Here is a 55,496-nt window from a genome sequence, read left to right as displayed (position 1 = left end):
GGTTGGGTGGGCAAGCGCTTTGAAGAAGAAAAACGCCGGCGTGCCGAAATGGGCTTCGACGACATGCTGATCCGCCTCAACGCCGCCCTGCAAACCGATGGCGGCGAGCGCCTGGCCAGTGTGATCCGCGAGCAGTTCCCGGTGGCCCTGATCGACGAATTCCAGGACACCGACCCGGTGCAATACAGCATCTTCGACAGCATTTACCGCATCGAAGAGAACCACCTCGACAGCGGCCTGTTCCTGATTGGCGACCCCAAGCAAGCCATCTACGCCTTCCGCGGCGCCGATATCTACACCTACCTGCGTGCGCGCAAATCCACGCTCGGCCGTCATCACACCCTGGGCACCAACTTCCGTTCCAGCCATGCGATGGTCGACGCGGTGAACCACGTGTTCCTGCGCGCGGAAACCGGCCGCGGCGCGTTCCTGTTCCGGGAGTCGAATGGCGACAACCCGGTGCCGTTCCACCCGGTGTTGTCCCAAGGCCGCAAGGAAAAACTGCAGGTCGACGGCCAAACGTCGCCGGCGCTGAACCTGTGGCACCTGCCCACCGACCAGCCGGTTTCCAACGCGGTATACCGCCAACAACTGGCCGGCGCCTGCGCCACTCGGATTGTCGAATTGCTCAACGGCGGCCAGCAGGGCACGGCCGGTTTCCTGCAAACGGATGACAGTTTCAAAGGTGTACTGCCGTCGGACATCGCCATCCTCGTGCGCGACGGCAAGGAAGCCCAGGCCGTGCGCGCCGAGTTGGCCACCCGTGGCGTGCGTAGCGTGTACCTGTCCGACAAGGACTCTGTCTTCGCCGCCCAGGAAGCCCACGACCTGCTCGCCTGGCTCAAGGCCTGTGCCGAGCCGGACGTCGAGCGGCCGCTGCGGGCTGCCCTGGCTTGCGTCACCTTGAACCTGTCACTGCCGGAACTGGAGCGTCTGAACCAGGACGAACTGGCGTGGGAAAGCCGCGTGATGCAGTTCCGAGGCTACCGCACGATCTGGCGCACCCAAGGCGTGTTGCCGATGCTGCGTCGCCTGCTGCACGACTTCAAACTGCCGCAAACCCTGATCGCCCTCAGCGACGGCGAACGTGTGCTGACCAACCTGTTGCACCTCAGCGAGTTGTTGCAGCAAGCCGCGTCGGAACTGGACGGCGAACAGGCGTTGATCCGCCACCTGGCCGAACACCTGGCGTTGTCCGGCCAGGCCGGCGAAGAGCAAATCCTGCGCCTGGAAAGTGACGAGCAACTGGTCAAGGTGGTGACCATTCACAAATCCAAGGGTCTGGAGTACGACCTGGTCTTCCTGCCTTTCATCTGCTCGGCCAAGCCGGTCGACGGCAGTCGCCTGCCGCTGCATTACCACGATGAACACGGCAAATCCCACGTCAGCCTGCGCCCGACCGCCGAGTTGATCGCCCAGGCCGACGATGAGCGCCTGGCCGAAGACCTGCGTTTGTTCTACGTAGCCCTGACCCGCGCCAAACATGCCTGCTGGCTCGGCGTTGCCGACCTCAAGCGTGGCAACAGCAGCAGCTCGGTACTGCACCTGTCGGCGCTGGGTTACCTGCTCGGCGCCGGTGCGTCGTTGAGTGAATCCGCCGGCCTCGCGCGTTGGCTGTTGGATCTGCAGGACGGCTGCCCGGCCATCCACTACGCCCCAGTGCCCGACGCCCAGGACATCCTGTTCCACCCGCCGCGCAACACTGCCCACTTGCTCGCGCCCTTGTTACCTAAGCGCAAGGCCGCCGAGAACTGGTGGATCGCGTCCTACAGTGCCTTGCGCATTGGCGACAGCATGAGCGTCGCCCACCTTGAAGCGCCCGAAAGCCCACAGGCGCAAAAGCTGTTCGATGACGAACGCCTCGATCCCGACGCACCGCGTGAAGTGGCAGCGTCCGGCGCAGACATTCACCGTTTCCCACGCGGTCCGAACCCCGGCACCTTCCTTCACGGCCTGCTGGAGTGGGCCGGGGAAGAAGGCTTCAACGTGACCTCGCAAGCGATCGAACAAGCCGTAGGCGCGCGCTGCAATCGCCGCAACTGGGAAGGCTGGATCGTCACCCTCAGCGACTGGCTGGGCCATCTGCTGCACACGCCGCTGCCGGTGGATAACGACCAGGTCGCCCTGAGCAACCTGCAGCACTACCAGATTGAAATGGAGTTCTGGTTCGCCAGCCATAAAGTCGACGTGCTCGCCCTCGACAAGCTGGTGTGCCAGTACACCCACAACGGTGTGTCCCGCGTCGCCGCCGAAGCAGTGCTGCTCAACGGCATGTTCAAGGGTTTTATCGACCTTACCTTCGAACATGACGGCCGCTACTACGTGGCCGACTACAAATCCAACTGGCTCGGTCCCGACGATTCGGCCTACACCCAGGACGCCATGGAACAGTCGATCCTCGAACATCGGTACGACCTGCAATACGTGCTTTACCTGCTCGCCCTGCATCGCCAACTCAAGGCGCGCCTGCCGGACTATGACTACGACCGTCATGTCGGCGGCGCGCTGTACCTGTTCCTGCGCGGCACCCAGGCTGTCAGCCGAGGGGCGTTTTTCACCCGGCCGCCACGGGACCTGATCGAAGGCCTGGACCTGCTGTTCCAGGGCAAGCCCATCCCGCCCAAGGCTGAGCCTGCCTGGGAACAAGGAGTGTTGTTATGAGCCTGTCGCCGTTACCGCTTGAGGCGTTAGCGCCCTTGAGCCGCGCCGCCGACCTGGTGAGCCTGCTGGAGCGTTGGGTTGACCGGGGGTGGCTGCGGGCGTTGGACAAGGCGTTCGTAGGCTTCCTGCACGAGCTCGATCCACACGCCGACCCCTTGGTGCTACTGGCGGCGGCGCTGACCAGCCATCAACTCGGCCACGGCCATGTGTGCCTGGACCTGTTCGAAACCCTCAACGCGCCGGATTTTGCCCTGTCCCTGCCGCCCGAAGGCGACCTGCAAAGCGGCGCCATGCTGCTGCCGTCGCAGTTGCTCGACGGCCTTGATGGCGCCCGCTGGTGCCACGCCCTGGCCGCCAGCCCGTTGGTCGCCCTGGCGCTGGACGGCAGCGAATCGGCACACAGTCGTCCCTTGGTACTGTCGGGCAAACGCCTGTACCTGCGCCGTTACTGGACTTACGAACGACGTATCGACAGCGCCTTGCGCCTGCGTCTTGCCACCCAGGAAAGCGTCGCCGCCGATTTGCCCCAGCGCTTGAATGGCTTGTTTGACCAACCGGCGCCCGATGGCGTGATCGACTGGCAGAAACTCGCCTGCGCCCTGGCCACCCGCGGTGCATTCAGCATTGTCACCGGCGGCCCCGGCACCGGCAAGACCACCACCGTGGTACGCCTGCTCGCGCTGTTGCAGGCGCCGGCCGTTGAGTCCGGCAGCCCGCTGCGTATCCGCTTGGCCGCGCCGACCGGTAAAGCCGCGGCGCGCTTGACCGAATCCATCAGCCAGCAAGTGCTGTCGCTGACAGTGCCGCAAAGCGTGAAGGAAAAGATCCCGACCCAGGTCACCACGGTCCACCGCTTGCTGGGCAGTCGCCCGGGCACTCGGCACTTCCGCCATCACCTTGGCAACCCGTTGCCTCTGGATGTACTGGTGGTGGACGAAGCCTCGATGATCGACCTGGAAATGATGGCTAACCTGCTGGATGCGTTACCGCCCCATGCCCGCCTGGTGCTGCTGGGCGACAAAGACCAACTCGCCTCGGTGGAGGCCGGCGCCGTACTCGGTGATTTGTGCCGCGACGCCGAAGCCGGCTGGTACAGCCCTGACACCCGCCAATGGCTGCAAACCGTCAGCGGCGAAGACCTCAGCGCCAGTGGCCTGCACGAAGACCTCGATGGCAGCCATCCCTTGGCTCAGCAAGTGGTGATGCTGCGCTACTCGCGGCGTTTCGGCGAAGGCAGCGGCATCGGCCAACTGGCGCGCTGGGTCAACCAGCAAAACGCCGACGAGGCGCGCAAGCTGCTGGCCGCGCGCAGCCACAGCGACCTGTTCTGCGTCAGCCTCAAAGGCGAGCACGACCACGCCCTGGAGCGCCTGGTGCTGGACGGGCAGGGCGACGGCGCCCAGGGTTATCGCTATTACCTCAACCTGCTGCACAGCGCACGCCCCGCCGTCGACACCCCGCGCGATGACCTTGCCTGGACCCACTGGGCCCAGCAACTGCTGCAAGCCTTCGATGCGTTCCAACTGCTCTGCGCCGTGCGCAAGGGGCCTTGGGGTGTGGAAGGCCTGAACCTGCGCATCACGGCCGCCTTGCGCAAAGTGCGGCTGATCGAGGGGGATGAGCAATGGTACGAAGGCCGTCCGGTGTTGATGACGCGCAACGATTACGGCCTGGGCTTGATGAACGGCGATATCGGCATTGCCCTCAAACTGCCTGAAAGCGACGGCGGCCCCCAGGTGCTGCGGGTGGCTTTCCCACGTAACGATGGCCAGGGTGGCGTGCGCTTTGTCCTGCCCAGCCGTCTCAATGATGTGGAAACCGTGTACGCCATGACCGTGCACAAATCCCAGGGCTCGGAGTTCACCCACACCGCATTGATCCTGCCGGACGCGCTGAACCCGGTGCTCACCAAAGAGTTGATCTACACCGGCATCACCCGCGCCAAGCGCTGGTTCAGCCTGATCGAACCCCGGGGCGGGGTGTTTGAAGAGGCCGTGCGCCGCAAGGTCAAACGCTTGAGTGGGTTGATGCTGGAGTTGGGTCAGGAGTCAGAAATATCTGACGCTGTGCTATCGTTGCGGCATCACCCCGAAAACACCTGAGAGAATCGTTGCATGAACCTGGCTGTCTCGCCCACAGAGCTTAGTTCGAGCTGGAGACGCTTGCTGCTGGTGGCGATTCTATGCCTGCTGGCGCCCCGGGTATTTGCCGAGGCCCCAGGCCCGGCTGACCAGCGCGCCCAGGCGGTCACCCAGGTGGTACTCGGTATCCTCAGCTATGCCCGTTGGCCAGTAGAGCCTGCGCAACTGCGCCTGTGCATCGTCGGCCCGACCCAATACACCGACGACCTGATCAAAGGCACCATCCAGGCCACCGGCCGTCCGGTCGTGGTGCGGCGCCTGCTGGCCGACCATCCCGATATCGTCAACGCCTGCGACGCCGTGTACATCGGCAAACTCAGCAATGACGAACGCAGCCGCCTGTTTGCCTCGTTGATCGGCCACCCGGTGCTCAGCATCAGTGAAGGCGGCGACCAATGCACCGTGGGCAGCCTGTTCTGCCTGCGGGTGGGCGATGAGCAAGTGTCGTTTGAGGTCAACCTCGACTCGGTGGCGCGCAGCGGCGTGCGCATTCATCCCAGCGTGTTGCAACTGTCCCGGCGCCGGGCGCCCACCACATGAAAGCGGCGAACGTACGACCTACCCTGCGTTCCGTCATCGGCCGGGGGCACATGATCCTGGCGCTGGTGGCGGTGACGCTGGCCAGTGTCTCCCTGACCCTGCTCGGCGTGTTGGCGCTGCGGGTCTACGCCGAACACAACCTGCACCTGATCGCCCGTTCCATCAACTACACCGTGGAAGCGGCCGTGGTGTTCAACGACCGCAGCGCCGCCACCGAAGCCCTCAGCCTGATTGCCTCCACCGAAGAAGTCGCCCAGGCTGACGTGTTCGATAGCAGTGGCCGGCTGTTGGCGCACTGGGAACGCCCGGAAACCGGCATGCTCTCCCGGGTTGAACTGGCGCTGGCGCATACCCTGCTCGAACAGCCCATCAGCCAACCGATCCTCCACCAGGGGCGCACCATCGGCAGCATTCACCTGACCGGCCACGGCGGTAGCCTGCTGCGCTTCCTGCTCAGCGGCCTGGCGGGGATCCTGATCTGCACCGTCCTCAGTGCCTGGGTCGCCCTGCACTTGGCGCGGCGTCTGTTGCGCGGCATTACGGAGCCGCTGCAAAGCCTCGCCGCCGTGGCCCACGCCGCCCGCAGCGAGCGTGACTTCGACCGCCGCGTGCCGCCGGCCCGCATCGCCGAACTCGATAGCCTGGGCAGCGACTTCAATGCCCTGCTCGGCGAGATGGAAGCCTGGCAAAACCATCTGCAAAGCGAAAACGAAACCCTCGCCCACAAGGCCAACCACGACAGCCTTACCGGTCTGCCCAACCGCGCGTACTTCGAAGGCCGCCTGATTCGCGCGCTGCGCAGCGCCGCCAAGGCCAAGGAACAGGTGGCCGTGCTGTACCTCGACAGTGACCGGTTCAAAGAGATCAATGACAGCTTCGGCCATGCCGCCGGTGATGCCGTGCTGGTGGCCGTCGCCGAACGGGTGCGTGCGCAATTGCGTGAAGATGACCTGGTAGCGCGCCTGGGCGGTGACGAGTTCGCCATCCTGCTGGCGCCGCTGCACAGGGTCGAAGACGCCCAGCGCATCGCCGAAAAAATCATCGCCAGCATGGACATGCCGATTGCCGTGCCCGGCAGCACCCAGGTATTGACCTCCCTCAGTATCGGGATCGCCATCTACCCCGAACATGGCGTCACACCCGGCACCTTGCTCAATGCCGCTGATGCGGCGATGTACCAGGCCAAGCGTTTGTCCTCGGGGGGCCAGCAAACGGCGGAGCCGGAGAGCCCCGTCGTCAACGTTCAACACAGGAGTTGATTCCTTGTTCTCGACCGCGCGTTTTATGTTTATCACCCTGCTGGTGGCGCTGCTCGCCCTGGGCGGTTGCCAGACGGCGCCTTCCAAAGGCCTGACCCCGGCGCAAGTCGCCGTCCTCAAGCAACAGGGCTTCGAGCTTACCGATGACGGCTGGGCGTTCGGCCTGTCCGGCAAAGTGCTGTTTGGCAGTGACGTCGAAACCCTTAACCAACCCAGCACCGACATCGTCCAGCGCATCGGCAAGGCCCTGCTGGGTGTAGGCATCGAGCGCGTACGCGTCGATGGCCACACCGACGGCTCGGGCAAGGAAACCTACAACCAGCAACTGTCCCTGCGCCGCGCGAAAAGTGTGGCCACGGTGCTGCAGGGCGTGGGCATGAAAGAGGAAAACATTCAGTTGCGTGGTCTGGGCAGCAGTAAACCGGTGGCCGCCAACGACACGGCGGCAGGGCGTACCGAGAATCGGCGGGTGTCGATTGTGGTGATCGCGGACTGAGCCGGCAGTCCGATTTCAATCTGAAATCCAATCAAAATGTGGGAGAGGGCTTGCCACCTCCCACATTCGAACGGTGTTCGCTTAGTTGGCCGGAGATTCTCTGGGAGCCTCCTGCAATTTAAGGGGAATTGTCGTTGCTGGCCCTTAATCCGCAAACCGCATCTCCCTTGTCTCCCCCATCAACAACCCCTGGTTCTGCTCCGTCACCTCGCGGATGTAATCCCACAACAACGTAATCCGCTTCAACTTCCTCAGATCCTCACGGCAATACATCCAAAACTGGCGAGTGATCGCAATCTGCTCCCCCAGCACCGGCAGCAGCCGTGGATCCTGCGCCGCCAGAAAGCACGGCAAGATCGCCATCGACCGCCCTTGCTGCGTCGCCACGTACTGTGCAATCACGCTGGTACTGCGCAGGCTAGCGCTGGCGCCGGGCACGACGTTGGCCAGGTACAGCAGCTCCGAGCTGAAGGCCAGATCATCCACATAGCTGATAAACGGATGTTCGGCCAAATCGGCCGGGCGCTGGATAGGCGGGTGTTGGTCGAGGTATTCCTGGGTCGCGTACAGCTGCAGTTTGTAGTCGCACAGTTTGCAGCACACGTAGGGCCCGTGTTCCGGGCGTTCCAGGGCGATGACGATGTCGGCTTCGCGCTTGGACAGGCTGATGAAGTGGGGCAGGGGCAGGATGTCGACCGAGATGGCGGGGTAGGTGTCGACGAAGTGGCTCAACTGCGGGGTGACGAAGAAGCTGCCGAAGCCTTCGGTGCAGCCCATGCGCACATGGCCGGACAGCGCCACGCCGGAGCCGGACACCTGTTCGCAGGCCATGTGCAGGGTGCTTTCGATGGACTCGGCGTAGCCCAGCAAACGCTGGCCTTCGGGGGTCAGGACGAAGCCGTTGGTCCGGGATTTTTCGAACAGCAGCGTACCGAGGGACACTTCCAATGAGCTGATGCGCCGCGACACGGTGGTGTAGTCCACCGCCAGGCGTTTGGCGGCGACGCTGGCCTTGCGGGTGCGGGCCACTTCGAGGAAAAACTTCAGGTCGTCCCAATTCAGGGAGCCCAGTGATGTGATGTTTTTTTGCATATTGGACCGGCTTTTATGTGCGTTCTTATTAGAGATTTGCACATCTATACTCCAAAAACAGTCCGAACGCCTCATTCTTCAAGGCGATTCAAGCGCCTTGTCTCTGTATAAATATAAGAGTTGGAGACCACATGAACGCATCTGCCGATATTTCCGTGCAACAGGTCAAGTTGCTCATCAACGGTGAGTGGGTCGAGTCCAGGACCACCCATTGGCAAGACATCGTCAACCCGGCCACCCAGCAAGTGCTGGCCAAAGTCCCGTTCGCCACGGCCGATGAAGTCAATGCCGCCATCGACGCCGCCCATCAAGCCTTCCAGACCTGGAAGCTGACGCCGATCGGCGCGCGCATGCGCATCATGCTCAAGCTGCAAGCCCTGATCCGCGAACACTCCAAGCGTATCGCGGTGGTCCTCAGCGCCGAGCAGGGCAAGACCATTGCCGATGCCGAGGGCGATATTTTCCGTGGCCTGGAAGTGGTGGAGCACGCCTGCTCCATCGGCACCCTGCAAATGGGTGAGTTCGCCGAGAACGTCGCCGGTGGCGTCGATACCTACACCCTGCGCCAACCCATCGGCGTGTGTGCCGGCATTACCCCGTTCAACTTCCCGGCAATGATTCCGCTGTGGATGTTCCCCATGGCCATCGCCTGCGGCAACACCTTCGTCCTCAAGCCGTCCGAACAGGACCCACTGTCGACCCTGCTGTTGGTGGAGCTGGCGCTGGAAGCCGGCGTACCGGCGGGTGTGCTCAACGTGGTGCACGGCGGCAAGGATGTGGTGGATGCGCTGTGCACCCATAAAGACATCAAGGCGGTGTCCTTCGTCGGTTCGACTGCCGTCGGCACTCATGTCTACGACCTGGCCGGCAAGCACGGCAAGCGCGTGCAATCGATGATGGGCGCCAAGAACCACGCCGTGGTACTGCCGGATGCCAACCGTGAACACACCCTCAATGCCCTGGTCGGTGCCGGTTTCGGCGCGGCGGGCCAGCGTTGCATGGCCACCTCGGTGGTGGTGCTGGTGGGGGCGGCCAAGCAATGGCTGCCGGATCTGAAAGCGCTGGCGCAAAAGCTCAAGGTCAACGCCGGCAGCGAAGCGGGCACGGATGTCGGCCCGGTGATCTCCAAGCGCGCCAAGGCCCGTATCCTGGAGCTGATTGAAAGCGGCGTGAAAGAAGGCGCCAAGCTCGAGCTGGACGGCCGCGACATCAAGGTGCCGGGTTTCGAGCACGGTAACTTCGTCGGCCCGACCCTGTTCTCGGGCGTGACCACCGATATGCAGATCTACACCCAGGAAATCTTCGGCCCGGTGCTGGTGGTGCTGGAAGTCGACACCCTCGACCAGGCCATTGCGCTGGTCAACGCCAACCCGTTCGGTAACGGCACCGGCCTGTTCACCCAGAGCGGGGCGGCGGCGCGTAAATTCCAGAGCGAAATCGATGTGGGCCAGGTCGGTATCAACATCCCGATCCCGGTGCCGGTGCCGTTCTTCAGCTTCACCGGTTCCCGTGGCTCCAAGCTCGGCGACCTCGGCCCGTACGGCAAGCAAGTGGTGCAGTTCTACACCCAGACCAAGACCGTCACCAGCCGCTGGTTCGACGACGACACGGTCAACGATGGCGTCAACACCACCATCAACCTGCGCTGATTCGGGAGACGACCATGAAGATTGCATTTATCGGCTTGGGCAACATGGGCGCACCGATGGCCCGCAACCTGATCAAGGCCGGCCATGGGCTGAACCTGTTCGACCTGAACCAGACGGTGCTCAAGGAACTCGCCGAATTGGGCGGCAACATCAGCGACTCGCCGCGTGACGCTGCCCAAGGCGCCGAGCTGGTGATCACCATGCTGCCCGCCGCCGCCCATGTGCGCAGTGTCTGGCTGAATGAAGACGGTGTACTGGCGGGGATCGGCAACGGCGTGCCCGCGGTGGATTGCAGCACCATCGACCCACAGACCGCGCGCGACGTCGCCGCTGCTGCCGCCAAGCAAGGCGTGGTGATGGCCGACGCACCGGTCTCCGGCGGCACCGGCGGGGCGCAGGCCGGGACCCTGACCTTCATGGTCGGCGCCACCCCGGAACTGTTCGCCACCCTGCAACCGGTGCTGGCACAGATGGGCCGCAACATCGTGCACTGCGGCGATGTGGGCACCGGGCAAATCGCCAAGATCTGTAACAACCTGCTGCTCGGCATCAGCATGGTCGGCGTCAGCGAAGCCATGGCCTTGGGCGACGCGCTGGGCATCGACACCCAGGTGCTGGCCGGGATCATCAACAGCTCCACCGGGCGCTGCTGGAGTTCCGACACCTACAACCCATGGCCGGGCGTGATCGAAACCGCGCCGTCGTCCCGTGGCTATACCGGCGGGTTCGGCGCCGATTTGATGCTAAAGGACCTGGGGCTGGCCACCGAGGCCGCTCGCCAGGCGAAGCAACCGGTGATCCTCGGTGCGGTGGCCCAGCAGTTGTATCAATCGATGAGTCAGCGCGGCGAAGGGGGCAAGGACTTTTCGGCGATCATCAACAGCTATCGCAAACCCGAATAAACTGACGGTGGTGAGCGGGCTTGCCCCGCTCACCACAAAAAAGCAGTTCACTGGAAGAGGTGGCTCAAGCAAACACAAAATACTTACGTACCGTCTCGACCACTTCCCACGTCCCCTTCATCCCTGGCTCCACCACAAAGATATCCCCAGCCCGCAAGTGAATCGGCTCCATCCCCTCAGGCGTGATCACGCAGTAGCCTTCCTGGAAATGGCAGTATTCCCATTTCACGTATTCGACATACCACTTGCCCGGCGTGCAGATCCAGGTGCCCATGATCTTGCTGCCGTCTTCGCTGGTGTAGGCGTTGAGGTTGACGGTGTGCGGGTCGCCTTCGAGCTTTTCCCATTTGCAGGCATCCAGGACCGGCAGGGGGTGGGTGTCGCGCAGTACGGTGATGGGCTTTGACATGATGACTCCGAGGCAGGGAATGGAAAGATGCACCCTAAGGCCTGGGACGTTGCGCCAGTGGTCTGAACTCGACATCGGGATGCCCAGAAGCGCAGGCGAACACGATTGTCGGGGCATCGCGAATCAGTGTGGGAGGGGGCTTGCCCCCGATAGCGGTGGGTCAGTTGGCACCTGTGTAAACGGACCCACTGCCATCGGGGGCAAGCCCCCTCCCACATTAATCCTCTCTAGCCGACACTTTTGAGCGTGAATCAGCCATTTCCTCGCAGTAAGTGCGAAAGATTTTCCCCTCGGCGCACGAATTCGCAAGAAAATTCACGTCTGGCCCTCGTATCATTCACCCCAGTAACCGCCGAGAGCCTTCAAATGACCTCAATAAAAACGTGGTGGGACATCAGCCCGCCCTTGAGCACGGCAACCCCGACCTGGCCGGGCGATACGCCGTTCCAGGAAGAGCGTGTGTGGCAGTTCGGCCCGGAGTGCCCGGTGAATGTCGGACGCATTACCCTGTCGCCGCACACCGGCGCCCATGTGGATGCGCCGCTGCATTACAGCGCCGACGGAGCGCCGATTGGCGAGGTGCCGCTGGAGGTGTACATGGGCCCGTGCCGGGTGCTGCATTGCCTGGACAGCGGTGCGCTGGTCCAGCCCCATCAGTTGCAAGGGCGTGTGGATAACCTGCCGGAGCGCGTGCTGTTGCGTACTTATCCACAAGCACCGCTGACCGAATGGGATGCGAACTTCACCGCCATCGCCCCGCAGACCATTGAACTGCTGGCCAGCCTGGGTGTGCGCCTGATCGGGATCGACACGCCCTCCCTGGACCCGCAACAGTCCAAGACCATGGATGCCCACAACGCCGTGGCGCGGCATGGCATGGCGATTCTCGAAGGCATCGTGCTCGACGACGTACCGGAGGGCGACTACGAACTGATCGCCCTGCCGCTGCGTTTCGCCAACCTGGACGCCAGCCCGGTCCGTGCCATTCTCCGCCCGCTCAAGGAGCCCACGCGATGAGCCAATGTCCTTTCTCTGCCGACTACCAGCCACCGGAAGAATGGCATAACGCCGAACTGAATTTTTCCGAGTCCATGAGCTACGGCGACTACCTGGACCTGGGCAAAGTGCTCAGCGCCCAGCACCCGCTGTCGCCGGACCATAACGAAATGCTCTTCATCATCCAGCACCAGACCTCCGAGCTGTGGATGAAGTTGATGCTCCACGAACTCAAGGCCGCCCGCGAACACGTGCGCCTGGGCGAGTTGCCGCCGGCATTCAAGATGCTGGCGCGGGTGTCGCGGATCTTCGATCAACTGGTGCACGCCTGGGCTGTGCTGGCGACCATGACGCCGTCGGAATACAAGGCGATTCGCCCGTTCCTGGGGCAGTCCTCCGGGTTCCAGTCGTTCCAGTACCGCGAGATCGAATTTATCCTCGGCAACAAGAGCCCGGCGCTGTTGCGCCCCCATGCCCATCGGCCCGAGTTGTTGCAGGCGTTGCAGGTGGCGATTGCCACGCCGTCGCTGTATGACGAGGCGATCAACCTGATGGTCAAGGCGGGGCTGGCGATTGACCCCAAGCGTGCCGAGCGCGACCCGACGGCGGCGACCGTGCACGATGAGTCGGTGGAGGCGGCGTGGCGCGAGGTGTATCGCGATCCGAGCCGGTATTGGGACTTGTACCAGTTGGCCGAGAAGTTTATCGACCTGGAGGATTCGTTCCGCCAATGGCGCTTCCGGCATGTGACCACAGTGGAGCGGATTATCGGCTTCCAGCCCGGCACCGGCGGCACCGAGGGCGTGGGTTACCTGCGCAAGATGCTCGACACCGTGCTGTTCCCCGAGCTGTGGCGAGTGCGCTCCACGCTGTAAACGCAATCAAATATGGGAGGGGGCTTGCCCCCGATGGCGGAGGGTCAGTGGACACATAAGTGACTGACACACTGCTATCGGGGGCAAGCCCCCTCCCACATGGATATTACTGCGCAGCGGCAACCGCTTTCGTCTTACTCACTCGCAACCGGTAGGCCACATAGATAACCCCCACCCAAACCGGCATCGCATACACCGACTCGCGAATCCCCGGGATCGCCAGCATCACGCTGATGATCATCAGCATGAACGCCAGGCACAGATAGTTGCTGAACGGGAACCAGAAGGTCTTGAACGACGGCGTCACGCCTTGCTCACCCATGGCCTTGCGGAACTTGATATGGGTGATGCTGATCAGCGCCCAGTTGATCATCAGCGAGGCAACCACCAGCGCGAACAGCAGCTCCAGGGCACTTTGCGGTGCCACGTAGTTGACCACCACGCACAGCATCGTCACCAGCGCCGAGATCGCCAGGGCCCGCAGCGGTACGCCTTGCTTGTTGAGCTTCATCAGCGCTTTCGGCGCATCGCCTTGCTCGGCCAGGCCGAACAGCATGCGGCTGTTGCAGTACACGCCGCTGTTGTACACCGACAGCGCCGCGGTCAGCACCACGAAGTTGAGGATGTGGGCGGCGGTGTCGTTGCCGATCAGCGAGAAGATCTGCACAAACGGGCTGCCGCTGTAGGCATCGCCCGACGCGCCGAGGGTTTGCAGCAGTTGATCCCATGGGTACAGCGACAGCAGCACGGTCAATGCGCCGACGTAGAAAATCAGGATCCGGTACACCACCTGGTTGATCGCCTTGGGGATCACCTTGCGTGGCTCGCTGGCCTCGGCAGCGGTGATACCCACCAGCTCCAGGCCGCCGAACGAGAACATGATGAAGGCCATGGACATCAACAGCCCCATGCCGCCATTCGGGAAGAATCCGCCGTGGCTCCACAGGTTGCTGACCGACGCTTGCGGGCCGCCGGTGCCGCTGAACAGCAGGTAGCAGCCGAGCACGATCATGCCGACAATCGCCACCACCTTGATGATCGCAAACCAGAACTCGGCTTCACCGAAGAACTTCACGTTAAGAGTGTTGATCAGGTTCACCGCGACAAAGAACACCAGGGCGCTGACCCAGGTCGGGATCTGCGGCCACCAGAACTGGATGTACTTGCCCACCGCAGTCAGCTCGGCCATGCCCACCAGCACGTAGAGCACCCAGTAGTTCCAGCCGGCCAGGAAGCCCGCGTAACCGCCCCAGTATTTGTGCGCGAAGTGGCTGAACGAGCCGGCCACCGGTTCTTCGACGATCATCTCGCCGAGCTGGCGCATGATCAGGAACGCGATGAAACCGGCGATCGCGTAGCCCAGGATCATCGACGGCCCCGCCGACTTGAGTACCCCGGCCGAACCGAGGAACAGCCCCGTGCCTATCGCCCCGCCCAAGGCGATCAACTGAATATGCCGGTTCTTCAGGCCACGCTTGAGGCCTGCCGGGTTAACCATGTCATCCGCCATTAACGTTCCCTTCTACTTGTTTTTCTCGGGGTAGAACCCCTCAGAAGTGCTGAGGAGTCAGATATTACTCTGGGTAAACTTTTCGTAATACAGCTGAACGCCATCAAGTGCCTGATCCGCCAGCCATTGTTGGATGGATTCGACCATTGGCGGAGGGCCGCACACGTACATATCCGCCAATCCGTCGCGCAATTCGGCCAGGTCGAAATGCTCGGTGAGGTAGCCGCGCTTGCCGGGCCATTCAGGCGCCGGTGCGCTCAGCACTTCGGTGTAGCGAAAACCGCGGATTGTCGAGGCGTATTGATGGATACGCTGCGCTTCACATAAGTCCTCGGCCCCGCGCACGCCGTAGTACAGGTGCACCGGCTGATCACAGCCCGTGGCGGCCAGTTCATCGAGCATGCCCAGTAACGCCGACAGTCCGGTGCCGCCGGCCACCAGCACCAGCGGTTTGCTGACATGGCGCAGGTAGAACGCACCCAGCGGCGCCTCCATCAGCAACCCATCGCCGACGTGGCAACGTTCCCGCAGGTAATTGCTCATCACCCCATCCGGCAGCAGGCGGATCAGGAATTGCAGCTGGTTGCCCGGCAGGTTGGCGAACGAGTAGGCACGCCAACAGTCGGTGCCGGGCACCGAGAGGCGCGCATATTGGCCCGGCAGGAAATCCAGCGCCGCGTCCAACCGCACGGTCAAGATCGCCGTACTGGCCGACACCTGCTGCACCTCGCTTACCGTGCCACGCACCTGCACCGGCCCCGGCGCATTGCACAGGCTCGAATCGAAGTCGAAGTAGAACGCCGCGTCGGACTTCACCCGGGTCTGGCAACTGAGCATCTTGCGCTGTTGCAGGTCGAGGCTGGAGAGGGCTTCCTCGTCCACATAGTCCTGGGTGTAGTCACCTGACTCACACCGGCCCTGGCAGGTGCCGCATACGCCTTCGCGGCAGTCCAGGGGGATCTTGATGCCATTGCGCAGTGCCGCATCCAACAGGATTTCATTTGTGCCCACCGGGAAAAACAGGGTCTTGCCGTCGGCAAAACTGAAGGCCACTTTGTGATTCATTCACGGAAACTCCACGCGTGTAGGGCTGGCACATCACCTGTGGTGAGGGAGCAAGCTCCCTCGCCACAAGATGTGATGTGCTTCAAAGGTGATAGAAATCCAGCACCGAATTGATGGTGTCGTTAAGCAGCAGCGCATGCTTGCGAGTGATCAGCCAACTGTCACCATGGGGCTTGAGGCGATAGGTGGCATGCCCGTAGAACTGCTCCGATGTGGCCAGCCGATAGAACAGCGTGTGCCAGTTCAACCGGACCTCCAGCGTGCCGTCCGCCTGCTCGGCAATGCGTACGTTGTTGATCAGGTGCAAGGTGCGCGGCATCGGTGTAGCGGACGCTGCCTTGCCGGTGCGCAGGCGGAACACGCGGTCCTCCAGGCCCGAACGATTGGCGTAGTAAATCAGCGACATCTCGCGCTTGGGGTCGCGGGTGTAGACGTGCTCCGAGTCCCATTGCGGCAGGTGGAATTCGCTGTGCGGGTCGAACAACTGCACATAGGCGTCCCAGTCCTGGGCGTCGCACAGCTCGGATTTACGGTAGAAAAACTGCTCGATCCGGTACTGCAATGGCGCATTCATCATTCCACCTCCCGCAGTGTCAGCGCTTGTTGGTCCAGGCCCTTGAGCAGGAAGTGCTGCCAGTTGCGGTGCTGGTTGACGTACAGGCCTTCATGGGTGAATTCGGTGCCGGTCATGGCCGGCGAGATGCCGATGGCTTCGCTGTTCGGCGTGGGGCCAGTCTCCCAGCGATGGCTGCCGCGTGAGATATCGCTCCAGCGTTCCAGGCGGCCCTGGAAACCACGCTGGGCTTCGCGAAACTCCACGAGGTCGTCCGGGGTGCCCATGCCCGAGACGTTGAAGAAGTCCTCGAACTGGCGAATACGGTTTTCGCGGTCGGCATCGGATTCGCCCTTCACCCCCAGGCACTGGCTGATGATCTCGGTCTTGTTCCACGCCACCGGGCGGATGATGCGCAGCTGCGAGCTGATCTGGTCGAGGAAGAACAGGCTCGGGTAGATATTCAGGTTGCGCAGGCGGTGCATCATCCACTCGGCCTTCTGCTGGCCGTGCTCTTGCACCAGGCGCGGCATGATGGTGGCGTAGCCGGAGCGCACGCTGGGGTTGGGCATGTCGCTGAACAGCACGCTGTGGCCATTGTTGAAGGCGAACCAGCCGTCATCGGTGTTGGCGTCGCCGGCGCCGAGCTTGCTGTAGTCCAGGGTGCTGGCGGACCCGCTGCCGTTCTCGGTATTCACCTGCTGGCGATGCTGCACCGTGGCCACGTAGTTGTAGTGCACGGTGCTGACGTGATACCCGTCCAGGCCGTTTTCGTTTTGCAGTTTCCAGTTGCCGTCGTAGGTGTAGGCCGACTTGCCCGGCAGCACCTCCAACTCACCGGTGGCCGACTGCGCGACCATCATGTCGAAGAACACTTTGGCATCGCCGAGGAAGTCGTCCAGGCTGTCACGGCCATTCACGTCCAGGCTGATGAAGACAAAACCCTTGTAGCTCTCGATGCGGGCCTTTTTCAGGCCGCGTGTTGCCTTGTCGAAACTTTCCGGATATTCCCCCGGCGCCTTGACCTTCACCAGCCGGCCATCGCTCTTGTAGCACCAGGCGTGGAACGGACAGGTGAAGGTGGACTGGTTGCCTTTGCCGACCCGGGTGAGGGTGGTGCCGCGATGCTGGCAGGCGTTGACCAGCGCATTGAGCCGGCCCTCGCCATCACGGGTAATGATCATCGGCTGGCGCCCGGCGCGCATCGTCACGAAGTCGTGGTTATTGGCCAGTTCGCTTTCATGGCAGGCGTAGATCCAGTTCTTCTCGAAGATCAACTCCATCTCAAGATCGAACAGTTCCGGCTCGGTGAACATGTCGCGGGCGATGCGGAACACGGCGTCTGCCGGGCGAAAATCCAGGCAGCTCTCGATAAAGCTTTTCCATTGCTCGACGCTTCTTGCACCACTCATGGGAGGCACCTTTTGATAATGGCTGAACAGGTGAGCCATTAGGAGGCTGCGACAAGGTGGCGGGCTATCCGCTTAATGGGGGAAGGTGGGCCGCAAAGTTGGGCAGCAAATACCCACGGCGGTGCGGGGCGGTGACGCAACGCGCCACTGTCCGGTGCGGCCAGGGGCGGCAAAACCTGTGGTTTATCCACATAGTCGGCCGTTGCTATCCACCCGGTTGCAATCGGGTCGGCGTGGCGTAGAACTTGCTGTGGAACCACAACGACGCGCCGCCAGAGCGCGCAACCGCCTGACCGCCGTGGGTGCACACTGATGAATAGTCCTACACGCGATATCCATGTCCAACGCTTCGACCTCGAAGGCGCCCGCAGCTGGATGTCCGGCATTTGCGGACCGCACCGCCTGGTGACGAGCACGCCCGAGCGCCTGCGCTTTCATCACAGTGCCAACGTGTTCAAGTCCCGGGCCACCACCCTGGGGGTGATCGAGTACGGCACCGACGTGACCATCGATATCGAAGACGCCGAGCACTTCAGCAGCTACAGCCTCACGCTGCCGTTGGTGGGGGAGCAGGAGCTGAGCAAGAACGGCCAACGCCTGAGTTCCAACCGCGACCAGGGCGTGATCATCGCGCCCAACGAGCACCAGGTGCTGGCGATTTCCGGCGATTGTCGCAAGTTGCAAGTGGTGATCACGCGGGCGGCGATGAGCGAGTCGCTGGAGGGCTTGCTGCAACGGCCGATCGAGGCGCCGCTGCAATTTGAACCGGTGATGGATGCGGTGGAGGGGGCGTCGGCGTCGTGGTGGCGCATGGCGCGCTACTTCATCGCGGAGCTGGAGCGCCGTAGCGAATTGTATGAACAGGCGGCGTTCACCCGTGACCTGGAAAGCTCATTGATCAAGGGCCTGATCCTCGCCCAGCCGAACAACTACTCGGAAGAACTGCGCGACGTATTGGGGGTGAAACTGCCCCATTACCTGATCCGTGCGCGCCAGTACATTCACGACAACGCCCGCGAGGCGCTGCACCTGGAAGACCTGGAAACTGCTGCCGGGGTGTCGCGGTTCAAGCTGTTCGATGCGTTTCGCAAGTACTTTGCCCTGTCACCCATGGCCTACCTGAAGAAGCACCGGCTGAGTGCGGTGCGCCAGGAAATCCTCGAGCATGGATCGATCCGTACCATCTCCGAGATCGCCTTCGGCTGGGGCTTTACCCACCTGGGGCGGTTCTCGGCGGAGTATCGGAAACTGTTCGATGAATCCCCCAGCCAGACGCTGCAACGCATGCGTATGCGCAGTACTTGAACCTGATGAAGATCAACCAGTGGGAGGGGCGGTGCCTGGGCGATTTCAGATCAGTTCTTCAACCAACTGCAGGCAATGACTGAGCCCCGGCGACTGATCATTTACCCGTCGGCTGAGAATGATCGGCGAGGTCGCCGTCGCTTCCACAACCGGCGTGTAGCCGATATCCGCGCGATGCAGCACCTGCACCGACGCCGGCACCAGTGTCACGCCCATGCCCGCACCGACCAGGCCGATGGCGGTCTGCAGTTCGTTGGTCCACTGCGCCACCTTGAGGCTCAGGCCGTGGGCGTCGAACAGTGCGATCACATGGTCGGCATAGCTGGGGCGCGGGTTGCCGGGGTAGAGCACAAACGGCTCGGCGGCCAGTTGGGCGAGGGTCGCGGGTGCATCGAGCAATGGGTGGCCGGCGGGCAGCACGGCCACCAACCGATCCTCCACCAGCACACGCTGGACGATGGCCGGGTCGTCGATGCGAATGCGCCCGAAGCCCACGTCGATACGTCCGGCCTTGAGCGCCTCGACCTGCTGCAAGGTGGTCATCTCCGACAACCCCAACTCCAGTTCCAACGCCTCATGGCTGCGCAACCGCCGGATCAATTCCGGCAGCACGCCATACAAGGTCGACGGCGCAAAGCCGATGCCCAGCCAGGTCTTCTCGCCCTGGCCGATGCGGCGGGTGTTGTCGCAGACCGTGGCCAATTGTTCGAGCAACACATTGGCGTGCTCATAGAAAAACCGCCCGGCCTCGGTCAGCCGCAGCGGTCGGCCACGCTCCAGCAGGATCACGCCCAATTCCTCTTCCAATTGCTGGATCTGCCGGCTCAACGGCGGCTGGGCGATGTGCAGGTGTTCGGCAGCACGGGTGAAGTTGAGGGTCTGCCCCAGCACCTGGAAGTAGCGCAGATGACGCAGTTCCATAACGGCTCCTTTCATACCTTGAGGGTATTGATCGAGACCAATTCTATATTGGAAGCCAGGAAGAATGCGGCACAGAATCGACGTAAATCTATAAAGAACCCAGCGGGTATTGCCATGCCGATTTGCGCCATCGAGTCGATCGAGACCATTATCGTCGACCTTCCCACCCTTCGCCCGCACAAGCTGGCGATGCACACCCTGCAAAACCAGACCCTGGTGATCATCCGCGTGCGCTGCGCCGACGGCATCGAAGGCATCGGTGAATCCACCACCATCGGCGGCCTGAGCTACGGCAACGAGAGCCCCGAGAGCATCAAGGTCAACATCGACCGTCACTTCGCCCCACTGCTGATTGGCCAGGACGCCAGCAATATCAACGCGGCCATGTTGCGCCTGGAGCGCAGCATTCGCGGCAACACCTTTGCCAAATCCGGTATCGAAAGCGCCTTGCTCGACGCCCTCGGCAAGCGCCTGAACCTGCCGGTCAGCGAACTGCTCGGTGGGCGTGTGCGCGATGCACTGCCGGTGGCCTGGACCCTCGCCAGCGGCAATACCGCCCAGGACATTGCCGAGGCCGAAAAGATGCTCGACCTGCGCCGCCACCGCATCTTCAAATTGAAGATCGGTGCCGGTGAAGTGGGCGAGGACCTGGCCCATGTCATCGCGATCAAACAGGCCCTGGGCGAACGTGCCAGCGTGCGCGTCGACGTCAACCAGGCCTGGGACGAAGCCGTGGCCCTGCGGGCGTGCAAGGTGCTCGGCGACCACGGCATCGACCTGATCGAACAGCCGATCTCGCGTAACAACCGTGGCGGCATGGCCCGGCTCAACCTGTCGAGCCCGGCGCCGATCATGGCCGACGAATCCATCGAGTGTGTCGAAGAGGCCTTCAACCTGGCCCGTGAAGGCGCGGCCTCGGTGTTCGCCCTGAAGATCGCCAAGAACGGCGGCCCCCGCGCGGTATTGCGCACCGCCGCGATTGCCGAGGCCGCCGGTATCGGCCTGTACGGCGGCACCATGCTGGAAGGGGGGATCGGCACCCTGGCGTCGGCGCATGCCTTCCTCACGCTGAACAGGCTGGCATGGGGTACCGAGTTGTTCGGCCCGCTGTTGCTGACCGAAGACATTCTTGCCGAGCCGCCGCTGTACCGCGATTTCCAGCTGCATGTCTCCCACTTGCCGGGCCTGGGCCTGGCCATCGATGAGGAGCGCCTGGCGTTCTTCCGTCGTGACGAACACTAAGAGGCGCCGCCCATGTTGTTCCACGTAAAAATGACCGTGAACCTGCCCGTCGACATGCACCCCGAGCGCGCCGCCAGCCTCAAGGCCGACGAAAAGGCCTTTGCCCAGCGTCTGCAGCACCAAGGCAAATGGCGCCACTTATGGCGCATCGCCGGGCTCTACGCCAACTACAGCGTGTTCGACGTCGACAGCGTGCAAGAGCTGCATGACCTGCTGATGCAACTGCCGCTTTACCCCTACATGGCCATCGAAGTGAATGCCCTGTGCCGGCACCCTTCGTCGATCCATGAAGACGACCGCTAGGCCGGTTTTCACCCTGATAACTACAAGATGAGGAACGCACCATGTCCATCCGACTGTCCCAGACTGCCCACGCCCAACGGTTTCTCGAAGAAGCCAGCGGCAACCTCACTGACGGCGGCAACCCGCGCGCCAAGGCGCTGATCTACCGGATCTTGCGCGATACGGTAAACATCATCGAAGACCTGGACGTGACCCCGGAAGAGTTCTGGAAGGCGGTCAACTACCTCAACGAACTGGGCAAGCACCAGGAGGCCGGACTGCTCGCCGCCGGGCTCGGCCTGGAGCATTACCTGGATATGCTGATGGACGCCGCCGACGAGGAAGCCGGCAAGTCCGGTGGTACCCCGCGCACCATCGAAGGCCCGCTGTATGTGGCCGGCGCGCCGCTGTCGAAGTACGAGGCGCGGCTGGACGATGGCAAGGACGACGCGGTGCCGCTGTTTATGCGCGGGCAGGTGCGCGACACCGACGGCAAGCCGTTGGCCGGGGCGATTGTCGATGTGTGGCAGGCCAATACCGGCGGTACGTATTCGTGGTTCGACCCGACGCAATCCGAATTCAACCTGCGTCGGCGTATCGAGACCGACGCCCAGGGCAACTACCGCTTTCGCAGCATCGTGCCGTCGGGCTACGGCTGCCCGCCGACCGGGCCGACCCAGCAGTTGCTCGATCAACTGGGGCGCCACGGGCAGCGCCCGGCGCATATCCACTTCTTTATCTCGGCGCCGGGGCATCGGCACCTGACCACCCAGATCAACCTGTCGGATGACCCGTACCTGCACGATGATTTTGCCTACGCGACGCGGGATGAGTTGATTGCCGAGATTCGCTTCAGTGACGATCAGCAACTGGCGCGGGAGTTTGGCGTGGAAGGGCGGTTTGCGCAGATTGATTTTGACTTTGAGTTGCAAACCGCCGCAGCGCCGGTAGAGCAAAAACGCATGCAGCGGGTTCGCGCCCTCGAAGACTAAATGCGGTCAAAAATGTGGGAGGGGGCTTGCCCCCCACATTTTACCGATGGCGCTGCTCCTATTTGCGTACCACCAGATCAAGCACCTCATCCCGATCCTTGATCTTCTGCAGCACAATCTCCGAGCGGATATCCATCACCCCCGCCGTGCGGTTCAGGTGGTTCACGATAAAGTCCGAAAAGTGCTTGAGGTTGCGTGCCTGCACCCGCAGCACATAGTTGCTGGCGCCGGTGATCACGTAGGCGCTGGCCACTTCCGGCCAGCCTTGCACCTTCTTGATAAACGTCTCATGCCAATCCTCCACATCCTGGCGCAATGACAGGTGGACGATGGCCTCCAGTTCAATCCCCAACTGCTCGGCATTCAACACCGCACGGTAGCCGCTGATAATCCCTTCGCTCTCCAGCAGGCGTAGACGACGCAGGCAGGCAGAGGGCGACAACGCGACTTTTTCCGCCAGTTCCTGGTTGCTGATACGGCCATCCTGTTGCAGGAAATGCAGGAGGCGCAGGTCGGTGGCGTCAAGGATCATGGTTAGAATAAATCCGCGTATTTAGGGGTTAAATTCGAATTTCCTACAGCTTAATTAGCCTGTTACCCACCACTTTGCACGAAAATTCTTTAAATCTTCGTTCATTATTTGCTGCATCCTCACTGACAAAAACCAGGACAGCCCATGACCCCTCGCAGCCATTGCCAAGCCCTCGACACCCAGGACCCGCTGGCGCCGCTACGTCAGCAGTTCGCCTTGCCGCAGGACGTTATCTACCTGGACGGCAACTCCCTCGGTGCGCGTCCGGTGGCGGCGTTGGCGCGGGCGCAGGCGGTCATCGCGCAAGAGTGGGGCAATGGCTTGATCCGCAGTTGGAACAGCGCCGGCTGGGCCGACTTGTCCCAGCGCCTGGGCAACCGCCTGGCGCCGCTGATCGGGGCGCGGGACGCAGAGGTGGTGATCACCGATACCACCTCGATCAACCTGTTCAAGGTGCTCAGCGCCGCCTTGAGCGTGCAGCGCCAACGTGAGCCGGCGCGCAAGGTGATCGTCAGCGAAGCGAGCAACTTCCCCACCGATTTGTACATCGCCCAGGGCCTCGCCGAGTTGCTGCAACAGGGCTATTCCCTGCGCCTGGTCAACAGCCCGGATGAACTGCCCCGGGCCATCGACGGCGACGTGGCGGTGGTGATGCTCACCCACGTCAACTACAAGACCGGCTACATGTACGACATGCAGGCGCTCACCGCCTTGAGCCATGAATGCGGCGCGCTGAGCATCTGGGACCTGGCGCATTCGGCCGGCGCGGTGCCCATCGACCTGCACGAGGCCGGTGCTGACTATGCGATTGGCTGCACTTACAAATACCTCAACGGCGGACCCGGTTCCCAGGCGTTCGTGTGGGTCAACCCGGCGTTGGTGGACCTGGTGCACCAGCCGCTGTCGGGCTGGTTCGGGCATACCCGGCAGTTCGCCATGGAATCCAGCTATGCGCCGAGTGCTGGCATCGCCCGCTACCTGTGCGGCACCCAGCCGATCACGTCGCTGGCGATGGTGGAATGCGGCCTGGAAGTTTTTGAACAGACCGACATGGCCCGCCTGCGCAGCAAATCCCTGGCGCTGACCGACCTGTTTATCGAGTTGGTCGAAAGCCGCTGCGCCGCCCACAACCTTGTGCTCATCACGCCGCGTGAACACGCTCGGCGTGGCAGCCATGTGAGCTTCGAACACCCGGAAGGCTATGCGGTGATCCAGGCCCTGATCGCACGTGGCGTGATCGGTGATTACCGCGAGCCGCGCATCATGCGTTTTGGGTTTACGCCGCTGTACACCAGCTTCAGCGAGGTGTGGGACGCGGTGGAAATCCTCGGTGAGATTCTCGACAACTGCACCTGGGACCAACCGCAATTCAAGGTCCGACATAGCGTTACCTGAATAAACGCCGGAGAAAATGTGGGAGGGGGCTTGCCCCCGATGGCGGTGTGTCAGTTACTTAAATTTTTGCTGATCCACCGCTATCGGGGGCAAGCCCCCTCCCACAGGGGATCTGTGACAACGGTTAGACAGTACAACCACAATAATAAAGGGGCACACCACGTGAGCACACCCGACCACGGCTTTGCCGAGATCACCCACCGCGAACTGGGCCTGAGGCGCCAGCTCACTTCCGGCCAGATGAGCATGATCGCCATCGGTGGCGCCATCGGCACCGGGCTGTTCATGGGCAGCGCCTATGCCATCGGCTACGCCGGGCCCAGCGTGCTGGTGAGCTACGCGATCGGCGCGTTGATCACCTTGCTGCTGATGGGCTGCCTGGCCGAGATGACGGTGGCCCATTCCACCTCGGGCTCTTTCGGCGCCTATGCCGAGTTCTACATCAGCCCGCTGGCCGGGTTTCTGGTGCGTTATGCCTACTGGGCGGCGATTGTGCTGGCGGTGGGGGCCGAGGTCACGGCGGTGGCGATGTACATGAAGTACTGGTTCGCCCACGTGCCGGAATGGGTGTGGATCGTGTCGTTTTCCAGCGTGCTGATCCTGCTCAACGCCATCAGCGTCAAGACTTTCGGCAACTTCGAATACTGGTTTTCGACGATCAAGATCAGCGCCATCGTCGGCTTCATCATCCTCGCGGTGTACGTGGTGTTCGGCTCCGGCAACCCACAATACGGGGTGCAGAACTACACGGCCCACGACGGGTTTTTCCCCCATGGCGTGAGCGGCATGTGGATTGCCGTGATCGTGTCGATCTTCAGCTACTTGAGCGTCGAGATGATCGCCGTGGCCGCCGGTGAAGCGGCGGACCCGGAGCAGGCCGTGAAGAAAGCCTTTCGCGCGACCATCGTGCGGCTGGTGGTGTTTTACCTGCTGACCCTGGCGCTGATGCTCGCCATCGTGCCGTGGAACCAGGCCGGCCAGGCCCAGAGCCCGTTCGTCACGGTGATGCAGACCATCGGCATTCCCGGCGCCACCGGGGTGATGAATTTCGTGATCCTGATCGCGGCCTTGTCGGCGATGAACAGCCAGCTCTACATCACCACGCGCATGATGTTCAGCCTGTCCCGCGCCGGCTTTGCGCCCAGGTCCATGGGGGCCTTGAGCAAGAGCGGCATTCCGCTCAATGCCTTGCTGTTGTCCAGCTCGGGCATCGCCCTGGCGACGCTGTTGAACCTGGTGTACCCGGAAAGTTCGTTCACCCTGATGATGGCGATCTCGATGTTTGGCGCGATCTTCACCTGGTTCATGATCTTCCTCACGCACCTGTTCTTCCGGCGCTATCGCAAGCGTCATGGCGGCGCGAAGCTGTCGTTCCAGTTGCGCCTGTTTCCCTACAGCACGTTATTGGGGTTGGTGCTGATGGGCGCGGTGATGATCACCACGTACTTCACCGAAGCGTTCAAGATGACCCTGGTGTTTGGCGTGCCGTTCCTGCTGATCCTGTCGGCGGTGTATTACGGGTTTTTCCGCAAGGGCAGGACCAAGGCATCGAACAAGGCCCTGGCGTAACCCGGCAATTGTTCGAACGAACGCGCGCATAACAGCAGCGTTCGGCAAGCCCACTCTTCCTGCAACGGTTGGGCGATGAAGCGGCGCGGCGCTGGCCAGCGCGCCAACGCCGCCAGGGGCACGATGCCCAGGCCGGCGCCGCGGGCCACCATGCGAATCAGCCCGTCAAAACCCTCGGCGCGGATACGCGTCTGCACACGAAAGCCCGCGTGCAGTGCCTGTTCTTCCAGGTACACCGCGAGGGCGCTGGCGGCGGCCAGACCCACGTAGTCGTATTGCAGGCTGTCGACAAAGCTCACCGTGCCGCCCGCCAGGGGATGGTCGTGCGGCATGATCAGCGCCAGCGGGTCGTCGCGAAAGGGCAAGGTCTGCAAGCCGTGGGTGTCCACGGCGTCGGAGATGATCCCCAACTCCGCCGTGCCCTGGCGCAAGGCCTGGGTGATGCGCAGGCTGGGCAATTCCTGCAGGTCGATATCGAGGTTGGGGTGTTCGCGCAGAAAGTCCGCGAGCAGTTCCGGCAGGTATTCGCTGAGCGCAGTGGTGTTGCACAGCAGGCGCACCTGGCCTTTGACGCCGTTGGCGTATTCCGCCAGGTCCTGTTGCAGGTGCTCGGCCTGTTGCAACAACAGGCGGGCGTGACGGGCCAGGGCTTTGCCCGCCGGTGTGGGGGTGACGCCGCGACGTCCACGCTGGAGAAACTCGATGCCCAACGACGCCTCCATCGCCCGGATGCGGGCACTGGCGGCGGCCAGGGATAAATGGCTGCGGGCCGCGCCGGCGGTGATGTTGCCGGTGTCGAGGGTGTGCAGGTAGAGGCGCAGGTCGATCAGGTCAAAGTGCATGGCTGATGGCTCGAGGGAGTGGACGGGCCTCAGGATCACGCAAAACAAGAGGCTGCCTCAGTATATGGCGAATTTTCGAGCGCATCGAAAAGTCGCACACTCTGCCCATGAATACCTTCCTCGCGTTTTACCAGAACCTCGGCCCCGCCCTTACCTTGCTGGTGATCGGCACCTTCCTGCTGGCCGGTACGGTCAAGGGGGTTATCGGCCTGGGCCTGCCCACCGTCGCCATGGGCATGCTCGGCCTGGCTATGCTACCGGCGCAGGCAGCGGCATTACTGATCATCCCTTCGACCGTCACCAACCTGTGGCAATTGGCATTCGGCGGGCACCTGAGTGCGTTGCTCCGGCGGCTATGGCCGATGTTGCTGCTGATTTTCCTCGGCACCGGGCTGGGCACGGTGTGGCTGGGGATGGACGGCGGGCAATGGGTGGTGCGCGCACTGGGCGCCGCTTTGCTGGTGTATGCACTGAGCGGACTGTTCCTGCCCACGTTCAAGGTCAAGGCCCGGACCGAGCGTTGGCTGGGACCGGTGTGCGGGCTGATCACCGGCCTTATCACCTCGGCCACCGGTGTGTTTGTGATTCCTGCCGTGCCATACCTGCAGGCGCTGGGATTGAACCGCGATCAACTGGTGCAGGCGTTGGGGTTGTCGTTCACGGTATCGACCCTGGCCCTGGCCGCCGGTCTGGCCTGGCGCGGCACCTTGGGCGCTGGCGCAATCAACGCCTCGTTGCTGGCCTTGGTGCCGGCGCTGCTGGGCATGTGGCTGGGCCAGGTGGTGCGCCAGCGCATCAGTGCGGTGCTGTTCAAGCGGGTATTTTTTATCGGCATGGCACTGCTGGGCGGGCATTTGCTGATCGGCGGTTAACAATTAGCGATCCATTCGTTCCTTGTGGTCAAAGGTATTTTGCCCGGTGGCCGCTTATTCCGAAGGGCCGAGGTGGATAGTCTGCGTCCGGACATTTTCAACCTTCTGGATGCCTCCCATGAAAAAAGTACTCCTGCTCAACGGCGGTAAAAAATTCGCCCACTCCGACGGCCGCTATAACGCCACCCTGCATGACACCGCCTTGGCGGTGTTGGACCGAGGCGGTATCGACGTCAAGGTCACCCATATCGACGAAGGCTACGACGTGGCCGAAGAGGTCGCCAAATTCCTCTGGGCCGATGTGATCATCTACCAGATGCCCGGGTGGTGGATGGGCGCGCCCTGGATCGTCAAGAAGTACATCGACGAAGTCTTCACCGAAGGCCACGGCAGCCTGTATGCCAGCGATGGTCGCACCCGTTCCGACGCCTCGCAGAAATACGGCAGCGGTGGCCTGGTCCAGGGCAAGCACTACATGCTGTCACTGACCTGGAATGCACCGCAGCAAGCCTTCGACGATCCGACCGACTTCTTCGAAGCCAAGGGCGTGGATGCGGTGTACTTCCCGTTCCACAAAGCCAACGAGTTCCTCGGCATGACCGGCCTGCCGACCTTCCTGTGCGTGGACGTGATGAAACGCCCGGCCATCGAGGTGGATGTGGCGCGCTACGAACAGCATCTGGCGCGGGTGTTCAACCTCTCGGTGTAAGCTGCGGTACACCGATAACGAGGACCGCCCGTGAAAGCCCGATCCGATGAGCTACAGATCTTCGTCAGCGTGATTGAGTGCGGCTCGATTTCCGCCGCCGCGGAGCAGGTCGGGCAGACGCCGTCGGCGGTCAGCCGCACCCTGTCGCGCCTGGAAGCCAAGCTTGAGACCACGCTGATCAACCGCACCACGCGTCGCATGGACCTGACCGAGGAGGGCAAGTACTTCTTCGAGCAGGCCAAGCTGATCCTGGCGCAGATGGACGAGCTGGAAGAGCGCCTGTCGTCACGCCAGAAAAACCCCGCCGGGCGCCTGCGCATCAATGCCGCCGTGCCGTTCATGCTGCATGGGATCGTGCCCTACATCGCCGAATTCCGCCGTTTGTACCCGCAGATCCAACTGGAGCTGAACAGCGATGACCTGATCATCGACCTGCTGGAACAGAGCACCGATATTGCGATTCGCATCGGTGCCCTGGCCGACTCCACCCTGCATGCGCGATCCTTGGGCTGTACGCCGCTGCATATCCTCGCCAGCCCCGACTACCTCAAGCAGTACGGCACGCCGACGACCGTCGCCGAGTTGGCTGACCATGCCCTGCTGGGCTTTACCCAGACCGAAACCCTCAACCACTGGCCGCTGCGCCATGTGGAAGGTGACCGCTGGCTGATCGAGCCCAGCGTGGCCGCGTCCAGTGGTGAAACCCTGCGCCAGTTGGCGTTGGAAGGGCAGGGCATTTGTTGCCTGTCGAACTTCATGACCGTCGAAGACATCAATGCCGGGCGCCTGGTGCCGGTGCTGGAGGCGTTCAACAGCGGGTATCGCCAACCGATCCACGCGGTGTTCTACCGCAACTCGCAATTGGCGCTGCGCATCCAGTGCTTCCTGGACTTTATCCAGGCCAAGCTGGCGCGGTATGCCTGCTGATTCGTGACCCTCACGCAAGAGTGAATTGGGCGGTGCGGGCTTATTCGTCAGGGATGAGTCCGTAACAATGGACCCATCACTTACCCCGTCAGGAGCACTCTCCATGAACGTATTCATTACCGGCGCAGCCGGTTTTATCGGCGGTTCCATCGCCACCGGCCTGGTCAAGGCCGGTCACACGGTTACCGGCCTGGTACGCAGCGCCGGGCAAGCGGCAGAAATGACCGCCCTGGGCATCAACCCGGTGATCGGTACCCTCGACGATGCTGCTGTGTTGACCGAGCAAGCGCACAAAGCCGATGCAGTGATCAATGCCGCGAGCAGCGACCATCGTGCCGCGGTGGAAATCCTGCTGGCCGCACTGAAAGGTTCGGACAAGCCATGCCTGCACACCAGCGGTTCGAGCATCGTGGGGGATGCGTCGGGCGGTAAGTCCAGCGATGTCATCTATTTCGAAGACAGCCTGCCGGAGCCGACCGTCGACAAGGCTGCCCGCGTGGCCATCGACAACCTGATCCTGGCGGCCGCAAAAGACGGCGTGAACTCAGCAGTGATCTGCAACACCCTGATCTACGGCCACAGCCTCGGTGTGAAGCGCGACAGCGTGCAACTGCCGCGCTTGCTCAAGCAGGCACGCAAGAGCGGCGTGGTGCGCCATGTGGGCACCGGGCAGAACATCTGGTCCAACGTGCACATTGAAGACGTGGTGGCGCTGTACCTGCTGGCACTGACCCGCAACGTGCCGGGCACCTTCTACTTTGTGGAAAGCGGCGAGGCCTCGTTTATCGACATGACCACGGCGATTGCCCAAGCCCTGAACCTGGGCCGGCCGCAGGATTGGCCATTGGCCGAGGCTGAGGCCGAGTGGGGCTATGAAATGGCCAACTATGGCCTGGGCTCCAACAGCCGCGTGCGTGGCAGGCATGCCCGCGAGTTGCTGGGCTGGGCGCCGAAGCGTACGTCGGTGGTGGAGTGGATTCGTCAGGAGATGGTCTAAGTTTTCCGCCGTTTAGTTGTGGCCAGCGGGCCTGCCCGCGTCGGGCTGCGAAGCGGCCCCCTGTCAGTAATCGCATACATTCAGACAGAAATACGGTGAATGGTTTTGGGGCTGCTTCGCAGCTCAACGCGGGGCAAGCCCGCTCACTACAGGGTGTGTGCTTGCCTTAAAAATCTGGCCCCACCGCGCTCAATTCCGTACCATTCCCCGCCTTATCCCCCGCAATGCCCTGGTACCTCATGAACCTCACCCGTCTGCGCGCCGATGCCCTGGCCGGCCTCACCACGTCTTTCGCGCTGCTGCCCGAGTGCATCGCCTTTGCCCTGGTGGCTCACCTCAACCCGCTGATGGGGCTGTACGGCGCCTTTATCATTTGCACCCTCACCGCCTTGTTCGGCGGCCGGCCGGGCATGGTGTCCGGGGCGGCAGGCTCGATGGCGGTGGTGATCGTCGCGCTGGTGGTGCAGCACGGCGTGGAATACCTGCTGGCCACGGTGCTGCTGGGCGGGCTGATCATGGTTGCGTTCGGCCTGTTGCGCCTGGGCAAGCTGGTGCGCATGGTGCCGCACCCGGTGATGCTGGGGTTCGTCAACGGCCTGGCGATCATCATTGCCCTGGCCCAGTTGGAACATTTCAAAAACGGTGAACGCTGGCTCAGTGGCATGCCGTTGTACGTGATGACGGGCCTGGTGCTGGTGACCATGGCCATCGTCTACCTGCTGCCGCGCATCACCCGTGCGGTGCCGCCGGCCCTGGTGGCGATCCTTGGCGTGGGCCTGGCCGTGTACCTGCTCGGCCTGCCGACCCGTACCCTCGGCGACATGGCCCACATCGCCGGCGGCCTGCCGACCTTCGCGCTGCCGCAGATCCCCTGGACCCTGGAAACCCTCGGCATCATCGCCCCTTATGCGTTCCTGATGGCCATGGTCGGCCTGCTGGAAACCCTGCTGACCCTGAACCTCACCGACGAAATCACCGAGACCCGTGGCTATCCTGACCGCGAGAGCGTGGCCCTGGGCGCGGCGAATATGCTCTCGGGCCTGTTCGGCGGCATGGGCGGTTGCGCGATGATCGGGCAAACCGTGATCAACCTCAGCTCCGGCGGGCGCGGACGTTTCTCCGGGGTGTTCGCCGGGGTGATGATCCTGCTGTTTATTTTGTTTCTGTCACCGCTGATCGAGCGGATCCCGCTGGCGGCGCTGGTGGGGGTGATGTTCGTGGTGTCCCAGCAGACCTTCGCCTGGGCGTCCCTGCGGGTGATCAACAAGGTGCCGCTCAATGATGTGCTGGTGATCATCGCAGTGACCGTGATCACGGTGTTCACCGACCTGGCCACCGCCGTGCTGTGCGGCATCGTGATCGCAGCACTGAACTTTGCCTGGCAACAGGCCCGTGAGCTGTACGCCGATGCGCATTTGGAAGCGGATGGCAGCAAGCTCTATCGCCTGCACGGCACGCTGTTCTTTGCCTCGACGACGCCGTTCCTGAATCAGTTCGACCCGGCCAACGACCCCGCCCAGGTGACGCTGGATTGTCGTCACCTGAGCTTTGTCGACTACTCGGCGATTGCCGCGCTGATGACCCTGCGCGAGCGCTACAGCAAGGCCGGCAAGCATTTGCGCGTGCTGCATTTGTCCGAACGCTGCAAGAAGCTGCTCAAGCGTGCGAGGGTGCATCACGACTGATTTTATGGCCCGACCAGGTCTTCCAGTTCCTGGGCGCGGGTCTGGGTCATGTCCAGCACGCAGCCGGTGCCGTTGACCTGGTCGATGGTGCCGCCAGTAGCCGAGCCGGCGAAGGCACAATTGGCGTCACGGTACTTGATCCACAGGCGCTGCAGGTCCTGCAGTTGCTGCCTGCGGTTGCCTTCCTGGGCGGCGAGGGCGGTTTTGTAGGCTTTGTTCAGGCGCGTGTCCTGCACCTTGGTTTCCTTGACGTTGCAGCTGACCATGTCGGCAGTGGTGTTGGCGCCGTCCATGCATTTTTTCAGCGCCGGGTTGTCGGCGGCGGCAGTGCCGCACACGGCGAGAAGCAGGGCGCCGGCGGCGAGTGTCGTACGAATCATGCTCGATTTTCCTGGCAACGGTGGATGTGCATTCTATGACTCAAGGGTATTCGTTGAGTTTCCAGCCTTCTCTGATCTTCATGTAAGAACACCCCCCGGATTTTCATGCACGGCCCTTGGGCATACCCCAACGCGACAGCGCTTATCCGTGGGCGAAAGTTACTTTCATAAAATTTGAAAATGCTCCTCGGTAATGATTTATGAGTTTCACAACCAATTCGACGTGACCCTTTCCGAGGAGTACCGCATGGCCGCATCACCGGGCTTCGGGCTGTTGGCATACGCTGCCATCGCCATCATTGCTTTGATCGTGCTGATCGCACGTTACCGGCTCAACCCGTTTATCGTCATCACCCTGGTGTCCATCGGCCTGGCGCTGATGGCCGGGATGCCGGCTGACACCATCATGGGCTCCTACGAGGCGGGCGTCGGCAAAACATTGGGGCATATCGCCCTGGTCGTGGCGCTGGGCACCATGCTCGGCAAGATGATGGCCGAGTCCGGTGGCGCCGAGCAGGTGGCGCGCACCCTGATCAACCGTTTCGGCGAACGTAATGCCCATTGGGCCATGGTGTGCATCGCCTTCCTGGTGGGGCTGCCGCTGTTTTTCGAAGTGGGCTTTGTGCTGCTGGTGCCAATCGCCTTTACCGTGGCGCGGCGCGTGGGGGTGTCGATCCTGATGGTCGGCCTGCCGATGGTTGCCGGCCTGTCGGTGGTGCATGCGCTGGTGCCGCCGCACCCGGCGGCGATGATGGCCGTGCTGGCGTATAACGCGTCGGTGGGGCAGACCGTGCTCTATGCGATCCTCATCGGTATACCCACGGCGATCATCGCCGGCCCGGTGTACGCCAAATTCATCGTGCCGCGTATTCACCTGCCGGCGGAAAACCCGCTGGAACGCCAGTTTATCGAGCGTGAACCTCGTGAGCGTTTGCCGAGCTTTACGCTGACCATGGGCACCATCCTGTTGCCGGTGGTGCTGATGATGATCGGCGGTTGGGCCAACGTGATCTCCACCCCGGGCAGCGGCTTCAATCAGTTTCTGCTGTTTATCGGCAACTCGGTGATTGCGCTGCTAGTGGCAACCCTGGTGAGTTTCTGGACCCTGGGCCTGGCGCAGGGCTTCAACCGTGAGTCGATCCTCAGGTTCACCAATGAATGCCTGGCGCCGACCGCGAGCATCACCTTGCTGGTGGGCGCGGGCGGTGGCCTGAACCGGATCCTCGTGGATGCAGGCGTCACTCATGAGATCCTCGGCCTGGCCCACGCGTTTCAGTTGTCGCCGCTGGTGATGGGGTGGCTGTTTGCGGCCTTGATGCGCATCGCCACAGGTTCGGCCACGGTGGCCATGACTACCGCATCCGGCGTGGTTGCGCCGGTCGCCCTGGGCCTGGGTTATCCACACCCGGAATTGCTGGTGTTGGCGACTGGCGCGGGTTCGGTGATCTTTTCCCACGTTAACGACGGCGGCTTCTGGCTGATCAAGGAATACTTCAATATGACGGTGATCCAGACCTTCAAGACCTGGACCGTATTGGAGACGCTGATCTCTGTGGTTGCCTTCGGTCTGACTTACGGTCTGTCCTGTATTTTGTAACCCGGAGCCTTCATGGACATCCTCTACCAGATCCGCGCCCGTCAGGATTCCTTCAGCGCCGGCGAAGGGCGTATCGCCAGGCTGATGCTGGAGGATGTGGGCTTTGCCGCCTCGGCCAGCCTGGAAGAGCTGTCCCAACGGGCCGAGGTCAGTACCGCGACGTTGTCGCGGTTTGCCCGCAGTGTCGGTTGCCGGGATTTGCGCGACCTGCGCCTGCAACTGGCCCAGGCCAGCGGCGTCGGCAGCCGCTTCCTGGACCCGGCAGGGCTGCCTGAACAGTCGGCATTTCATCGGCAGATTCTCGGCGATATCGAAGCGACGTTGCGCCAGCACTTGTCGGGTTTCAACCAGGCCAGCTTTGTCGATGCGGTCAACCTGCTGGGCAAGGCGCGGATGATCCACGCGTTCGGCATGGGCGGGCCGTCGAGTTTGTGCAGCGATGAATTGCAGGTGCGCCTGGTTCGCCTGGGCTACCCGATTGCCGCCAGCCACGACCCGGTGATGATGCGTGTCACGGCGGCAACCCTGGGGCCGGAACACGCGCTGATTGTCTGCTCGCTCACGGGCCTCACCCCTGAGTTGCTCGATGTGGTGGCGCTGGCACGCAACTACGACGCGCGCATCGTCGCCATCACCCTGGCCGACTCACCCCTGGCGCAGTTGGCGGATGTGCTGCTGCCGCTGCAACCGGCCGAAACCAGTTTTATCTACAAACCCACGGCGGCGCGCTACGGCATGCTGCTGGCCATCGACCTGCTCGCCACCGAACTGGCGCTGGCCCTGCCCGACGACAACCAGGAACGCTTGCGCCGGATCAAGCTGGCCCTCGACGATTATCGCGGCGGCCCTGACCGCCTGCCGCTTGGAGATTGACATGACGTACGACACGCTGATTCGCCAGGCGCTGATCATCGATGGCAGCAACACCGAAGGGTTTGTCGCCGATGTGGGGCTGCGTGACGGGCGCATCGAGACGATCGGTGACTTGTCGACGGCGGTGGCCTTGCATGAAATCGATGGGACTGGCCGTGTACTGGCGCCAGGCTTTATCGATGTCCACACCCACGACGACACGGTGGTCATCCGCCAGCCGCAGATGCTGCCCAAGCTCAGCCAGGGTGTGACCACTGTGATTGTCGGCAACTGTGGCATCAGCGCCTCACCGGTGAGTTTGCGCAGCGATCCGCCGGACCCGATGAACTTGTTGGGCAGCGCTGCGGCGTTTGTTTATCCCCGGTTCAGCGACTATCGCAGCGCCGTTGAAAGCGCTCATCCAGCGGTCAACGTCGCGGCATTGATCGGTCACACGGCGCTGCGCAGTAACCACATGGACGACCTGCATCGCACCGCCACACCGGATGAAATCGCCGCCATGCGTGTGCAGTTGCACGAGAGTCTCGAGGCCGGCGCCCTCGGTTTATCCACCGGCCTGGCCTACGCCAGCGCGTTCAATGCCGAGACCGATGAGGTGCTGCAACTGAGTGAAGAACTCACGGCCTTCGGTGCGGTTTACACCACCCATTTGCGCAGCGAATTCGAACCGGTGCTGGAGGCCATGGACGAGGCTTTTCTGATCGGCCGGCACGCACAGGTACCGGTGATTATTTCCCACCTCAAATGTGCGGGCGCGGGGAACTGGGGGCGTAGTCCGCAGCTGTTGGCAGCGTTGGAATCAGCGGCGAACACCCACCCGGTGGGGTGTGATTGTTATCCCTACGCGGCCAGTTCTTCGACCCTGGACCTCAAGCAGGTGACCGAAGCGTTTCGCATCACGATTACCTGGTCGACGCCGCACCCGGAAGTGGGAGGGCGCGACTTGCAGGACATTGCCGGCGAATGGGACGTCTCGTTGATGGACGCCGCTCGTCGTCTACAGCCTGCGGGGGCGGTGTACTACGGGATGGATGAAGCGGATGTGCGACGCATCCTTGCGCATCCATTGTCGATGGTGGGGTCTGATGGGTTGCCCGAAGATCCGTTTCCACACCCACGCTTGTGGGGGGCGTTTCCACGGGTGCTGGGACATTTCAGCCGGGATGTCGGGTTGTTCCCGTTGCACACCGCCGTGCACAAGATGACCGGCTTGTCGGCAGCGCGTTTTGGGTTATCCGAGCGTGGTGAAATTCGTGAAGGGCACTGGGCCGACCTGGTGTTGTTCGACCCGTTGCGGGTGCGGGATGTGGCGGATTTCAATGAGCCACAGCGGGCGGCGCAAGGCATTGACGGCGTGTGGGTCAACGGCGTATTGAGCTACAGCGATGGCCAAGCGAACGGTCAGCGACCGGGGCGCTTCCTGGCGCGCAGTGGGGATTTGCGTGGTGGGTTTTCGACTCTATAGTGGGCGCTTTCATACACGGAGCGATTGTCATGCACTTAGGAAAAGTCACCCCCATCCTGCGGATTTTCGATGAGGCCAAGGCCTTGGAGTTCTACGTCGACTTTCTGGGGTTCAAGGTCGATTGGCAGCATCGTTTCGAGGCGAACTATCCACTCTATCTGCAGGTTTCGCTGGGCGATTGTGTGCTGCACCTGTCCGAACATCATGGCGATGCTTCGCCGGGCGCGGCGGTGCGGATCCAGGCGCAAGGGGTGGACACGTATCAGCAGCAGTTGGCGGGCAAGGATTACCGTTACGCCAAGCCTGGGGTTGAGGAAACGCCTTGGGGATCGCGGGAGATGAGCATCAAGGATCCGTTTGGGAATCGGGTGGTGTTTGTTGAGGAAGGTGAGGGCTGAGAGGTAAATCGCAGGCAATAAAAAACCGCCTTGGTAGGCGGTTTTTTATTGCAATCCCGGTTAGTAGCTGGGGTTGCATATTCAGCGGAAGCTATGACCAGCGAGAAGAATACTACTGCCGATTGTCGCGCCCCGCAAGGACTGGCCAAGGCCGACGGTTTTCACGCATTTCACTGAATGTTATAAAAAACGGTGGCAAGAATTGGCAATAAATTAGCGGACCTCCGCGGAGGGTTTTCTCATCTCCCGTCACACCTTCGATGAGGATGTTGGTTAGTATCACCCCGTTCCAAGTATGTCGTTTTGTAGGTGGCTGGGTATGCGCGCGGAATTATGGACCGAACGCCACGGGCTAGTAATCCGTGCCGGATTTATGCGGGAGGAACCAAAGCCCGGCCGCCTCATCGGAAGCTATGACCAGCATCCTAAGGCCCACATGTTCCGGTAAGTGTGCTGGAGGTAAGGCCCAACTCACGGAGGGCCGAGTATGTCTAGGTTTGCACGACGTACATGGAACCTCGTAGTGAACTGCCTACGTGCTTATCACGTATGGAAGTTCCTGCGGGACAGCTTCGATGACTGCTAACGTCTGAGAGGTGGAGCCGCCTCGGTATATGCCGAGGCGGCTTTTTGATTTCTTACACCCGGAAGTGACTGACCATCTGCTGCAACTGGCTACCCAAACGCGCCAGTTCCACGCTCGATTTCGCCGTTTCATTGCTCGCGGTGGCGGTCTGCTCGGACACATCACGCACATTCACGATGCTGCGGCTGATCTCTTCGGCCACGGCGCTTTGTTGTTCGGCAGCGGCGGCGATCTGCTGGTTCATGGACTGGATGTTCGACACCGTGCGGGTGATGTTTTCCAGGGACACACCGGCCTTGCGCGTCAGTTCGACACTGCTGTCGGTGAGGCTGCGGCTGTTGTTCATCACGTTGGCGACTTGCTGGGTGCCGTTCTGCAAACCGGCGACCAGGCCTTCGATTTCCTCGGTGGATTTCTGCGTGCGCTGGGCCAGGCCACGCACTTCGTCGGCGACCACGGCAAAGCCACGACCGGCTTCACCGGCACGCGCCGCTTCGATCGCTGCGTTGAGCGCGAGCAGGTTGGTCTGTTCGGCCACCGCCTTGATCACGTCCATCACGCTGCCGATCTTGTTGCTCTCTTGTTGCAGGTGCGCCATGGCATCGGTGGAACGTTCCACTTCGGCGGCCAGGCGTTCGATCTGGGCGATGGCCTCGGCTACCACTTTATCGCCTGCGCGGGCCTGGCCGTCAGCGTCTGCGGCAGCCAGAGAGGCTTGCTCGGCGTTGCGTGCGACTTCCTGCACGGTGGCGGTCATTTCGTGCATTGCCGTGGCGACCTGATCGGTCTCGATCTTCTGGCTGTTCACACCGGCGCTGGTCTGCTCGGTGACGGCCGACAACTCTTCGGCGGCACTGGCGATCTGGGTCACGCCGTCGCGAATCCCGCTGATCAGTTCACGCAAGGTGGTGCCCATGCGCTGGATGCCTTGTTGCAGTACGCCCAGTTCATCGCGACGGGTGACCTGGATATTGTGGCTCAGGTCGCCGGAGGCGATGCGCTCAACCACAGCCAGGGTTTCCTGCAGTGGACGGGTGATCTGGCGGGTGATCACCAGTGCCGCGATGATACCGACCAGCAGTGCCAGCAGCGTGCTGATCAACTGCAGGCTACGGGCCTGGGCACTTTCGGCGTCGCGACGATCCAGCTGGATGTCGTAGAGCTTGTCGCTGATGGTGACGATATCGGCGCCTTGGGTGGTCATTTCGGCACGGGCAGCCACGATATTGGCGTTGGCCGTCTTGTAGTTTTGAACGGCTGTGCGATAGGCGCCCAGGGCGGTTTCCAGGGCGCTCAGCGCGCTTTGCTGGCTGGCGCCGAATGCGACACTGAGGCCTTTCAAGCCGCCGATGGCTTTCTCGATTTGTGCCGCAGCGCGGGCTTCGGTGTCCGGGTTGACGTTGTTGGTGTAGCCACGCACTTCGTAGCGGGCCAACTGGAACGCCTGCTTGGCGTTGGTCACCGCCTGGAACTGAGTGAAGCGCTCCGGGCTGTCGGGTATCTGCTGCACGCTGGTGTCCAGCGCATCGATCTGGGCGTTGGCGATATCGGCCTTGTCCCCCATGACCTGGCGAGCAGCGTTGCCGTTACGGTAAGCCTCACGCATTTTGTTCAGGGATTGCTGATAAGCCGTGATGATGGCTTTCTGCTCGTTGAGCAGCTTGACGTTTTCCGGGCTCTTGAAGCTGTCCAGGAGTTTCTGTTGCTGGGCAGCAAAGGCATCCAGGCTGGTCTGCACGTTCTGCGCCACGGCTTCATCACCGTTGGCCAACATGTATTGCAGGCGCACGATGCGCAGTTTGGTCAGCGACGCGTTGAGCTGGGTGATATCGCTCATCCAGTTACTACGGTCGATCAGGCTGCCCAGGCTGGTCCAGCCGGTGAAGGCCAGGATTGAGGTGAGAACCAGTACCAGGCCGAAGCCCAGGCCCAGTTTGAGGTTGACGCTGATGTTACCGAACCAGCTGTTCATCGAATGCTCCGCGAAGGTGATTTTTTGTCTGCTGGACGGTGTTGTTGTTTGAGCCAGCCAAAGTGTGTAGCGCTGTATCGGCGGGGAGGGTTGAATCTGAAGCGCTTTTATTGCGCGTGCGACGAAGGGTCGCGATCCCGGTGCCGTGCCGCGGTGGGGGGCTCATCACCAGCAGGTCTTGTGTGCTAGTCTGCTGGCCCTTTTAGTTCAGGGCGGCGCGCACATCACTGTTTCCAGTGCTGCCCTACAGCGGAGCCTCTTCATGTCCGAAGTTAATCTGTCCACCGACGAAACCCGCGTCAGCTACGGTATCGGCCGTCAGTTGGGCGACCAACTGCGCGACAACCCACCACCGGGTGTGAGCCTGGACGCGATCCTGGCTGGCCTGACCGATGCATTCGCCGGCAAACCAAGCCGTGTTGACCAGGAGCAAATGGCCGCCAGCTTCAAGGTCATCCGCGAAATCATGCAAGCCGAGGCCGCTGCCAAGGCTGAAGCCGCTGCCGGCGCTGGCCTGGCGTTCCTGGCTGAAAACGCCAAGCGTGATGGCATCACCACCCTGGCTTCCGGCCTGCAATTTGAAGTGCTGACCGCTGGTGACGGCGCCAAGCCGACCCGTGAAGACCAGGTTCGTACTCACTACCACGGCACCTTGATCGACGGCACTGTGTTCGACAGCTCCTACGAGCGTGGCCAGCCTGCAGAATTCCCGGTAGGCGGCGTGATCGCCGGCTGGACCGAAGCCCTGCAACTGATGAATGCCGGCAGCAAATGGCGCCTGTACGTGCCGAGCGAGTTGGCTTACGGCGCTCAAGGCGTTGGCAGCATTCCGCCGCACAGCGTGCTGGTATTCGACGTCGAACTGCTCGACGTTCTGTAAGACTTGCTGGTTACCTGTGGGAACGGGGTCGTTCGTTCCCACAGTGTTTTGCCGGTGTGTTCATGGATGGAACTTGCCATTGAGCTCCGTCGCCGGGCGCAACGCTCGGGCATAGCAGAACAGAAACAGATTACGCACCACTTCCTTGAGCACTCCTGGTTCACTCGAACTCAGGCCGTTGACGTCCAGGTCACCCTGATCCTGCAATTCATTCAGCGCTTCTTCTTCCAGCACCGCACAGACTTCGCCGGTTTCCCGATGAAGGATGCGCAGGTAAGGGTGTGGGCGGTCGAGCCAGGCATCTATCAAATAAGTCATGGGTACATCTCCTTGATGGGTTTCAATGAGAATAATTCTTATTCGTAGAATAGCAAGTGCCTATTGGCAGTTTCCTGGTTTTTCTGTGTGGATATTGCGAGGGGTCAACGGGGAGGGCAAAACGCCATCCCGCGCGGGCGCGGGATGGATGCAGCAGGTTCAGACTTTGCGCACGAACTCGGACTTGAGTTTCATCGGGCCGATACCGTCGATCTTGCAATCGATATCGTGGTCGCCGTCGCACAGGCGGATGTTCTTGACCTTGGTGCCGACCTTCACGACCAGGGACGTACCCTTGACCTTGAGGTCTTTGATCACGGTGATGGTGTCGCCGTCCTGCAGGACGTTGCCCACAGAGTCTTTCTTCACGGTTTCATCGCCGGCCACTTCGGCCTCGCCATTGGCGGACCACTCATGGGCGCATTCCGGGCAGATCAGCTGGGCGCCGTCTTCATAGGTGTATTCGGAATTGCATTTCGGGCAGGGTGGCAACGTGCTCACTAAAGCTCCTTGAGATTCAGGGATGACTAAAAGTCGCACATTATATAGGGTTTTGTGATGTTGCAGGCTGTATGAAATCCAAATGTGGGAGGGGGCGTGCCCCCGATGACGGTGTTCCAGTCGATACATCGACCGGCTGATCCACCGCTATCGGGAGCAAGCCCCCTCACACATTGGTCTTGCAGGTATGTTTTAGTGAGTACGCGCGACCGCAAACTCACTCAGCTCAACCAGGGCATCCCGGTACTCGCTGGCCGGCAGGGCTTGCAGGCACTGGATCGCACGGGCCACGTAGTCACGCGCCAGTTGCGCGGTGTACTCCAGGGAACCGGACGCTTCCACGGCAGCGCGGATGGCCTCCAGGTCTTCGATCCCGCCTTTCTGGATCGCCTTGCGCACCAGGGCCGCCTGTTCCGGCGTGCCTTCGCGCATGGTGTAGATCAGCGGCAAGGTCGGTTTGCCTTCGGCCAGGTCGTCGCCGACGTTCTTGCCCAGGGTTTCTGCATCGCCACGGTAGTCGAGCAGGTCGTCCACCAGCTGGAATGCCACGCCCAGGTGATCACCGAAGGTCCGCAGGGCTTCGGCCTGCTCGGCGGTCGCGCCACAGAGCGCGGCGGCACTGTGTGTGGAGGCTTCGAAGAGCATCGCGGTCTTGCCGCGAATCACTTCCATATAGGTTTCTTCGGTGGTGCTGGCGTCGCGAACCTTGGACAGCTGCAGCACTTCGCCTTCAGCGATGATGCGCGTGGCCTGGGAAAGAATCTTCATCACCGGCATCGAGCCCAGCTCGACCATCATTTCGAACGAGCGCGAGTACAGGAAGTCGCCCACCAGCACGCTCGGGGCATTGCCCCACATCGCATTGGCGGTCTCGCGGCCACGGCGCATGCCGGACATGTCGACCACGTCGTCATGCAGCAGGGTCGCGGTGTGCAGGAATTCGATGGTGGCGGCCAGCAGGCGCAGGTCATCGCCTTCGCGGCCCAGGGCCTTGCCACACAGCAGCACTAATAAAGGACGCAGGCGTTTACCGCCCGCCGACGTAATGTAGTCGCCAATTTTGGAGACCAGCGGCACTTTAGACGTCAGCTGCTGCTTGATGATGCCGTCGACGGCGCTAAAATCGTCCGCGACCGCGCGGTAGAAAGCTTGGGGTTGCATCAGCGACAGTCGCTCCAGAAGGGTTGCGCGGCATGCTAGGACCCTGACCCCCGGGTGTCAAGGCGCGATAGACGGCCACTTGCAACACCCATTTACCTTGCGTACAATCGCGCACCCTGAACTTCCTGGGCAGCACCTGCCTTACGCAATTGCATTCGGGACGTCCATCCCATGCAGCCATGCCAGCCAATACCTCTTCTTATAAAGCGCTGGGTGAGCAGGATTATCGGAGAAATACCATGTCGTACGCAGTAATTGTTACTGGTGGCAAGCAATACAAGGTCGCCCCAGGTGAATACCTGAAGATCGAAAAACTGGAAATCGCTACCGGCGAATCCGTTACCTTTGATCGCGTTCTGTTGGTCGCCAATGGCGATGACGTGAACATCGGCGCTCCAGTTGTTGCTGGCGCTACCGTTGTGGCTGAAGTGATCTCCCAAGGTCGTCACGATAAAGTCCGCATCATCAAGTTCCGTCGTCGTAAGCACCACATGAAGCGTATGGGCCACCGCCAGTGGTACACCGAGATCAAAATCACCGGTATTCAGGCTTAATTTCAGCCTAATTCCTCACTAGGAGAATTGACTCATGGCACACAAAAAAGCTGGTGGTAGTACCCGTAACGGTCGCGACTCAGAAGCCAAACGCCTTGGCGTTAAGATGTATGGCGGCCAGAAAATCATTCCGGGCAACATCATCGTGCGTCAGCGCGGCACCCAATTCCACGCCGGTTACGGTGTTGGCATGGGTAAAGATCACACCCTCTTCGCGAAAATCGAAGGCGTGATCAAGTTTGAAGTAAAAGGCGCGTTCAACCGCCGTTACGTGAGCGTTGTCGCCGCTTAATTGCGCGATCGCTGGAAAAGCCCTGTCTTGCGACGGGGCTTTTTCGTTTGTGGAGTGAGTCTCTTGCAAAGCTGTTTGTAATGGGCTCAAGCAGCTGGATTTGCGGCTGTTGATTGAGGTCGCTGCGCTCATTTTTGCAAGAGTCTTATGTCTTGGTTTCTTAAGCTCGTCCGTGCGGCGAGAGGCGTTTTGTTATGAAGTTCGTTGATGAAGTTTCCATCCGAGTAAAAGCAGGCGACGGCGGTAACGGTTGCATGAGTTTCCGTCGCGAAAAATTCATCGAAAACGGTGGCCCCAACGGCGGTGACGGCGGTGACGGCGGTTCCATCTACATGATGGCCGACGAAAACCTCAACACCCTGGTGGACTACCGTTACACCCGGCATTTCGATGCCGAGCGTGGCTCCAACGGCGGCAGCACAGACTGCACCGGTAAAAAAGGCGAAGACCTGGTACTGCGCGTACCGGTCGGCACCACGATCATCGACTCCGCGACCCAGGAAGTGATTGGCGACCTGACCAAGGCCGGCCAGAAACTGATGGTTGTACAGGGCGGCTGGCACGGTCTGGGTAACACCCGATTCAAGTCCAGTACCAACCGTGCACCGCGCCAGACCACGCCGGGCAAGCCTGGCGAGCAGCGTGACCTGAAGCTGGAAATGAAAGTACTGGCTGACGTGGGCCTGCTGGGCCTGCCGAACGCCGGCAAAAGTACCTTCATCCGCTCGGTGTCGGCCGCCAAGCCGAAAGTCGCCGACTACCCGTTCACCACCCTGGTGCCAAACCTGGGCGTGGTCAGCGTCGACCGCTGGAAAAGCTTTGTGATCGCCGACATTCCCGGCCTGATCGAAGGGGCTTCCGACGGCGCAGGCCTGGGGATTCGCTTCCTCAAGCATTTGTCCCGCACCCGTTTGCTGCTGCACCTCGTCGACATGGCGCCCTTGGATGACACCAGTGCACCGGACGCCGCCGAAGTGATCGTCAGCGAACTGACCAAGTTCAGCCCGGCCCTGGCCGAGCGTGATCGCTGGTTGGTGCTGAACAAGTGCGACCAGATCCTCGAGGAAGAGCACGAGGAGCGCGTCAAGGAAATCGTCGATCGCCTGGAATGGACCGGTCCGGTCTACGTGATCTCGGCGATCGCCAAAGAAGGCACCGAGCGCCTGACCCGCGACATCATGCGCTACCTGGAAGACCGTGCCGACCGTCTGGCGGCCGACCCGGTATTCAAGGCCGAACTCGCCGAACTCGATCAGCAGATCGAAGACGAGGCCCGTGCCCAGTTGCAAGCCCTGGACGACCAGCGTGCCCTGCGCCGCAGCGGCGTGAAGTCGGTCCATGACATTGGCGACGATGATTGGGACGAAGAAGACGTGGATGACGAAGACGGTCCGGAAATCATTTACGTGCGCGACTGATCCGTTGCGATAAACTTGAACGCCGCTCCCAGGAGCGGCGTTTTGGTATCCGGGTATAACGTTATGGGCGGCGCTGGGTCGCGCGGCCCTCAATCTAAGGTTGAAGATGATGCGGAGCAAAGTGACAGGTGCGCAGCGCTGGGTCGTAAAGATCGGAAGTGCGCTGCTGACGGCAGATGGCAAAGGCCTGGATCGTGCAGCCATGAGCGTCTGGGTCGAGCAGATGGTGGCCTTGCATGAAGCAGGTGTCGAGTTGGTGCTGGTGTCGTCCGGGGCAGTTGCCGCCGGGATGAGCCGCCTCGGCTGGACCGCGCGACCCAGCGCGATGCATGAGCTGCAAGCCGCCGCCGCCATCGGCCAGATGGGCCTGGTGCAAGCCTGGGAATCCAGCTTTGCCGAGCACGGCCGCCACACGGCGCAGATCCTGCTGACCCACGACGACCTGTCCGACCGCAAGCGCTACCTCAACGCCCGCAGCACCTTGCGTGCGCTGGTGGAGCTCAAGGTCATCCCGGTGATCAACGAGAATGACACCGTGGTCACCGACGAAATCCGTTTCGGCGACAACGACACCCTGGCCGCGCTGGTGGCCAACCTGGTGGAGGCCGACCTGCTGGTGATCCTCACTGACCGCGACGGCATGTTCGACGCTGACCCACGCCATAACCCCGATGCCCAACTGATCTACGAAGCGCGCGCCGATGATCCGGCGCTCGACGCCGTGGCCGGCAGCGTCGGCGGCGCCCTGGGGCGTGGCGGCATGCAGACCAAGTTGCGCGCAGCACGCCTGGCAGCACGTTCCGGGGCCCACACCATCATCGTCGGTGGGCGCCTGGAGCGTGTGCTGGATCGCCTCAAGGCGGGTGAGCGCATCGGTACGCTGCTGTCGCCCGAACGCGGCATGCTCGCGGCGCGCAAGCAATGGCTGGCCGGGCACCTGCAAACCCGTGGCACCCTGGTGCTCGACGATGGCGCGGTGTCGGCGTTGTCCCAGGGCAACAAGAGCCTGCTGCCGGTGGGCGTCAAGTTGGTGCAGGGCAGCTTCCGCCGTGGCGAGATGGTGGTGTGCTTGGCGCCCGACGGTCGTGAGATCGCCCGGGGCCTGGCCAACTACAGCGCCCTGGAAGCGCAGAAAATCATCGGACAATCGTCTGACGCGATTGTCGGACTCTTGGGTTACATGGCGGAGCCGGAACTGGTTCACCGCGATAACCTGATCCTGGTCTAAACAAAGGGAATACACGATGCGCGTGATGAAGGGATTGCTCGGCCTGCTGCTGGCCCTGCCGCTGCTGGCTTCGGCCGAAGAAGTTGGCCAGGTGTCGACGGTGTTCAAGTTCGTCGGCCCCAACGACCGGATTGTGGTCGAAGCGTTCGATGACCCCAAGGTCGACGGCGTGACCTGCTATTTGTCGCGCGCCAAGACCGGTGGCGTGAAAGGCGGCCTGGGCCTGGCCGAAGACCGTGCCGAAGCCTCGATCGCCTGCCGTCAGGTCGGCCCGATTCGCTTCAAGGGCGAGCTCAAGGACGGCGACGAAGTGTTCAAGGAGCGCACCTCGCTGGTGTTCAAGACCATGCAGGTGGTGCGTTTCCTCGACAAGAAGCGCAATACCCTGGTGTACCTGGTCTACAGTGACCGCTTGATCGAAGGCAGCCCGCAGAACGCGGTGACGGCGATTCCTATTCTGCCGTGGCCGACCGCTCAGTAATCCGCAGGCGAGTTTTGCAATCGGCGTCTATGATTGCAGGCTTGCGGGTTGTAATCTCGAAGCGCTGCTTTGCTAAGAACATGGGAAATCTGGAGTTCGTCATGAGTGCTTTCCACGACCTGAAACTCAAAGCTTTGGACGGACAAGAGCTGCCGCTGGCGCCCTTCAAGGGGCACGTTGTGCTGGTGGTCAACGTAGCCTCCAAATGTGGCTTGACCCCGCAGTACGCTGCGTTGGAAAACCTCTATCAGCAGTACAAGGACCAGGGTTTTACCGTGCTTGGCCTGCCGTGCAACCAGTTTGCAGGCCAGGAACCGGGCACCGAGGAAGAAATCCGCGAGTTCTGCAGCCTGAACTACGGCGTGACCTTCCCCCTGGGCAGCAAGCTCGATGTGAACGGCCCTGAGCGTCACCAACTGTACCGTTTGCTGGCGGGCGAGGGTGCAGAGTTTCCAGGGGATATCACCTGGAATTTCGAGAAATTCCTGCTGGGCAAGGATGGCCGGGTCCTCGCGCGATTCTCGCCGCGCACTGCACCGGATGATCCGACGGTCGTGCAGGCCATCGAAAAAGCCCTGAGTTGAACACCTGCCGGTGCAGCTTCAAGTTGTAAGCTTGAAGCTGCAAGTAGAAGCACATGCGCGGCTCTTGCAGCTTTAAACCTGCAGCTAGCCGCTGCTTTCATACCCCTTAATCACCCAAATCAATAGTGCTATTCGGCACGCTGCACTCCCCATATTATCCGTATCATAAACCTCGTTTTCCGCGGAGTGCTCCCATGCCTGTCCAAGCCCTGTTCAAACCGTTCCAGCTCGGTGCACTGCAGCTGTCGACCCGTGTGGTCATGGCGCCGATGACCCGTTCGTTTTCCCCAGGTGGCGTGCCTGATTCCAAGGTCATCGAGTACTACCGCCGCCGTGCCGCTGCCGGCGTGGGCCTGATCATTACCGAAGGCACCGTGGTCGGTCACCCGGCCTCCAATGGCTACCCGAATGTCCCGCATTTCTACGGCGAGGCGGCGCTGGCCGGTTGGAAGAAGGTCGTCGATGCCGTGCACGCCGAAGGTGGCAAGATTGTCCCGCAACTCTGGCACGTGGGCAGTGTGCGCCGCATCGGTACCGAGCCTGACGCCAGTGTGCCGGCCTACGGCCCGATGGAAAAACTCAAGGATGGCAACGTGGTCGTCCACGGCATGACCGCCCAGGACATCAAGGAGGTGATTGCCGCGTTTGCCCAGGCCGCCAAGGATGCCCAGCGCATCGGCATGGACGGCGTGGAAATCCATGGCGCCCATGGCTATCTGGTCGACCAGTTCTTCTGGGAAGGCAGCAACCAGCGCACCGACGAATACGGCGGCAGCCTGGCCAACCGTTCGCGCTTTGCCATCGAGTTGATCCAGGCCACCCGCGCCGCCGTCGGCCCGGACTTCCCGATCATCTTGCGTTTCTCCCAATGGAAGCAGCAGGACTACACCGCACGCCTGGTGCAAACCCCCGAGGCGTTGGGTGAATTCCTCAAGCCGTTGTCTGATGCCGGTGTGGATATTTTCCACTGCTCCACCCGCCGTTTCTGGGAGCCGGAGTTCGAAGGTTCCGACCTCAACCTCGCCGGCTGGACCCGCCAACTCACGGGTAAACCGACGATCACCGTGGGCAGTGTCGGCCTGGATGGCGAATTCCTGCAGTTCATGGTCAATACCGACAAGGTCGCCCAACCGGCCAGTCTGGAAAAACTGCTGGAGCGCTTGAACAACGACGAGTTCGACCTGGTCGCTGTTGGCCGTGCGCTGCTGGTAGATCCGGATTGGGCCGTGAAGGTGCGTGAAGGTCGTGAAGGCGACATTCTGCCGTTCAGTCGCGAGGCGTTGACGACCCTGGTGTAGGGGGGAGCCCAGGCCTGCGGTCACTATCGACGGCTGAGCGTGAAGGTTTAGCTGTTTCAGGCGAAAGGCCGGGTATTGAGTACCCGGCCTTCCGCTTGTGTTCAGACCATCATTCGCCTCAATGCTTATTGCCTTGTCCTTGGTCCATATTGGTTAAAGCTAGAAGTGCTGTCCGTCTGGTCGGAACGTGCCCATTGAGGTGGCCTGACGGAACATTGCTCCTGGTTTGGGCGCGTACCGCCAGGTCGTGGGAGGCCGTCAGTGGGCTGCGGGCGTTGCCAGTCGTTCTGCGCCGGTTGCCAGGCGTTTTGCGGGTGTGTGGACTGTGGGCGGTTGTCAGGGTTGTGCAGTGGGCGTTGCCAGTCGTTCTGCGCCGGCCGCCAGGCGTTTTGCGGGCGTGTGGACTGCGGGCGGTTGTCAGGGTTATGCGGTGGGCGTTGCCAGTCGTTCTGCGCCGGCCGCCAGGCGTTTTGCGGGCGTGTGGACTGCGGGCGGTTGTCAGGGGTGTGCGATGGGCGTTGCCAGTCATTCTGCGCCGTTTGCCAGTTGTTTTGCGGGCGCGAAGGTTGCGGGCGGTTCCAGCCAGTGTTTGCGTGGTTCTGGTGGTTGTGACCGCTTCCTGATGGGGATGCCCATGCGGAGGGGTTGAATGGTTGGAATCTCAGCGCCATTGATCCATTTATCAGTGTCGACATAGTGCTCTCTATTAGTTTTTCAGCATGAATGACCTGCCTCGTTCGAGTGTGTTTCACAGGGGCACACCCCCTCTTACGGCAGGTGTCATATCAGTGGTGATAATTCGCTCGACGTTCCGGAAATATCCTGTTGTGGCGTACCGATTCAGGCAGTCTCAGGGAGGGATTCCTACCGTTGAAACCAGTATTCAATGGGTAGGCAGGCAGGGCGGGGAATTGGCCTACGTCATTCGTAGAGCGTTCAACGAATGTCAGGCAGTGTGGGAGCTGCCGAATGTTCTGCGCACACATCGCGTAACTGGTTCTCGAACTGCTCGATAATCGCCGGCCAGCCCTGGCGGCTCGCATGTTGGCGTGCATTGAGGCGGGCCCTGCGCAAATGTTCGCTGTCTTCCAGCAACCATCTGGCCGCATCGCAAAACGCGTCCTCATCACCCGGCATGGCCAGCACACCGTTGTAACCATGGCGGATATGCTGGGTCGCCGCCGCCTGGTCGTACGCCACCACACCCAGCCCGGAGGCCATGGCCTCGAGCACCACATTGCCGAAGGTTTCGGTCAGGCTGGGGAACAGGAACACATCCCCTGATGCGTAATGCCGCGCCAGTTCTTCGCCGCGCTGGGTGCCACAGAACACCGCGTCGGGCAGGTCGCGCTCGAGCATCGGGCGTTGCGGGCCATCGCCGACGATGATCAGCTTCAGCCGACGCTGTGGATAAGTTGCCTGCAGCGCGTCAAAGCAGCGCTTGAGCAGCCCGAGGTTTTTCTCCTGGGCCAGGCGCCCCACGTGCAGCACGGCAATATCGTCGTTTTCCAGGCCCCAGCTTTCCCGCAGTGCGTTGTCACGCTTGGCCGGGTGGAATAACTGGCTGTCCACCCCGCGCGCCAGCATCCCCAGGCGCTCGAAATGCCGACGCTCCAGTTCCAGGCGTTGGCTGGCGCTGGGCACCAGGGTCAAGGTCGAACGGTTATGAAACCAGCGCAGGTAGTGCGTGACCATGCGGCTTAACAGGCTCAGGCCGTACTGGTTGGAGTACTGCTGGAAATTGGTGTGAAAACCGCTGACCACACTGATTCCCAGGCGCCGTGCCGCCCGCAGCGCCGACAGCCCCAGCGGCCCTTCAGTGGCGATATACAGCACGTCCGGGCGCTGGCGTGTCCAACGGCGCAGCAACTTGTGCATCGACGACTGGCCCCATTGCAGGCCGGGGTAACCCGGCAGCGGCCAGCCACGGCAGAGCAGCAAGCCATCATCGCTGGGCCGGCTTGCATCGGCGCCCTGGCGCGGGCGAACCAGTTCGACTTGATGGCCGCGCGCGCGCAAACCTTCGCACAGGCGGCCAAGGGTATTGGCCACCCCGTTGATCTCTGGCGGGAAGGTTTCGGTGATGAGAGTGATGTGGAGCGAAGCTGTCGTCATGACCCACAGTGTCGCCGTGGGCCATGTCGCCATTGTGTCATGCAGATGATGGATTTATGACTTGGCCACTTTCGGCGTCGCCATGGCCTCGGCGCCCTGTTCACGCACCCAGAACAACGTCGCCCCGGCCACTGCCGCCGGCATCATCAACAGGTTGACCACTGGCACCAGCAGCACCAGGTAGACGATGCCGCCGAAGCTCATGCTCTGCCAGCGCTTCTGGCGCAGCCAGGCGAGCATTTCGTTCCAGCCCAGCTTGTGGTTATCGGCCGGGTAGTCGATGTATTGGATCGCCATCATCCACACGCCGAACAGCAGCCACAGTGGCGCGGCGATCAGGTTGACCACCGGAATGAAAGACAGGATAAACAGGCCGATGGCCCGTGGCAGGAAGTAGCCCAGCTTGCGCATTTCCCGGGCCAGGGTACGCGGAACCATTTCAATCAGTTCGCCCCAGCTGAAGGCCGGGAAGTCATCGGTACCCCGTACCACCACTTCGACTTTCTCGGAAAGAAAGCCATTGAACGGTGCCGCGATGATATTGGCGAGCATGGTGAAGGTGAAAAACACCATCAGCACCACCAGCACTACAAACAGCGGCCATAGCAGGTAATTCAGAAAGCTCAGCCAGCCGGGCAGGGTCGGCATCAAGTGGTCGACCCACAGGCTGAACTGATGGCCGGCAAAGTAGATCAAGCCGACGAACAGCACCAGGTTGATCGCCAGCGGCAGCAGCACAAACAGCCGCAGGCCGGGGCTCAGCACCAGTTTGAGGCCTTCACGCAGGTATTGCGGGCCGGAAAGAACAGGGGCGGGCATGGAGAACTCCGAGCAGGATGACGAACGCGCCGACCTTACCGGCTTTGCCTTCAAGGCGAAAGCGTGGTCGGTGTGACGACATCAACGGTAACAAAGGCGTCGATTAATCGGCCTGACTGCATAGAGACCGCCTATGAGCTGGATTGTTATTCCGTATTTCCTTAATCTTGCCCCCCTCGATACGCTGCACCCATTATTTTTCAGGGCCTGCGAGTTAAAGCCTTCCCCAAGTGCTTCGTGGTCCCTTTTTTATTCCAGCCGTCTTGTAGTCCGGGCGGTCGATAGGAGTGAGTCATGTCTGATACCCGTCATTCGCGAGTGATTATTCTCGGTTCCGGCCCTGCCGGTTACAGCGCTGCCGTCTACGCTGCCCGGGCCAACCTCAAGCCGCTGCTGATCACCGGCATGCAGGCGGGCGGTCAGTTGACCACCACCACTGAAGTCGACAACTGGCCGGGCGATGTCCACGGCCTGACCGGCCCGGTGTTGATGGAGCGTATGAAAGAGCACGCCGAGCGCTTTGAAACCGAGATCGTGTTTGATCACATCAACAAGGTCGACTTCTCCAAGAAGCCTTACAGCCTGACCGGCGACAGCGGCGTCTACACCTGCGATGCACTGATCATCGCCACCGGTGCCAGCGCTCGCTACCTGGGCCTGCCATCGGAAGAAGCGTTCATGGGCAAGGGTGTTTCCGCTTGCGCCACCTGTGACGGGTTCTTCTACCGCAACAAGCCGGTCGCCGTGGTCGGTGGCGGCAACACGGCCGTGGAAGAGGCGCTGTACCTGGCCAACATCGCCAGCACCGTGACCCTGGTTCACCGCCGCGAGACGTTCCGCGCCGAGAAGATCCTGATCGACAAGCTGCACGCCCGTGTCGCCGAAGGCAAGATCATCCTCAAGCTCAACGCCACTCTGGATGAAGTCCTGGGCGACAACATGGGTGTGACCGGTGCTCGCCTGAAAAACAACGACGGCAGCTTCGACGAGCTGAAAGTCGACGGCGTGTTCATCGCCATCGGCCACACCCCGAACACGTCGTTGTTCGAAGGCGTGCTGGAAGCCAAAGACGGTTACCTGGTGGTGCAAGGCGGTCGTGAAGGCAACGCCACCGCGACCAACATCGAAGGCATCTTCGCTGCCGGCGACGTGGCCGACCACGTCTACCGCCAGGCCATCACCTCGGCCGGCGCCGGTTGCATGGCGGCCCTGGACGCCGAGCGTTACCTCGACGGTTTGAAGGACGCTGCGTTCTAAATTGTTGAAATAAAAAAACCGGCTACGAGGCCGGTTTTTTTATGGGTGCAATTTAAATCTGGGAGGGACAAGCCCTCTCCCACATTTTGATCTGCATCTGACTCAGGATTTGCGGGTCAGTGGCTGGGCGGCGAATTTCACACCTGCCAACCCATGGGCAATCAACGCGCGGATATTGCCATGGTCACTGCCCTCAGGCGTGGCCACCACCGAGCGGTAATGCTCGCCAAACGCCAGCAGCGCTTCCTGGTCGCTCAAGCCTTCCAGCAGCGCCAGGCCCAAGGTCTTGCACGAACCTTCGTTCTGCCCGGCAGCGTTTTCCACATCGCCGTTGGTGAAGGCCTGCGGCTGGTAATCGTAACCGGCAGCGATAAACGCCAGGGTGTCGGCAAAAACGTGTGCGCCGCTGTCGAGGCTGGCGCGCAGGGTGTTCAAATCAGTCATGGGTTTTTCCTTTGGCGAACGCCGCCTGTTGTTCGGCGCTGGCTTCTTGCTGGTATTGGGCTTTCCACTCGGCGTACGGCATGCCGTACACCACTTCACGGGCGTCATCGAGGCTCAGCTCGATCTGGCGCTCGTCGGCCTCGGCCTTGTACCACTTGGACAGGCAGTTACGGCAGAAACCGGCGAGGTTCATCAGGTCGATGTTCTGCACATCCTTGCGGCTGTCCAGGTGCGCCACCAGGCGGCGGAAGGCGGCGGCTTCGAGTTCGAGGCGTTGTTGATCGTTCATAGGGCTCACTGACAATTCAGGGGTTAGCGGCTGGCCGCCAGGGTAATCGACACCGACTCGGCAAAGCGCAGCGCATGGGGCTTGTCCACTTCGACTTCGGCGTACAGCACCGATTCGTTGCTCATCACCAGATCCAGCAGTTCCTGGGTCAGGCGCTCCAGCAAGGCAAAGCGGTTGCCTTCCACGTGGGCGATGATGGCCTTGGTGATGGTGCGGTAGTTCAGCGCGTGGTCGATGTCGTTGTCGCGCACGGCTTCCTGGGCGGCATACAGGATGGTCAGGTTGATCAGCACATCCTGCTTGTTGAGGATTTCGTCCTCATTGATACCGATGAAGGTGCGCAGGCACAGGTCCTTGACCCGGATGCGCGCCATGCCTGGTTGAAGTTGTGGCATTGCTACTTGCTCCGTCCAATCAGTTGCAGGAACTCCATGCGCGTGGTGTTCGACTCGCGGAACGCGCCGAGCATCACCGAGGTGTTCATGGTTGAATTCTGTTTTTCCACGCCGCGCATCATCATGCACATGTGCTTGGCTTCGATCACCACGGCCACGCCAGCGGCCTGGGTCACGTCCTGGATGGCATCGGCGATTTGCCGGGTGAGGTTTTCCTGGATCTGCAGGCGCCGGGCGAACATGTCGACGATGCGCGCCAGCTTCGACAGGCCCAGTACCCTGCCGGTCGGAATATAGGCCACGTGGGCCTTGCCGATAAAGGGCAGCAGGTGATGCTCGCACAGCGAATACAGCTCGATGTCCTTGAGGATCACCATCTCGTCGTTGTCGGAGGCGAACAGTGCGCCGTTGACGATTTCCTCGAGGTTCTGTTCATAGCCATGACACAGGTACTGCATGGCCTTGGCGGCGCGCTTGGGGGTGTCGAGCAAGCCTTCGCGTTCCGGGTCTTCGCCCAGGCCCTTGAGGATCTCGCGGTAATGGTGGGGCAGGGATAAGGTCATACAACATCCTCACAAACGGCTTACTTGATATGCCGCCCGCCGTTGACGGTCAGGGTGGTACCGGTGACATAGGGGTTGTCCAGCAGGTAACGCACACTCTGGTAGATCACCTCGGGGCCAGGCTCGATGCCCAGGGCCGACTTGGCCAGCACCTTGGTGCGATAGGCCGCGTCGTCGCCTTCGTTGAACATCACCATCGCCGGGGCGATGCCGTTGACCTTGATCAGCGGCGCAAACTGCGCGGCGAACGACAGCGTCAGGCTGTCGAGCCCGGCCTTGGTGGCGCAGTAGGCGATGTGCTGGCGGCTGCCCTTGCGTACCACGTCATCGCTGATATGCACGATGTCGGCAGGTGTCGAGCGTTGCAGCAAGGGTGAACAATGCAGGTTGATCAGGTATGGCGCAAGCATGTGCACGCTGAACATGTCGGTAAAGGCACGGCTTTCGTCGCCCGGCGCCTCCGCGACCCAAGCCGAAGCGTTGTGGATGATCGCACGCAGGCTTTGGGTGTGGCTGTTCAGTTCAGCGATAAACGCGAGAATCCCGGCTTCGGTGGAAAAGTCGGCAAACACGCCGACTGCGCCACGCTCACGCAGGGCCTGCACGCCGGGGCGTTCGCTGCGGTAGCTGAAAATCACCGGCTGGCCTTCGTCCAGCAGGCGCTCGGCGCAATGCAGGCCGACGCGCTGGCCGGCGCCGGTGATCAGGATCGGGGCGTTCGTTGCAGTCATGGGAGGCTCGCGTCGCTGGCAGGCGCAAATCATACCAGCGACGGGCCGCCCCTGTACTCACGCCGCCGCTTCGGAGGCCTTGCGCGGGGCTGGCGCTGGGTGCAGCCAGTTCGCCAGCAGGTGGGTCGACAGCGGAATGAACCAGTACACCATCAAGGGCGTGAGTGCGATTGTGCTGACCAGCACCCGTGGCCCCAGCTCGAGTTCACTGAGCAGCGGCCCCAGGACGAAGTTGAACAGCAGCGACACCGGGAAAAACGCCAGCCAGATCGCCACCGCCTGCTTCCAGCGTGGCGGACGGGCACCCGCTGCGCCAAACCAGCCATCGATGCCCCGTACACGGTGCTCGGACGGGTCGGCGAACAAATCGCTGCCACGGCTCAACCACGCACTGCGTGAAGCGGAAAACTCCCAGGCGTGCAGGGTCTTCTCATCGGCGAAGCGGAAAATGATCTGGAATTCATCGTCATTGGGCGGTGGGGCCAGCACGCCGGAGCCCAGGTAACCGGGGAAGTCGGTGGCCAATTGCTCGCCTTCGCGCAGCCAGGCCATCAGTTCTTCATAGCGCCCTTTGGCCACGCGGCGCGCAACCATCAAGGTGACGGGAGAGGTAGACATTGTGTATCTCCAAATGTACGGGTGCACTGGACCGTGTAGGTGGCGCACAGACGAAGCTGCGGGGTGTTGCAGCGACGCGTAAAAAGCAGGCAAGGATTATTCCTGTTTTACCCGAATACACCAGCGACATTGGTCCGAAAAGCGGGAAACTTGAAAAAGACAGGTGTAAAGGCGTTAAATGAGCGCCCAGTTAACGTTGGTTTTTTGGTCAAAAATGCCCGTGATTACTGCTCCGCTTGAAAGTGTTTCGCATCTGGATTCCACTGATTCCGATGAGCTGTTTCCGATCCGTGAAGTCTCGAGATTGACAGGCGTCAACCCGGTCACCCTGCGTGCCTGGGAGCGCCGTTATGGGCTGATACAGCCCACGCGCACTGAAAGCGGGCATCGCCTCTATTCCAAGGCCGATATACAGACAGTCCATCGTATTCTCGATTGGATCGAACGCG

General features: G+C 61.7%; 55 protein-coding genes and 2 pseudogenes (2 of these 57 cut by a window edge). 34 read left to right on the top strand and 23 right to left on the bottom strand.

Annotated elements, in window-relative coordinates; genetic code table 11:
- The 5 genes in view from recB to B9N88_RS29170 are tightly spaced (at most 12 nt apart) and all read left to right on the top strand, a layout consistent with a single transcriptional unit that may run on beyond the window.
- Nucleotides 1-2,661, top strand: partial view of an exodeoxyribonuclease V subunit beta gene (gene recB, locus B9N88_RS29190; RefSeq protein WP_027607685.1) — the 3' portion only. Its footprint begins 1,014 nt before the window's first position; 2,661 of the gene's 3,675 nt are visible here — the last part of the coding sequence; its start codon lies beyond the left edge, outside the window; the stop codon is at nt 2,659-2,661.
- A complete protein-coding gene (gene recD, locus B9N88_RS29185) occupies nt 2,658-4,763 on the top strand; it encodes an exodeoxyribonuclease V subunit alpha (RefSeq protein WP_027607684.1) in 2,106 nt (701 codons plus the stop codon). The genes recB and recD overlap by 4 nt, the downstream gene beginning before the upstream one ends.
- Nucleotides 4,764-4,775: 12 nt before the next feature.
- Nucleotides 4,776-5,342, top strand: a complete 567-nt coding sequence (locus B9N88_RS29180; RefSeq protein WP_027607683.1) for a regulatory sequestration protein YfiR — start codon at nt 4,776-4,778, stop codon at nt 5,340-5,342.
- Nucleotides 5,339-6,601 carry a diguanylate cyclase DgcN/YfiN gene (locus B9N88_RS29175; protein WP_027607682.1) on the top strand — a complete coding sequence of 421 codons (1,263 nt, stop codon included), beginning with the start codon at nt 5,339-5,341 and terminating at the stop codon, nt 6,599-6,601. Before B9N88_RS29180 ends, B9N88_RS29175 begins: the two co-directional genes overlap by 4 nt.
- 4 nt (nt 6,602-6,605) lie before the next feature.
- A complete protein-coding gene (locus tag B9N88_RS29170) occupies nt 6,606-7,097 on the top strand; it encodes an outer membrane lipoprotein YfiB (protein WP_027607681.1) in 492 nt (163 codons plus the stop codon).
- A gap of 144 nt (nt 7,098-7,241) precedes the next feature.
- On the opposite strand, the gene B9N88_RS29165 is transcribed toward B9N88_RS29170, so the two are convergent.
- Nucleotides 7,242-8,189 carry a LysR family transcriptional regulator gene (locus tag B9N88_RS29165; RefSeq protein ID WP_027607680.1) on the bottom strand — a complete coding sequence of 316 codons (948 nt, stop codon included), beginning with the start codon at nt 8,187-8,189 and terminating at the stop codon, nt 7,242-7,244.
- A gap of 131 nt (nt 8,190-8,320) precedes the next feature.
- Between B9N88_RS29165 and B9N88_RS29160 the strand changes: the two genes are divergently transcribed.
- The gene (locus B9N88_RS29160) at nt 8,321-9,838 is read left to right on the top strand and encodes a CoA-acylating methylmalonate-semialdehyde dehydrogenase (RefSeq protein WP_027607679.1); all 1,518 of its coding nucleotides are present in this window, start codon (nt 8,321-8,323) and stop codon (nt 9,836-9,838) included.
- 14 nt (nt 9,839-9,852) lie between these two features.
- Complete coding sequence (gene mmsB / locus B9N88_RS29155) at nt 9,853-10,740, top strand: 3-hydroxyisobutyrate dehydrogenase (RefSeq protein ID WP_027607678.1); 888 nt, start codon at nt 9,853-9,855, stop codon at nt 10,738-10,740.
- Between the two features lie 64 nt (nt 10,741-10,804).
- Here the strand turns inward: mmsB and B9N88_RS29150 are convergent, their stop codons facing one another.
- On the bottom strand, nt 10,805-11,149 hold the full coding sequence (locus tag B9N88_RS29150; RefSeq protein ID WP_003230905.1) for a cupin domain-containing protein: 345 nt from the start codon (nt 11,147-11,149) through the stop codon (nt 10,805-10,807).
- Between the two features lie 366 nt (nt 11,150-11,515).
- Here B9N88_RS29150 and kynB point away from each other — a divergent pair, with 366 nt between their 5' ends.
- Both kynB and kynA read left to right on the top strand, forming a co-directional pair.
- A complete protein-coding gene (kynB, locus tag B9N88_RS29145; RefSeq protein ID WP_027607677.1) occupies nt 11,516-12,166 on the top strand; it encodes an arylformamidase in 651 nt (216 codons plus the stop codon).
- A complete protein-coding gene (gene kynA, locus B9N88_RS29140) occupies nt 12,163-13,020 on the top strand; it encodes a tryptophan 2,3-dioxygenase (RefSeq protein ID WP_027607676.1) in 858 nt (285 codons plus the stop codon). The genes kynB and kynA overlap by 4 nt, the downstream gene beginning before the upstream one ends.
- Before the next feature lie 106 nt (nt 13,021-13,126).
- Here kynA and B9N88_RS29135 read toward each other — a convergent pair whose 3' ends face one another.
- The 4 genes from B9N88_RS29135 to antA form a co-directional block, all read right to left on the bottom strand.
- Complete coding sequence (locus tag B9N88_RS29135; protein WP_027607675.1) at nt 13,127-14,530, bottom strand: amino acid permease; 1,404 nt, start codon at nt 14,528-14,530, stop codon at nt 13,127-13,129.
- Between the two features lie 57 nt (nt 14,531-14,587).
- Entirely contained in the window at nt 14,588-15,595 is a 1,008-nt protein-coding gene (gene antC / locus B9N88_RS29130; protein WP_027607674.1) for an anthranilate 1,2-dioxygenase electron transfer component AntC, read from the bottom strand.
- A gap of 82 nt (nt 15,596-15,677) precedes the next feature.
- The gene (gene antB / locus B9N88_RS29125; RefSeq protein WP_027607673.1) at nt 15,678-16,169 is read right to left on the bottom strand and encodes an anthranilate 1,2-dioxygenase small subunit; all 492 of its coding nucleotides are present in this window, start codon (nt 16,167-16,169) and stop codon (nt 15,678-15,680) included.
- On the bottom strand, nt 16,169-17,560 hold the full coding sequence (antA, locus tag B9N88_RS29120; RefSeq protein WP_027607672.1) for an anthranilate 1,2-dioxygenase large subunit: 1,392 nt from the start codon (nt 17,558-17,560) through the stop codon (nt 16,169-16,171). Before antA ends, antB begins: the two co-directional genes overlap by 1 nt.
- Before the next feature lie 312 nt (nt 17,561-17,872).
- Here antA and B9N88_RS29115 point away from each other — a divergent pair, with 312 nt between their 5' ends.
- Nucleotides 17,873-18,865, top strand: coding sequence for an AraC family transcriptional regulator (locus B9N88_RS29115; RefSeq protein WP_027607671.1), 993 nt, complete (start codon nt 17,873-17,875; stop codon nt 18,863-18,865).
- A 45-nt stretch (nt 18,866-18,910) separates the two neighbouring features.
- Here the strand turns inward: B9N88_RS29115 and B9N88_RS29110 are convergent, their stop codons facing one another.
- Entirely contained in the window at nt 18,911-19,786 is an 876-nt protein-coding gene (locus tag B9N88_RS29110) for a LysR family transcriptional regulator (protein ID WP_027607670.1), read from the bottom strand.
- A gap of 114 nt (nt 19,787-19,900) precedes the next feature.
- Between B9N88_RS29110 and B9N88_RS29105 the strand changes: the two genes are divergently transcribed.
- The 3 genes from B9N88_RS29105 to catA are packed head-to-tail and all read left to right on the top strand — an operon-like array spanning nt 19,901 to nt 22,302.
- Entirely contained in the window at nt 19,901-21,028 is a 1,128-nt protein-coding gene (locus tag B9N88_RS29105; RefSeq protein WP_027607669.1) for a muconate cycloisomerase family protein, read from the top strand.
- Nucleotides 21,029-21,040: 12 nt separating this feature from the next.
- Nucleotides 21,041-21,331, top strand: coding sequence for a muconolactone Delta-isomerase (gene catC / locus B9N88_RS29100; RefSeq protein ID WP_027607668.1), 291 nt, complete (start codon nt 21,041-21,043; stop codon nt 21,329-21,331).
- Nucleotides 21,332-21,372: 41 nt separating this feature from the next.
- Nucleotides 21,373-22,302 carry a catechol 1,2-dioxygenase gene (gene catA / locus B9N88_RS29095; RefSeq protein WP_027607667.1) on the top strand — a complete coding sequence of 310 codons (930 nt, stop codon included), beginning with the start codon at nt 21,373-21,375 and terminating at the stop codon, nt 22,300-22,302.
- A 58-nt stretch (nt 22,303-22,360) separates the two neighbouring features.
- Here catA and B9N88_RS29090 read toward each other — a convergent pair whose 3' ends face one another.
- Nucleotides 22,361-22,834, bottom strand: a complete 474-nt coding sequence (locus B9N88_RS29090) for an Lrp/AsnC family transcriptional regulator (protein ID WP_003176072.1) — start codon at nt 22,832-22,834, stop codon at nt 22,361-22,363.
- 144 nt (nt 22,835-22,978) lie between these two features.
- Between B9N88_RS29090 and kynU the strand changes: the two genes are divergently transcribed.
- Together kynU and B9N88_RS29080 are read left to right on the top strand one after the other, a co-directional pair.
- Complete coding sequence (gene kynU / locus B9N88_RS29085; protein WP_027607666.1) at nt 22,979-24,229, top strand: kynureninase; 1,251 nt, start codon at nt 22,979-22,981, stop codon at nt 24,227-24,229.
- Between the two features lie 162 nt (nt 24,230-24,391).
- The gene (locus tag B9N88_RS29080; protein ID WP_027607665.1) at nt 24,392-25,798 is read left to right on the top strand and encodes an amino acid permease; all 1,407 of its coding nucleotides are present in this window, start codon (nt 24,392-24,394) and stop codon (nt 25,796-25,798) included.
- Here B9N88_RS29080 and B9N88_RS29075 read toward each other — a convergent pair.
- Nucleotides 25,744-26,640 carry a LysR substrate-binding domain-containing protein gene (locus tag B9N88_RS29075; protein ID WP_027607664.1) on the bottom strand — a complete coding sequence of 299 codons (897 nt, stop codon included), beginning with the start codon at nt 26,638-26,640 and terminating at the stop codon, nt 25,744-25,746. The genes B9N88_RS29080 and B9N88_RS29075 overlap by 55 nt on opposite strands.
- Nucleotides 26,641-26,747: 107 nt before the next feature.
- Here B9N88_RS29075 and B9N88_RS29070 point away from each other — a divergent pair, with 107 nt between their 5' ends.
- The 5 genes from B9N88_RS29070 to B9N88_RS29050 all read left to right on the top strand — a co-directional run bounded on the left by B9N88_RS29070 (nt 26,748) and on the right by B9N88_RS29050 (nt 31,830).
- Nucleotides 26,748-27,512: a sulfite exporter TauE/SafE family protein gene (locus B9N88_RS29070; RefSeq protein ID WP_027607663.1), complete on the top strand. Its 765-nt coding sequence runs from the start codon at nt 26,748-26,750 to the stop codon at nt 27,510-27,512.
- 118 nt (nt 27,513-27,630) lie between these two features.
- The gene (locus B9N88_RS29065) at nt 27,631-28,221 is read left to right on the top strand and encodes an NADPH:quinone oxidoreductase MdaB (protein ID WP_027607662.1); all 591 of its coding nucleotides are present in this window, start codon (nt 27,631-27,633) and stop codon (nt 28,219-28,221) included.
- Nucleotides 28,222-28,251: 30 nt separating this feature from the next.
- The gene (locus tag B9N88_RS29060; protein WP_027607661.1) at nt 28,252-29,148 is read left to right on the top strand and encodes a LysR family transcriptional regulator; all 897 of its coding nucleotides are present in this window, start codon (nt 28,252-28,254) and stop codon (nt 29,146-29,148) included.
- A gap of 103 nt (nt 29,149-29,251) precedes the next feature.
- Entirely contained in the window at nt 29,252-30,145 is an 894-nt protein-coding gene (locus tag B9N88_RS29055; protein WP_027607660.1) for an NAD-dependent epimerase/dehydratase family protein, read from the top strand.
- Between the two features lie 239 nt (nt 30,146-30,384).
- On the top strand, nt 30,385-31,830 hold the full coding sequence (locus tag B9N88_RS29050; protein ID WP_027607659.1) for a SulP family inorganic anion transporter: 1,446 nt from the start codon (nt 30,385-30,387) through the stop codon (nt 31,828-31,830).
- A 2-nt stretch (nt 31,831-31,832) separates the two neighbouring features.
- Here the strand turns inward: B9N88_RS29050 and B9N88_RS29045 are convergent, their stop codons facing one another.
- Nucleotides 31,833-32,210: a lysozyme inhibitor LprI family protein gene (locus tag B9N88_RS29045; RefSeq protein ID WP_027607658.1), complete on the bottom strand. Its 378-nt coding sequence runs from the start codon at nt 32,208-32,210 to the stop codon at nt 31,833-31,835.
- Between the two features lie 247 nt (nt 32,211-32,457).
- Between B9N88_RS29045 and B9N88_RS29040 the strand changes: the two genes are divergently transcribed.
- Genes B9N88_RS29040 through B9N88_RS29025 form a run of 4 tightly spaced genes read left to right on the top strand, consistent with a single transcriptional unit; the run spans nt 32,458 to nt 36,543 of the window.
- A complete protein-coding gene (locus B9N88_RS29040) occupies nt 32,458-33,807 on the top strand; it encodes a GntT/GntP/DsdX family permease (RefSeq protein WP_223841626.1) in 1,350 nt (449 codons plus the stop codon).
- Nucleotides 33,808-33,819: 12 nt separating this feature from the next.
- Nucleotides 33,820-34,680: a MurR/RpiR family transcriptional regulator gene (locus B9N88_RS29035; protein WP_027607656.1), complete on the top strand. Its 861-nt coding sequence runs from the start codon at nt 33,820-33,822 to the stop codon at nt 34,678-34,680.
- Nucleotide 34,681: 1 nt separating this feature from the next.
- Nucleotides 34,682-36,145 (top strand): N-acyl-D-amino-acid deacylase family protein, encoded by a 1,464-nt coding sequence (locus tag B9N88_RS29030; protein ID WP_027607655.1) that lies wholly within the window; start codon nt 34,682-34,684, stop codon nt 36,143-36,145.
- Between the two features lie 29 nt (nt 36,146-36,174).
- Nucleotides 36,175-36,543, top strand: coding sequence for a glyoxalase superfamily protein (locus B9N88_RS29025; protein ID WP_027607654.1), 369 nt, complete (start codon nt 36,175-36,177; stop codon nt 36,541-36,543).
- Nucleotides 36,544-37,181: 638 nt separating this feature from the next.
- On the opposite strand, the pseudogene B9N88_RS33420 reads toward B9N88_RS29025, so the two are convergent.
- A pseudogene (locus tag B9N88_RS33420) lies at nt 37,182-37,775 on the bottom strand (methyl-accepting chemotaxis protein); the annotation flags it as partial.
- Between the two features lie 261 nt (nt 37,776-38,036).
- Nucleotides 38,037-39,101 (bottom strand): annotated as a pseudogene (locus B9N88_RS33415) (methyl-accepting chemotaxis protein); the annotation flags it as partial.
- A 262-nt stretch (nt 39,102-39,363) separates the two neighbouring features.
- Here B9N88_RS33415 and B9N88_RS29015 point away from each other — a divergent pair.
- Nucleotides 39,364-39,981 carry an FKBP-type peptidyl-prolyl cis-trans isomerase gene (locus B9N88_RS29015; RefSeq protein WP_003176055.1) on the top strand — a complete coding sequence of 206 codons (618 nt, stop codon included), beginning with the start codon at nt 39,364-39,366 and terminating at the stop codon, nt 39,979-39,981.
- A gap of 60 nt (nt 39,982-40,041) precedes the next feature.
- On the opposite strand, the gene B9N88_RS29010 is transcribed toward B9N88_RS29015, so the two are convergent.
- From B9N88_RS29010 to B9N88_RS29000, 3 genes are all read right to left on the bottom strand, one after another.
- Nucleotides 40,042-40,299, bottom strand: a complete 258-nt coding sequence (locus tag B9N88_RS29010) for a PA4570 family protein (RefSeq protein WP_003194088.1) — start codon at nt 40,297-40,299, stop codon at nt 40,042-40,044.
- 159 nt (nt 40,300-40,458) lie between these two features.
- On the bottom strand, nt 40,459-40,800 hold the full coding sequence (locus tag B9N88_RS29005) for a zinc ribbon domain-containing protein YjdM (RefSeq protein WP_003230858.1): 342 nt from the start codon (nt 40,798-40,800) through the stop codon (nt 40,459-40,461).
- A gap of 192 nt (nt 40,801-40,992) precedes the next feature.
- Nucleotides 40,993-41,961, bottom strand: coding sequence for a polyprenyl synthetase family protein (locus B9N88_RS29000; protein ID WP_027607652.1), 969 nt, complete (start codon nt 41,959-41,961; stop codon nt 40,993-40,995).
- A gap of 239 nt (nt 41,962-42,200) precedes the next feature.
- On the opposite strand from B9N88_RS29000, the gene rplU reads away from it, so the two are divergent.
- The 7 genes from rplU (at nt 42,201) to B9N88_RS28965 (ending at nt 47,816) form a co-directional block, all read left to right on the top strand.
- On the top strand, nt 42,201-42,515 hold the full coding sequence (rplU, locus tag B9N88_RS28995; RefSeq protein ID WP_003176051.1) for a 50S ribosomal protein L21: 315 nt from the start codon (nt 42,201-42,203) through the stop codon (nt 42,513-42,515).
- A 34-nt stretch (nt 42,516-42,549) separates the two neighbouring features.
- A complete protein-coding gene (gene rpmA, locus B9N88_RS28990) occupies nt 42,550-42,807 on the top strand; it encodes a 50S ribosomal protein L27 (protein WP_003176049.1) in 258 nt (85 codons plus the stop codon).
- Between the two features lie 194 nt (nt 42,808-43,001).
- Complete coding sequence (gene cgtA / locus B9N88_RS28985) at nt 43,002-44,225, top strand: Obg family GTPase CgtA (RefSeq protein WP_015885843.1); 1,224 nt, start codon at nt 43,002-43,004, stop codon at nt 44,223-44,225.
- Between the two features lie 109 nt (nt 44,226-44,334).
- Nucleotides 44,335-45,453 (top strand): glutamate 5-kinase, encoded by a 1,119-nt coding sequence (proB, locus tag B9N88_RS28980; RefSeq protein WP_027607651.1) that lies wholly within the window; start codon nt 44,335-44,337, stop codon nt 45,451-45,453.
- A 16-nt stretch (nt 45,454-45,469) separates the two neighbouring features.
- Nucleotides 45,470-45,934: a CreA family protein gene (locus tag B9N88_RS28975; RefSeq protein ID WP_027607650.1), complete on the top strand. Its 465-nt coding sequence runs from the start codon at nt 45,470-45,472 to the stop codon at nt 45,932-45,934.
- 101 nt (nt 45,935-46,035) lie between these two features.
- Nucleotides 46,036-46,518 carry a glutathione peroxidase gene (locus B9N88_RS28970; protein ID WP_027607649.1) on the top strand — a complete coding sequence of 161 codons (483 nt, stop codon included), beginning with the start codon at nt 46,036-46,038 and terminating at the stop codon, nt 46,516-46,518.
- Nucleotides 46,519-46,712: 194 nt separating this feature from the next.
- On the top strand, nt 46,713-47,816 hold the full coding sequence (locus B9N88_RS28965) for an NADH:flavin oxidoreductase (protein ID WP_027607648.1): 1,104 nt from the start codon (nt 46,713-46,715) through the stop codon (nt 47,814-47,816).
- Between the two features lie 936 nt (nt 47,817-48,752).
- On the opposite strand, the gene B9N88_RS28960 is transcribed toward B9N88_RS28965, so the two are convergent.
- On the bottom strand, nt 48,753-49,931 hold the full coding sequence (locus B9N88_RS28960; protein ID WP_027607647.1) for a glycosyltransferase family 4 protein: 1,179 nt from the start codon (nt 49,929-49,931) through the stop codon (nt 48,753-48,755).
- A gap of 54 nt (nt 49,932-49,985) precedes the next feature.
- Nucleotides 49,986-50,750 (bottom strand): sulfate transporter CysZ, encoded by a 765-nt coding sequence (gene cysZ, locus B9N88_RS28955; protein ID WP_027607646.1) that lies wholly within the window; start codon nt 50,748-50,750, stop codon nt 49,986-49,988.
- Nucleotides 50,751-51,044: 294 nt separating this feature from the next.
- Here cysZ and trxB point away from each other — a divergent pair, with 294 nt between their 5' ends.
- Nucleotides 51,045-52,007 (top strand): thioredoxin-disulfide reductase, encoded by a 963-nt coding sequence (gene trxB / locus B9N88_RS28945; protein WP_025858049.1) that lies wholly within the window; start codon nt 51,045-51,047, stop codon nt 52,005-52,007.
- A 102-nt stretch (nt 52,008-52,109) separates the two neighbouring features.
- On the opposite strand, the gene B9N88_RS28940 is transcribed toward trxB, so the two are convergent.
- From B9N88_RS28940 to B9N88_RS28915, 6 genes are read right to left on the bottom strand one after another with little or no spacing between them, the layout of a single operon-like run.
- On the bottom strand, nt 52,110-52,451 hold the full coding sequence (locus B9N88_RS28940; protein WP_027607645.1) for a HopJ type III effector protein: 342 nt from the start codon (nt 52,449-52,451) through the stop codon (nt 52,110-52,112).
- Nucleotides 52,444-52,740, bottom strand: a complete 297-nt coding sequence (locus B9N88_RS28935; RefSeq protein WP_027607644.1) for a DUF1244 domain-containing protein — start codon at nt 52,738-52,740, stop codon at nt 52,444-52,446. Before B9N88_RS28935 ends, B9N88_RS28940 begins: the two co-directional genes overlap by 8 nt.
- 23 nt (nt 52,741-52,763) lie before the next feature.
- Nucleotides 52,764-53,135, bottom strand: a complete 372-nt coding sequence (gene folX, locus B9N88_RS28930; RefSeq protein WP_003194073.1) for a dihydroneopterin triphosphate 2'-epimerase — start codon at nt 53,133-53,135, stop codon at nt 52,764-52,766.
- Between the two features lie 2 nt (nt 53,136-53,137).
- On the bottom strand, nt 53,138-53,698 hold the full coding sequence (gene folE, locus B9N88_RS28925; protein ID WP_027607643.1) for a GTP cyclohydrolase I FolE: 561 nt from the start codon (nt 53,696-53,698) through the stop codon (nt 53,138-53,140).
- Nucleotides 53,699-53,718: 20 nt separating this feature from the next.
- On the bottom strand, nt 53,719-54,429 hold the full coding sequence (folM, locus tag B9N88_RS28920; protein ID WP_027607642.1) for a dihydromonapterin reductase: 711 nt from the start codon (nt 54,427-54,429) through the stop codon (nt 53,719-53,721).
- A gap of 57 nt (nt 54,430-54,486) precedes the next feature.
- Nucleotides 54,487-55,047 (bottom strand): antibiotic biosynthesis monooxygenase, encoded by a 561-nt coding sequence (locus B9N88_RS28915; RefSeq protein WP_027607641.1) that lies wholly within the window; start codon nt 55,045-55,047, stop codon nt 54,487-54,489.
- A 214-nt stretch (nt 55,048-55,261) separates the two neighbouring features.
- Here B9N88_RS28915 and B9N88_RS28910 point away from each other — a divergent pair, with 214 nt between their 5' ends.
- Nucleotides 55,262-55,496, top strand: partial view of a MerR family transcriptional regulator gene (locus B9N88_RS28910; protein ID WP_043293776.1) — the 5' portion only. 725 nt of this gene lie beyond the right edge of the window; only the first 235 of its 960 coding nucleotides appear in the window; it begins with the start codon at nt 55,262-55,264; the stop codon falls past the right edge of the window.

This window comes from Pseudomonas sp. LAMO17WK12:I1, from assembly GCF_900177315.1.
Classification (GTDB): domain Bacteria; phylum Pseudomonadota; class Gammaproteobacteria; order Pseudomonadales; family Pseudomonadaceae; genus Aquipseudomonas; species Aquipseudomonas marginalis.
The sequence above is the reverse complement of the archived record's forward strand: the minus strand, read 5'-3'. Positions and strand labels throughout refer to the sequence as shown.

Excerpts from the sequence above, each read along its gene's own strand:
- B9N88_RS29025 (WP_027607654.1), top strand. The coding sequence starts at position 36,175 with ATGCACTTAGGAAAAGTCACCCCCATCCTGCGGATTTTCGATGAGGCC.
- B9N88_RS29075 (WP_027607664.1), bottom strand. The coding sequence starts at position 26,640 with ATGCACTTTGACCTGATCGACCTGCGCCTCTACCTGCACACCCTCGAC.
- B9N88_RS29010 (WP_003194088.1), bottom strand. The coding sequence starts at position 40,299 with ATGACTTATTTGATAGATGCCTGGCTCGACCGCCCACACCCTTACCTG.
- B9N88_RS29045 (WP_027607658.1), bottom strand. The coding sequence starts at position 32,210 with ATGATTCGTACGACACTCGCCGCCGGCGCCCTGCTTCTCGCCGTGTGC.
- folE (WP_027607643.1), bottom strand. The coding sequence starts at position 53,698 with ATGACCTTATCCCTGCCCCACCATTACCGCGAGATCCTCAAGGGCCTG.
- cysZ (WP_027607646.1), bottom strand. The coding sequence starts at position 50,750 with ATGCCCGCCCCTGTTCTTTCCGGCCCGCAATACCTGCGTGAAGGCCTC.
- B9N88_RS28970 (WP_027607649.1), top strand. The coding sequence starts at position 46,036 with ATGAGTGCTTTCCACGACCTGAAACTCAAAGCTTTGGACGGACAAGAG.
- mmsB (WP_027607678.1), top strand. The coding sequence starts at position 9,853 with ATGAAGATTGCATTTATCGGCTTGGGCAACATGGGCGCACCGATGGCC.
- kynU (WP_027607666.1), top strand. The coding sequence starts at position 22,979 with ATGACCCCTCGCAGCCATTGCCAAGCCCTCGACACCCAGGACCCGCTG.
- B9N88_RS29000 (WP_027607652.1), bottom strand. The coding sequence starts at position 41,961 with ATGCAACCCCAAGCTTTCTACCGCGCGGTCGCGGACGATTTTAGCGCC.
- antA (WP_027607672.1), bottom strand. The coding sequence starts at position 17,560 with ATGAGTGGTGCAAGAAGCGTCGAGCAATGGAAAAGCTTTATCGAGAGC.
- B9N88_RS28915 (WP_027607641.1), bottom strand. The coding sequence starts at position 55,047 with ATGTCTACCTCTCCCGTCACCTTGATGGTTGCGCGCCGCGTGGCCAAA.
- B9N88_RS29175 (WP_027607682.1), top strand. The coding sequence starts at position 5,339 with ATGAAAGCGGCGAACGTACGACCTACCCTGCGTTCCGTCATCGGCCGG.
- proB (WP_027607651.1), top strand. The coding sequence starts at position 44,335 with ATGCGGAGCAAAGTGACAGGTGCGCAGCGCTGGGTCGTAAAGATCGGA.
- B9N88_RS29165 (WP_027607680.1), bottom strand. The coding sequence starts at position 8,189 with ATGCAAAAAAACATCACATCACTGGGCTCCCTGAATTGGGACGACCTG.
- B9N88_RS29105 (WP_027607669.1), top strand. The coding sequence starts at position 19,901 with ATGCCGATTTGCGCCATCGAGTCGATCGAGACCATTATCGTCGACCTT.
- B9N88_RS28960 (WP_027607647.1), bottom strand. The coding sequence starts at position 49,931 with ATGACGACAGCTTCGCTCCACATCACTCTCATCACCGAAACCTTCCCG.
- B9N88_RS28940 (WP_027607645.1), bottom strand. The coding sequence starts at position 52,451 with ATGACTGATTTGAACACCCTGCGCGCCAGCCTCGACAGCGGCGCACAC.
- B9N88_RS29040 (WP_223841626.1), top strand. The coding sequence starts at position 32,458 with ATGGCCGCATCACCGGGCTTCGGGCTGTTGGCATACGCTGCCATCGCC.
- B9N88_RS29160 (WP_027607679.1), top strand. The coding sequence starts at position 8,321 with ATGAACGCATCTGCCGATATTTCCGTGCAACAGGTCAAGTTGCTCATC.
- trxB (WP_025858049.1), top strand. The coding sequence starts at position 51,045 with ATGTCTGATACCCGTCATTCGCGAGTGATTATTCTCGGTTCCGGCCCT.
- B9N88_RS28935 (WP_027607644.1), bottom strand. The coding sequence starts at position 52,740 with ATGAACGATCAACAACGCCTCGAACTCGAAGCCGCCGCCTTCCGCCGC.
- B9N88_RS29065 (WP_027607662.1), top strand. The coding sequence starts at position 27,631 with ATGAAAAAAGTACTCCTGCTCAACGGCGGTAAAAAATTCGCCCACTCC.
- B9N88_RS29090 (WP_003176072.1), bottom strand. The coding sequence starts at position 22,834 with ATGATCCTTGACGCCACCGACCTGCGCCTCCTGCATTTCCTGCAACAG.
- kynA (WP_027607676.1), top strand. The coding sequence starts at position 12,163 with ATGAGCCAATGTCCTTTCTCTGCCGACTACCAGCCACCGGAAGAATGG.
- catC (WP_027607668.1), top strand. The coding sequence starts at position 21,041 with ATGTTGTTCCACGTAAAAATGACCGTGAACCTGCCCGTCGACATGCAC.
- B9N88_RS29150 (WP_003230905.1), bottom strand. The coding sequence starts at position 11,149 with ATGTCAAAGCCCATCACCGTACTGCGCGACACCCACCCCCTGCCGGTC.
- B9N88_RS29015 (WP_003176055.1), top strand. The coding sequence starts at position 39,364 with ATGTCCGAAGTTAATCTGTCCACCGACGAAACCCGCGTCAGCTACGGT.
- catA (WP_027607667.1), top strand. The coding sequence starts at position 21,373 with ATGTCCATCCGACTGTCCCAGACTGCCCACGCCCAACGGTTTCTCGAA.
- B9N88_RS29070 (WP_027607663.1), top strand. The coding sequence starts at position 26,748 with ATGAATACCTTCCTCGCGTTTTACCAGAACCTCGGCCCCGCCCTTACC.
- B9N88_RS29110 (WP_027607670.1), bottom strand. The coding sequence starts at position 19,786 with ATGGAACTGCGTCATCTGCGCTACTTCCAGGTGCTGGGGCAGACCCTC.
- B9N88_RS29180 (WP_027607683.1), top strand. The coding sequence starts at position 4,776 with ATGAACCTGGCTGTCTCGCCCACAGAGCTTAGTTCGAGCTGGAGACGC.
- antB (WP_027607673.1), bottom strand. The coding sequence starts at position 16,169 with ATGAATGCGCCATTGCAGTACCGGATCGAGCAGTTTTTCTACCGTAAA.
- B9N88_RS29030 (WP_027607655.1), top strand. The coding sequence starts at position 34,682 with ATGACGTACGACACGCTGATTCGCCAGGCGCTGATCATCGATGGCAGC.
- cgtA (WP_015885843.1), top strand. The coding sequence starts at position 43,002 with ATGAAGTTCGTTGATGAAGTTTCCATCCGAGTAAAAGCAGGCGACGGC.
- antC (WP_027607674.1), bottom strand. The coding sequence starts at position 15,595 with ATGAATCACAAAGTGGCCTTCAGTTTTGCCGACGGCAAGACCCTGTTT.
- recD (WP_027607684.1), top strand. The coding sequence starts at position 2,658 with ATGAGCCTGTCGCCGTTACCGCTTGAGGCGTTAGCGCCCTTGAGCCGC.
- folM (WP_027607642.1), bottom strand. The coding sequence starts at position 54,429 with ATGACTGCAACGAACGCCCCGATCCTGATCACCGGCGCCGGCCAGCGC.
- rplU (WP_003176051.1), top strand. The coding sequence starts at position 42,201 with ATGTCGTACGCAGTAATTGTTACTGGTGGCAAGCAATACAAGGTCGCC.
- kynB (WP_027607677.1), top strand. The coding sequence starts at position 11,516 with ATGACCTCAATAAAAACGTGGTGGGACATCAGCCCGCCCTTGAGCACG.
- B9N88_RS28975 (WP_027607650.1), top strand. The coding sequence starts at position 45,470 with ATGCGCGTGATGAAGGGATTGCTCGGCCTGCTGCTGGCCCTGCCGCTG.
- B9N88_RS29115 (WP_027607671.1), top strand. The coding sequence starts at position 17,873 with ATGAATAGTCCTACACGCGATATCCATGTCCAACGCTTCGACCTCGAA.
- rpmA (WP_003176049.1), top strand. The coding sequence starts at position 42,550 with ATGGCACACAAAAAAGCTGGTGGTAGTACCCGTAACGGTCGCGACTCA.
- B9N88_RS28965 (WP_027607648.1), top strand. The coding sequence starts at position 46,713 with ATGCCTGTCCAAGCCCTGTTCAAACCGTTCCAGCTCGGTGCACTGCAG.
- B9N88_RS29035 (WP_027607656.1), top strand. The coding sequence starts at position 33,820 with ATGGACATCCTCTACCAGATCCGCGCCCGTCAGGATTCCTTCAGCGCC.
- B9N88_RS29055 (WP_027607660.1), top strand. The coding sequence starts at position 29,252 with ATGAACGTATTCATTACCGGCGCAGCCGGTTTTATCGGCGGTTCCATC.
- folX (WP_003194073.1), bottom strand. The coding sequence starts at position 53,135 with ATGCCACAACTTCAACCAGGCATGGCGCGCATCCGGGTCAAGGACCTG.
- B9N88_RS29050 (WP_027607659.1), top strand. The coding sequence starts at position 30,385 with ATGAACCTCACCCGTCTGCGCGCCGATGCCCTGGCCGGCCTCACCACG.
- B9N88_RS29135 (WP_027607675.1), bottom strand. The coding sequence starts at position 14,530 with ATGGCGGATGACATGGTTAACCCGGCAGGCCTCAAGCGTGGCCTGAAG.